At 69.1% G+C, this 41,910-nt stretch carries 36 protein-coding genes and 3 pseudogenes; 21 read left to right on the forward strand and 18 right to left on the reverse strand.

The window, feature by feature from the left end:
- Nucleotides 1–1,091 (forward strand): ABC transporter substrate-binding protein (locus BL253_RS32940; RefSeq protein WP_076821379.1); only part of this gene is annotated, 1,091 nt, incomplete at its 5' end.
- 169 nt (nucleotides 1,092–1,260) lie between these two features.
- On the opposite strand, the gene BL253_RS32945 is transcribed toward BL253_RS32940, so the two are convergent.
- The 5 genes from BL253_RS32945 to BL253_RS32965 all read right to left on the reverse strand — a co-directional run bounded on the left by BL253_RS32945 (nucleotide 1,261) and on the right by BL253_RS32965 (nucleotide 7,603).
- Complete coding sequence (locus BL253_RS32945) at nucleotides 1,261–2,502, reverse strand: cytochrome P450 (RefSeq protein WP_076821380.1); 1,242 nt, start codon at nucleotides 2,500–2,502, stop codon at nucleotides 1,261–1,263.
- On the reverse strand, nucleotides 2,495–2,695 hold the full coding sequence (locus tag BL253_RS32950) for a ferredoxin (RefSeq protein WP_076821382.1): 201 nt from the start codon (nucleotides 2,693–2,695) through the stop codon (nucleotides 2,495–2,497). The genes BL253_RS32945 and BL253_RS32950 overlap by 8 nt, the downstream gene beginning before the upstream one ends.
- Before the next feature lie 12 nt (nucleotides 2,696–2,707).
- The gene (locus tag BL253_RS32955) at nucleotides 2,708–3,475 is read right to left on the reverse strand and encodes an ABC transporter ATP-binding protein (RefSeq protein WP_076821384.1); all 768 of its coding nucleotides are present in this window, start codon (nucleotides 3,473–3,475) and stop codon (nucleotides 2,708–2,710) included.
- Nucleotides 3,472–6,279 (reverse strand): ABC transporter permease subunit, encoded by a 2,808-nt coding sequence (locus tag BL253_RS32960; protein WP_076821385.1) that lies wholly within the window; start codon nucleotides 6,277–6,279, stop codon nucleotides 3,472–3,474. Before BL253_RS32960 ends, BL253_RS32955 begins: the two co-directional genes overlap by 4 nt.
- A 499-nt stretch (nucleotides 6,280–6,778) precedes the next feature.
- A complete protein-coding gene (locus BL253_RS32965; RefSeq protein ID WP_081438931.1) occupies nucleotides 6,779–7,603 on the reverse strand; it encodes a GntR family transcriptional regulator in 825 nt (274 codons plus the stop codon).
- 293 nt (nucleotides 7,604–7,896) lie between these two features.
- Between BL253_RS32965 and BL253_RS41965 the strand changes: the two genes are divergently transcribed.
- Entirely contained in the window at nucleotides 7,897–8,649 is a 753-nt protein-coding gene (locus BL253_RS41965) for a GntR family transcriptional regulator (protein ID WP_076821387.1), read from the forward strand.
- 702 nt (nucleotides 8,650–9,351) lie between these two features.
- Here BL253_RS41965 and BL253_RS32975 read toward each other — a convergent pair.
- On the reverse strand, nucleotides 9,352–9,939 hold the full coding sequence (locus tag BL253_RS32975; protein WP_198946501.1) for a TetR/AcrR family transcriptional regulator: 588 nt from the start codon (nucleotides 9,937–9,939) through the stop codon (nucleotides 9,352–9,354).
- Between the two features lie 126 nt (nucleotides 9,940–10,065).
- Between BL253_RS32975 and BL253_RS32980 the strand changes: the two genes are divergently transcribed.
- The 9 genes from BL253_RS32980 (at nucleotide 10,066) to BL253_RS45940 (ending at nucleotide 17,503) form a co-directional block, all read left to right on the forward strand.
- Nucleotides 10,066–10,881 carry an SDR family oxidoreductase gene (locus BL253_RS32980; protein ID WP_076821391.1) on the forward strand — a complete coding sequence of 272 codons (816 nt, stop codon included), beginning with the start codon at nucleotides 10,066–10,068 and terminating at the stop codon, nucleotides 10,879–10,881.
- A gap of 282 nt (nucleotides 10,882–11,163) precedes the next feature.
- Nucleotides 11,164–11,991 (forward strand): MBL fold metallo-hydrolase, encoded by an 828-nt coding sequence (locus tag BL253_RS32985; protein ID WP_131831630.1) that lies wholly within the window; start codon nucleotides 11,164–11,166, stop codon nucleotides 11,989–11,991.
- A 259-nt stretch (nucleotides 11,992–12,250) separates the two neighbouring features.
- Nucleotides 12,251–12,778, forward strand: coding sequence for a cupin domain-containing protein (locus BL253_RS32990; protein ID WP_076821393.1), 528 nt, complete (start codon nucleotides 12,251–12,253; stop codon nucleotides 12,776–12,778).
- 114 nt (nucleotides 12,779–12,892) lie between these two features.
- On the forward strand, nucleotides 12,893–14,116 hold the full coding sequence (locus BL253_RS32995) for an amidohydrolase family protein (protein ID WP_076821394.1): 1,224 nt from the start codon (nucleotides 12,893–12,895) through the stop codon (nucleotides 14,114–14,116).
- A complete protein-coding gene (locus BL253_RS33000) occupies nucleotides 14,113–14,577 on the forward strand; it encodes a VOC family protein (RefSeq protein WP_076821396.1) in 465 nt (154 codons plus the stop codon). Before BL253_RS32995 ends, BL253_RS33000 begins: the two co-directional genes overlap by 4 nt.
- A 124-nt stretch (nucleotides 14,578–14,701) precedes the next feature.
- Nucleotides 14,702–15,040 carry a hypothetical protein gene (locus BL253_RS33005; RefSeq protein WP_131831631.1) on the forward strand — a complete coding sequence of 113 codons (339 nt, stop codon included), beginning with the start codon at nucleotides 14,702–14,704 and terminating at the stop codon, nucleotides 15,038–15,040.
- Nucleotides 15,041–15,104: 64 nt separating this feature from the next.
- A complete protein-coding gene (locus BL253_RS33010) occupies nucleotides 15,105–16,094 on the forward strand; it encodes a quinone oxidoreductase family protein (RefSeq protein WP_076821441.1) in 990 nt (329 codons plus the stop codon).
- Nucleotides 16,091–17,104 (forward strand): MaoC family dehydratase, encoded by a 1,014-nt coding sequence (locus tag BL253_RS42580; RefSeq protein ID WP_076821400.1) that lies wholly within the window; start codon nucleotides 16,091–16,093, stop codon nucleotides 17,102–17,104. Before BL253_RS33010 ends, BL253_RS42580 begins: the two co-directional genes overlap by 4 nt.
- A 219-nt stretch (nucleotides 17,105–17,323) precedes the next feature.
- A complete protein-coding gene (locus tag BL253_RS45940) occupies nucleotides 17,324–17,503 on the forward strand; it encodes a hypothetical protein (RefSeq protein WP_076821401.1) in 180 nt (59 codons plus the stop codon).
- Here BL253_RS45940 and BL253_RS33030 read toward each other — a convergent pair.
- On the reverse strand, nucleotides 17,478–18,050 hold the full coding sequence (locus BL253_RS33030) for a class I SAM-dependent methyltransferase (protein WP_076821403.1): 573 nt from the start codon (nucleotides 18,048–18,050) through the stop codon (nucleotides 17,478–17,480). The genes BL253_RS45940 and BL253_RS33030 overlap by 26 nt on opposite strands.
- A gap of 95 nt (nucleotides 18,051–18,145) precedes the next feature.
- Between BL253_RS33030 and BL253_RS33035 the strand changes: the two genes are divergently transcribed.
- A complete protein-coding gene (locus tag BL253_RS33035) occupies nucleotides 18,146–19,090 on the forward strand; it encodes a helix-turn-helix domain-containing protein (protein WP_081438940.1) in 945 nt (314 codons plus the stop codon).
- A 405-nt stretch (nucleotides 19,091–19,495) separates the two neighbouring features.
- On the opposite strand, the gene BL253_RS33045 is transcribed toward BL253_RS33035, so the two are convergent.
- The 3 genes from BL253_RS33045 to BL253_RS45610 form a co-directional block, all read right to left on the reverse strand.
- A complete protein-coding gene (locus BL253_RS33045; protein WP_241835352.1) occupies nucleotides 19,496–20,053 on the reverse strand; it encodes a TetR/AcrR family transcriptional regulator in 558 nt (185 codons plus the stop codon).
- Nucleotides 20,007–21,527 carry an MFS transporter gene (locus tag BL253_RS33050; protein WP_241835353.1) on the reverse strand — a complete coding sequence of 507 codons (1,521 nt, stop codon included), beginning with the start codon at nucleotides 21,525–21,527 and terminating at the stop codon, nucleotides 20,007–20,009. The genes BL253_RS33045 and BL253_RS33050 overlap by 47 nt, the downstream gene beginning before the upstream one ends.
- Before the next feature lie 199 nt (nucleotides 21,528–21,726).
- On the reverse strand, nucleotides 21,727–22,170 hold the full coding sequence (locus BL253_RS45610; protein ID WP_116438915.1) for a transposase: 444 nt from the start codon (nucleotides 22,168–22,170) through the stop codon (nucleotides 21,727–21,729).
- Between the two features lie 1,232 nt (nucleotides 22,171–23,402).
- Between BL253_RS45610 and BL253_RS33065 the strand changes: the two genes are divergently transcribed.
- Nucleotides 23,403–24,215, forward strand: coding sequence for a LuxR C-terminal-related transcriptional regulator (locus tag BL253_RS33065; RefSeq protein ID WP_076821414.1), 813 nt, complete (start codon nucleotides 23,403–23,405; stop codon nucleotides 24,213–24,215).
- A gap of 762 nt (nucleotides 24,216–24,977) precedes the next feature.
- Here BL253_RS33065 and BL253_RS33070 read toward each other — a convergent pair.
- Nucleotides 24,978–25,997, reverse strand: a complete 1,020-nt coding sequence (locus BL253_RS33070) for an amidohydrolase family protein (RefSeq protein WP_076821416.1) — start codon at nucleotides 25,995–25,997, stop codon at nucleotides 24,978–24,980.
- A gap of 119 nt (nucleotides 25,998–26,116) precedes the next feature.
- On the opposite strand from BL253_RS33070, the gene BL253_RS33075 reads away from it, so the two are divergent.
- Complete coding sequence (locus BL253_RS33075; RefSeq protein ID WP_076821418.1) at nucleotides 26,117–27,061, forward strand: LysR family transcriptional regulator; 945 nt, start codon at nucleotides 26,117–26,119, stop codon at nucleotides 27,059–27,061.
- Nucleotides 27,062–27,427: 366 nt separating this feature from the next.
- On the opposite strand, the gene BL253_RS33080 is transcribed toward BL253_RS33075, so the two are convergent.
- From BL253_RS33080 to BL253_RS33090, 3 genes and pseudogenes are all read right to left on the reverse strand, one after another.
- Nucleotides 27,428–28,588: a fumarylacetoacetate hydrolase family protein gene (locus BL253_RS33080; RefSeq protein ID WP_081438937.1), complete on the reverse strand. Its 1,161-nt coding sequence runs from the start codon at nucleotides 28,586–28,588 to the stop codon at nucleotides 27,428–27,430.
- 76 nt (nucleotides 28,589–28,664) lie between these two features.
- Nucleotides 28,665–29,825, reverse strand: a pseudogene (eno, locus tag BL253_RS33085) (phosphopyruvate hydratase); the annotation flags it as partial.
- Between the two features lie 30 nt (nucleotides 29,826–29,855).
- Nucleotides 29,856–30,047, reverse strand: coding sequence for a hypothetical protein (locus BL253_RS33090; protein WP_076821421.1), 192 nt, complete (start codon nucleotides 30,045–30,047; stop codon nucleotides 29,856–29,858).
- Between the two features lie 159 nt (nucleotides 30,048–30,206).
- Here BL253_RS33090 and BL253_RS33095 point away from each other — a divergent pair, with 159 nt between their 5' ends.
- From BL253_RS33095 to BL253_RS42585, 7 genes and pseudogenes are all read left to right on the forward strand, one after another.
- The gene (locus BL253_RS33095) at nucleotides 30,207–31,157 is read left to right on the forward strand and encodes a LysR family transcriptional regulator (protein ID WP_076821423.1); all 951 of its coding nucleotides are present in this window, start codon (nucleotides 30,207–30,209) and stop codon (nucleotides 31,155–31,157) included.
- Between the two features lie 541 nt (nucleotides 31,158–31,698).
- Nucleotides 31,699–32,067, forward strand: a pseudogene (locus BL253_RS45615) (2Fe-2S iron-sulfur cluster-binding protein); the annotation flags it as partial.
- 151 nt (nucleotides 32,068–32,218) lie between these two features.
- Complete coding sequence (locus BL253_RS33105) at nucleotides 32,219–33,148, forward strand: VOC family protein (protein ID WP_076821425.1); 930 nt, start codon at nucleotides 32,219–32,221, stop codon at nucleotides 33,146–33,148.
- 77 nt (nucleotides 33,149–33,225) lie between these two features.
- Nucleotides 33,226–34,401, forward strand: a complete 1,176-nt coding sequence (locus BL253_RS33110) for an FAD-dependent monooxygenase (protein WP_076821427.1) — start codon at nucleotides 33,226–33,228, stop codon at nucleotides 34,399–34,401.
- Complete coding sequence (locus tag BL253_RS33115) at nucleotides 34,401–35,339, forward strand: quinone oxidoreductase family protein (protein WP_076821429.1); 939 nt, start codon at nucleotides 34,401–34,403, stop codon at nucleotides 35,337–35,339. Before BL253_RS33110 ends, BL253_RS33115 begins: the two co-directional genes overlap by 1 nt.
- A 368-nt stretch (nucleotides 35,340–35,707) precedes the next feature.
- Nucleotides 35,708–36,943: an IS4 family transposase gene (locus BL253_RS33120; RefSeq protein WP_076821431.1), complete on the forward strand. Its 1,236-nt coding sequence runs from the start codon at nucleotides 35,708–35,710 to the stop codon at nucleotides 36,941–36,943.
- A gap of 386 nt (nucleotides 36,944–37,329) precedes the next feature.
- Nucleotides 37,330–38,946: a sialidase family protein gene (locus BL253_RS42585; RefSeq protein ID WP_158230466.1), complete on the forward strand. Its 1,617-nt coding sequence runs from the start codon at nucleotides 37,330–37,332 to the stop codon at nucleotides 38,944–38,946.
- Nucleotides 38,947–39,367: 421 nt separating this feature from the next.
- Here the strand turns inward: BL253_RS42585 and BL253_RS41970 are convergent, their stop codons facing one another.
- From BL253_RS41970 to BL253_RS33140, 4 genes and pseudogenes are all read right to left on the reverse strand, one after another.
- Nucleotides 39,368–39,577 carry a hypothetical protein gene (locus BL253_RS41970; protein WP_131831633.1) on the reverse strand — a complete coding sequence of 70 codons (210 nt, stop codon included), beginning with the start codon at nucleotides 39,575–39,577 and terminating at the stop codon, nucleotides 39,368–39,370.
- A 148-nt stretch (nucleotides 39,578–39,725) separates the two neighbouring features.
- Nucleotides 39,726–40,148 carry an aspartate 1-decarboxylase gene (gene panD / locus BL253_RS33130; RefSeq protein WP_076821434.1) on the reverse strand — a complete coding sequence of 141 codons (423 nt, stop codon included), beginning with the start codon at nucleotides 40,146–40,148 and terminating at the stop codon, nucleotides 39,726–39,728.
- Between the two features lie 431 nt (nucleotides 40,149–40,579).
- A pseudogene (locus BL253_RS33135) lies at nucleotides 40,580–40,888 on the reverse strand (ABC transporter substrate-binding protein); the annotation flags it as partial.
- Between the two features lie 146 nt (nucleotides 40,889–41,034).
- Nucleotides 41,035–41,910, reverse strand: a complete 876-nt coding sequence (locus BL253_RS33140; protein WP_076821436.1) for an SDR family NAD(P)-dependent oxidoreductase — start codon at nucleotides 41,908–41,910, stop codon at nucleotides 41,035–41,037.

The following is a 41,910-nucleotide window of genomic DNA, read 5'->3' on the forward strand; positions in this document are numbered from 1 at the left end:
CCGGCTTCCACTTCGGCAGCCCCCTGACCGACCCCGACAACCTGGCCGGCATCACGGCSGCCACCAAGGCGATCAACGACGCCGGCGGCATCAACGGGCGCCCACTCGTCATCAAGACCTGCAGCGACAACAACGACGTCAACCAGGCCACCATCTGCGCCCGCAAGGCGATCGACGACTCCGACGTGCTCTCCCTGATCGACGTCGGGTCGTCCTACGGCGACGCGTACACCCCGCTGCTGGAAAAGGCCAGCCTGGCCAACCTCGGCGACCTGCCCTCCGGCAAGGCCGACCAGAACTCCACGATCTCGTTCCCGCTCTACGGCGGTACCTTCACCACCATCGTGAGCGCCACGGCCGCCATCAAGCACCTCGACGCCAAGAAGATCGGCGTTCCCTACGTCGGTATCCCGGCCGGCGCCCAGCTCCCGCCGTTCATCAAGCGCATCGTCGAGCCGATGGGCGGCAGCGTCGTCGGCGTGCAGGCCATCCCGATCACCGCGACGGACTACTCCTCGTTCGCCGCCAAGGAGATCGCGGACAAGCCGGACGTGATCGTCGACGGCCTCACCGCGGACATGTACACCAAGTTCATCCGCGCGGTCCGCCAGCAGGGCGGCACGGACATCAAGTTCCTCGCCTCGACCGGCGTGTTCGACGTGGGCCAGATTGCCAAGCTGTTCCCGGGAGACAAGAACATCTACATGGTCGAGCAGTACGATCACACCGCGCCCGGCTACCAGCACTTCCTCCAGGACATGGACAAGTACAACAAGAGCTACCCGAACCGCAACGACGGCGCGACGTCCGGCTGGCTCGGCACCTACGCCTTCGCCCAGGGCATCAAGGCGCTGATYGACAGCGGCAAGACCGAGCCGACTCGCGCCGACTTCGTCCAGTACCTCAACAAGCAGACCAACTTCGACGTCGAGGGTCTCACCGGCGGCATCAACTTCACCAAGCCGAACACCTCGCTCGGCGGCGGGACCCCGCGGGTGTTCAACGACCGCGTCTGGCTCTCCCACGTCGAGGGCGACAAGGCCACCCCGCTGAACGGCGGCAAGCCGTTCAGCCTCTTCCTGGAGGACTGACCGCCGGGGTGCCGGCCCGAACCTGGGCCGGCACCCTTCCGGGTCTCAGCACCAATCCGAGCTTCAGCACCAAGACCGATGGCCCCGGGCGTCGCCCGGGGCCATCGGTCTTTCGGTCTGTCTTCCTGTCACCACCGGATCAGCGCCGGATGCCCGTACACCCGTCGGGTCAGGACAACAGCAGCCAGAGCTCGTCGGTGCCTCGCTCCAGGCCGGTGTGGCGGCGCGCGGGCCGGGCCGGATCGAGCCGGTAGACCGGCCAGACACGGTGGATCTCCTCGAGGGCGACCCGCAGCTCCATCCGCSCGACGYGCGCGCCGATACAGCGGTGCAGACCGGCACCGAACATCAGGTGGCGCTYGTCCGGCCGGTCGAAGTCCAGCACGTCCGGATCGGTGTAGACGTCCTCGTCCCGGCCGGCCGAGCCGGTGAGGGTCACAATGTGGTCCCCGGCGTGCAGCTGGGCCCCGGCGACGGTGACGTCCCGCGTGACGAGGCGCGCCTGCGCGACGATCGACTCATAGCGCATGAGCTCCTCAAGCGCGTCACCGACCAGCCCAGGATCCCTGCGAAGCCGGTCGGYGAGCTCCGGACGCGCCGCCAGGTGACAGACGCTGTTCGCCAGCACGTTGGAGGTGGTGTGCAGGCTCGCGTTCCACATGGTGACGCAGATGTTGGCCATCTCCGCGGGCTCCAGCGACCGGTCGCCGAGGCGAGCCCGGACCAGCTCGTCGAGCATGCCGTCGGCCGGCCCCGAGGTGTCCGCCGAGCGCTCGACCACCAGGTCACGGAAGAACGCGAGCATGCGGACACGAGTAGACCGTGTGGCCTCCTTGCGTTTGGCCAGGTCGTTCGTGCCCGCGCGCATGCCCTCCTCGTCCCAGCGCCGCAACATCGCGACGGTCTCCGCGGGCATCCCGAAGACGTCGCCCATGACCAGGAACGGGAACGACACGGCGATCTCGGAGACGAACTCGACGGCCTCCCGGCCCTCCGCCGCCGCGAGCAGCCCGCGCATGTGGCCGCGGGCGCGGTCCTCCCAGCGGCGGACCCGCTGCGGGGAGAACCAGCGACCGAGCAGAGCCTTGTAGGGCCCGTGCTCGGGCGGGTCGAGCTCGATCGGGATCCGCCGGCCTGACGGGTCCTTGGTCGGCGGCACGAACAGGACCTCGTTGGAGAAGCTCTCCGCGTCCTGCAGCACGGCCAGCACGTCGGCATACCGCGACGCGACCCAGTAACCGCCGAGCTGGTCGCTGTGGCCGAGGGGGCAGCCGCGCAGCTCCTTGTAGCGGTCGTACGGATCGGCGTGCAGGGCCGCGTCGGTCCAGATGTCGAGCGTCGGCAGCCACGCCGGGACGTCGCCGGCCCTCGCCGGCGCGCCCGGGCCCGGCGCGCCGGCCTGCTCACGCATGGGCGTCGACGACCGCGATCGCACCCTCCGGGCACGCACCCGCGGCCCGGCGCGCCAGCGCCTCGTCCGCCGGCTCGACCTTGGCCTCGCCCGTGACGTTGTAGCCCAGGTCGTCGAGCTCCATCAGGTCGGGCGCCATCAGCGCGCAGACCGCGTGGCCCATGCACCTATCCCGATCCACGACGATGCGCACGCACAAGCCTCCTCAACCGTCTGCCTGCTCCTCGATGGCGGCCGCTCCCGTCAGGTAGGTCGCCTCGATCTCCTCGAGGCGGCCGGCGAGCTCCGCGGCCTTCCCCTCCAGTTCGATCTTCCCGCGCCGCAGCACGTACGCCCGGTCGGCGACGGCGAGGACGTTGCGGACCTGCTGCTCGACGATCAGCACGCCGATGCCGCTGTTCGCCGCGTCCCGCACCGCCGACAGGAGCCGCTGCACGATCATCGGGGCGAGGCCGAGCGACATCTCGTCGGCAAGCAGCAGCCTCGGCTGGGCCGCGAGCACCCGTGCCAGCGTCAGGATCTGCTGCTCGCCACCGGACAACAGCCCGGCTCGGCGCTTGAGCAGTGGCTTGAGCTCCGGCAGCAGCTCGAGGGCGGCCTCGGGGTCGCCACGCCCAAGGCGCAGGTTCTCCATCGTCGTCAATGACGGGATGACCGCACGCGACTCCGGCACGAAGCCGAGCCCCGCCCGGGCGCGCAGGTGCAACGGCGCCCGGCTCGTACGGCCCAGCCACGCTACCTCGCCGCCCGAGATCGGCAGCACTCCGGCCAGGGCGAGCAGCGTCGTGGTCTTGCCGGCGCCGTTCGCGCCGAGCAGGGCGACCACCTCACCCGCACGGACCTCCAGGTCCATGTCCCGCACCACCGGGACGCCCCCGTAACCGGCGCTCATCGACGACGCGGACAGCAGCGGCTGCGCCGGCTGGGCCGGCTGCGCTGTCGTGGCGCGCTCGGCGCCCACATCGACGGTCATGCCGTGACCCCTTCCGTGGTCTGGGTGGCGAGCGCGGGTGCGGCCTCGTCGGCCGACGCACCCAGGTAGGACTCCACGACCGCGGGGCTGTTTCGGATCTCCTCCGGCGTCCCCTCGGCGATCACCTTGCCGAACTTCAGCGCGACGACCCGGTCGCAGGTGCTCAGCACCATGGGGACGTCGTGCTCGATCAGGAGGATGGCCATCCCCCACTCGTGGGCGAGCCTGCGGATCAGGACCCCGAGCTCGCGGGTGCTGCGCTCGTCGAGGCCCGCGGCGGGCTCGTCGAGCAACAGCACGGATGGCATCATGGCGACCGAACGGGCGATCGCGACCAGCCGGCGCTGTGCGTAGGGCAGCTCGGACGGCAGGGCGCCCAGGTAGTCCGCCAGGTCGAACTCCCGGACGGCCGCGACCGCGCCCGCGTTGAGCGAGCCCCGGTRGGGCCGGAACAGGTCGGTGATCCAGGCAGCCAGACCGCGCTCGTCGGACGCGGTTCGAAGGTTGCCGATGACGTTGAGGTCCTCGAACAGTTCCAGGGACTGGAAGGAACGGGCAAGCCCGCGACGAGCCCGGGTGATGGCGTTCGCGCGGTTGAGGGAAGCCCCTTCGAGCGAGACGTCGCCGGTGTAGTGGCGGTGGAAGCCGGTCGCGACGTCGATCAACGTGGTCTTACCGGCACCGTTGGGACCGATGAGACCGACGACCTCGCCGGGGGCGACACTCAGATTCACGTCCGACAGGGCGACGACACCCCCGAAACGCAGGGAGATGTCGCGCAGCACCAGGGTCCGCGGGGTGACCCGGGCGGCCGGTCCGCTGGCGGCCACCGCCGCACCGGTCGGCGCGCCGTCGTTGTCGGCGGCGGCTGGCGCCGATGCCGATGCGTCGGCCAACGCCGCGGCGATCCGCTTCTGCCGGCTCGCCTCGGCCTTCGCGCTGCGCCGGTGGCCCAGTATCCGCCGGATGCGCTGGAACTCCTGGATGTTGGCCCAGGCCACGCCATGCGGGGACACGACGATCGTCAGCACCAGCACCAGCGCCGCCCCGAGCAGGAACCAGCCGCTGACGTCGACGATGTAGGAGAGCAGGTCCTGGACGATGCCCCCGGAGGCGCCGGCCGCGCCGACGATCGCGCCGCTGATGAAGCCGATCCCGCCGATCACCGAGAGCAGGATGACGTTGATCGAGGCGAACACGTCGTACTGGTCGAAGGTGACGTTCGACGTGCGGTACGCCAGCAGCACCCCGGCGATCCCGGCGATCGCGCCGCCGACGCTGAAGGCGAAGAGCTTGACGCTGAAGACGCTGATGCCGAGGCTCGCCGCGGCACGCTCGTTGTCCCGTACCGCGATCATGCTCCGGCCGGCGCGGCCCTTCCGCACGTTCGCGACCACGAGGCCGACGAGGAGCGTGAGGATGATGCATAGCAGGGCGTACCGCGCGGGATGGTCCGTGACGAGCACGTTGAGCCCGAAGATCTCCGGCGGCGGGACGACCGTGCCGCGGATGACGCCGCCGGTGTAGTCCGGATTGGAGAAGACCACGGCCGCGATGACGACCGCCAGCCCCATGGTCGCCACCGCCAGGTTGACACCGCGGGCGCGCAGCGAGGGCAGCGCCACCAGGAGCGACACCGGGATCGTCGCGACGACGCCGATGATCGCGGCCCACACGAACGGGACACCCGCCGCGTCGTTGAGACGGGTGGAGACCAGGGCACCGATCCCGGCCAGGGTGTACTGCGCGAGCGACAGCTGGCCGGCGAAGCCGGTGACCACCACCAGCGACAGGCAGAGAATCCCGAAGATCGCGGATACGACGAGCGCGTCGGTCCATCGGTCGTTGCCGACGAACGCGGTGACGACCGCGATGACCAGGACGACGCCCAGCATCGGCCACGGGATACGGCCCGTGCCCACCCGGGGCAGGCGGTCGGCGAGGTGGCTGCGCAGCGGCAGGCCACGGCCCCGGACGACGAGCACGAAGATGATGACGAGGAACGCCACGGCGTTCGGCCAGCCCGGCGCGTCGATGTAGCGGGTCGCCAGCGACTCCAGCACGCCGATCCCGACGCCGCCGAGCAGCGTGAACGGCAGTGAGGAGAAGCCACCGACCAGCGCCGCGCTCAACGCCGGGATGATCGTCAGCGTGAGCGACGTCGGCGAGAGGCCGATGATCGGGAGCAGGATGATCCCGGCGAAGCCGGCGAGCCCGCCTCCGAGTGCCCAGTTGACGCCGGCGACCCGGTCCGGGCTCCAGCCGAGCGTCGACATCGCCAGTTCGTTCTCGGCGACGCCGGTGGTCGCCAGCCCGAAGCGGGTCTGCCGGTAGAGCAGGAACAGCACGGCGAACAGCCCGATGGTGATGCCGAGCATGATCAGCCGGTCGACCGGCACCGACGCGTGCCCGTAGGGCGTGATCGTGTCGTTGGGCAGGATCGGGTCGACGAACTTCGAGTCGGTGCCGTACCGGTGCTTCGCGCCCTCCTGGGCCGCGGTCATCAGGCCGAGGGTGGCGATCACGCGTGCCAGCKGGGACGCGTTGCGCATCGGCCTCATGACGAGCAACTGCACGAGCAGGCCCGCGGCGGCGGCCAGCAGAACCCCGGCAATGATCGCGACGGCCAGTGGCACGTCCCCGCGCAGCTCATAGAACGTCGCGGCGCCGACGAGCGCGAAGGCGCCGTTGGCGAAGTTCACGACGCCCGAGCCGCGGTAGGTCGCCACCACACCTAACGCCAGCAGGGCGTACGCGCCTCCGGCGCCCAAACCCAGCAGAACGAACTTGATTAAGTCACTCACCGTGGTCCTCCCAGCAAGCCCACGTCGGCGCCGCTGYCACAATCAGGGCCACCGCTCCCACCTTCAACGTCTCGGATCCTGCATCCAGGTAGCCTGATGGGAACGAGGGGCGAAGTCAATCACAGACAGCCCATCAGCTCGCCTGAACACGAAAGCGCCGACAGCTCGGCCCACGACGGCGACCGCCGAGGCATAGGTCGACAAGGTGGATCCTGGATGCCTGAAGACGATACGCGGTAGTCGATCTCCGTGCGGTCGGCGGGATCCTCGGGCGTCCGGAGAGCGGATACGGACGCCACCTGTGTTCACTCAGGCGAGGCGCGGTGGCCAAGCGCGACGATCTCGGCGCGGCCACGCGCGTCTCACCGGCGCTTCCGACCTCCGTGGGCAGGAGGGCCGCGCGGGCCGCGCGCGTCAGCTCAGAGGCCGGAGACCATCCCCGAGGCTCCCGTGTTCTCGACGGCCGCACCGCGGCGAGCGATGCCCAACCGTCCGAACCTCAGGGCGTACGCGGTGGCGTCGAGTCGGAAGCCTGGCCGTGCAGGTGCACCRCGAAGTCCAGCGTCTTACGGATGTGGCGCTTCGCGGCGGTCTCGGCCTCTCTCGTCTTGCCCTCACGGATGGCCTCGTAGATGCCGCGGTGGTCCATGTTGCCCTCGTGGATCAGCGCGCCCGCCGTCCGGGCGAGGTCCTCCAGCAGCCCGGGGTGCCGGTGCGCCTCCTGCTGCAGGTAACGGGTCAGCAGCATCTGCGAGCTGAGACGGACCAGCGGCACCAGATCGGACAGTTTCGAGTTGCCCGCGGCGTCCAGGATCGAGAGGTGGAAGTCGGCGTGCGCGGTTCCGTAGGCGGCCGCGTCCACCTCGCCCTGGGAGGCGGCGTCCATGGCGTCTATGCAGTCCACGAGATGCTGGTCCGCCCGCGGGCTCAGCCCGCGCCGCGCGGCGAGACGAGCCGCGAGGCCATCGATGACCTCGCGGATCTGGTAGGTCTCCGCGATCGCCCCGATGTCGAGGGACACCACCTCGACGGTCTTGTTGCCGTTCGAGATCTGGACCAGCCCATCCCGCTCGAGCATGCGGATGGCTTCACGAAGCGGBGTTCGGCTGACCCCGAGCTGCTCGGCGAGCTGGATCTGCAACAGGGGTGTGCCCGGCTCCAACGTGCCGTTCAGAATCTGCTCGCGAAGGACATGGGCGATCTCGTCGGCGAGCCGGACGTTGGGTCGGTCCAGAGGCGTGACCAGGCGTGGGAAGGGCGCCTTCGCGTCCCCGCGGGAGCTCGCTGTCCAGGCGCTCTCGCTCGCGACCACGTGGTCAACCATGGAGATCCTCCCAGTCGGGGCGGCCTTGGACCCAGGATACTCGCCGAGCAGTCCAGCTCGGCGCAGCCATCGGCCTCTGGGCACGAACCCGAGGGGCTGCCCAGCGGCCACGCCCGCCCGTCGACCTCGACGACCTGTGGCCACGGCCCGGCCTGGCGCCCACTCGTGGGCGCGGCTCACCGGGCGCGGGCCGCGACACCGGCGGAGGTGCGGGGCAGGTCACGCACCTCCCTACTCCGCGCCGAAGATCCAGGCAGGTATCCTGCATTCGGGAACCAGCGCGAGGAGAATCCGTGGCCGACCTCTCGACCAACCTGCCGAGCGGGCTGCTGAACCGCCCCCAGACCCGGCTCGCGGACGATGTCGCGCATTTGCTGCGCGACCTCATCCTGCGCGGGGAACTGGCGCCCGGAACGCCTCTCCTGCAGATCCAGCTCGCCGAGCGTCTCGGTGTGAGCCGCACACCCTTGCGAGAGGCATTCCGCGTTCTTGAACGCGACGGTCTGCTTCGCATCTCCAACGGTAACAAGACCGTCGAGGTCATCGAGCTCAACCGTCAGCACCTGATCGAGACCTACCAGATCAGGGAGTCCATCGACGSCCTCGCCGCCAGGCTCGCGGCGACCCGTAGCCTGCCGCCGCAGGTCGAGCGGCGGATGGAGCAGGCGATCGAACAGATGGAATCCGCGTCCAGCCCGGCGCTCGACGGCGCGAAATATGGTGAGGCGCACGCGGACTTCCACCTGTCGGTCATCGAGGCTTCTGGCAACTCCCGGCTGAGCGAGTTCGTGCCGCTGGTCCGGCTCTCATCCCACATGCTGCTCACCCGGTATCTCCAGCAGCACCTCGCCGACGACCTCGAGCCGACGCTGCAGCACGCGATCCGCGCCGGTAACGACGACCACCGGAACATCTTCATCGCCATCCGGGACGGCGCGTCCAGGCTCGCCGAAAAGGCCGCGACGCAGCACATCCGGCGGACGCTCAAGGTCGTGGAAGACGTGAAGGAGATGCCTGCCGCCGCGCCGGCGTTCCGCACTGCCTGAGCATCGCGTCGGAGCGGGCGGCCGGCTCCCGGCCGCGGTTCCTACAGCCACCCGCGACACTGCTCACGCTGTCGGCGTGGGCGGTGTCGGCTTCACGAGGGCCGTCGACGGACGATCAGCCCAGCCGCCGGCGGGGCCGCAGATCTGGAGGCCGGCACCCAGTGCCGGGCCTCGTCAGCCGCACGACCGCACCTCACCGCTAGTCCGCTATGTTCTGGCCACACCATTTTATGCTGTCTCCCGCACCGCTACCTATCGGCTCAAAGGCCGATCCTGCGGCATTGACGCGCATGAAGACGTAGCAGTTGTTGAGAACCCCCTGAGATTTCGCCATGTCGAGTGGCGAGGGCAACAGGCCGCCGGCGTCGTAGGTGGCCTTAGAGGATGTCTCGTGTGGCGGATCCCGGTGCTGCAAACCCTTGCGGCTGCGGGCGTCTGCCGGAAGAAGCTCCCACGTGAGACATCYACTAACCACCGTCGTCTGAGGCGCATCCTGTTCCTACATCAAGAACGCCCAGGCCGACCTGCGCCGGGTTAGCCGAATGTCGAGGAGTAGCCGGCCCGTCTCGTCGAGGCCAAGCGTGATCGGGTAGTCGTTGGCACCAGCACATCACGAACGCTCTGGTCGATCTTCGCGGGGACACGTCATCGATATCCCACGACTCGGCTCATCGCAGTGTCGCCGCATCCGGATGCCGCGGGCTACGGGGTGCCGGTGGGGCCCGCCTGGTGGAGGCAGTAGGTAAGTCGTTGGAGGAGGTCGTCGAAGGACTCGCCCGCCTGCCAGGTCTGGTAGGCGGTGGAGTTCGCCGCCAGGGCGAGGTTCAGTTGCAGGGTTCTGGTCAGCTCGTCGGCGTTCGTGGTGCGGGAGGCGACCCAGTCGCGCAGGTCGGTGATGAACTGCTGGCCGAAGTTCTGGGTCGACTGGGCGAGCGCGGGTGACTGGGCCTTGAGCTGGTGTTGCAGGGGCATCCGGTCACGCAGGCTCTCGATGAACCCGGTGATGATCGCTGTGAGGGAGTCCCAGAGCGGCTCGCCGGCTGGCCGGGCGCTCATCAGGGCCTGCCAGTTGTCCCGCTGTTCGGGGTCCTGGTCGAAAACCACCGCTTCCTTGCTGGCGAAGTAGTTGAAGAACGTGRCGCGCGAGACGTTCGCGGCGGCCGCGATCTGCTCGACGGTGACGGCTTCGTAGCCACGCTCGTCGAATAACCGCAGCGCGGCGGCCCGGATGGCGCGCCAGGCTGCCAGCTTCTTGCGTTCCCGCAGGTTCATCGCTCCTCCCACGACCATGCTAACTTCTAGACGAGTCCAAATTTGGACTCGTCTAAGTGCTTGGGTAGGGTCGGAGCGTCGCGCCACGCCGCCCGGCCTGGGCTGCTGGCACGGCCCAAGCACCGCCGTCCTGGAAGGGGAACCGTGAGCAAGGTCTGGTTCATCACGGGCACGTCCCGCGGCTTCGGCCGCTACTTCGCCGAATCCGCCCTCGAACGCGGCGACAAGGTCGCCGCGACCGCCCGCGACATCAGCACGCTGGACGACCTGGTCGCCAAGTACGGCGACGCGGTCCTGCCGCTGACCCTCGACGTCACCGACAAGCCGGCCGTCGCGACCGCGGTCGCCGCCGCGCACGAGAAGTTCGGCCGCCTGGATGTCGTGGTCAACAACGCCGGCTACGGCCTGTTCGGCATGGTGGAGGAACTGACCGAACAGCAGCTGCGCGACCAGCTGGAGACCAACTTCTTCGGCGCGGTCTGGGTCACCCAGGCCGTCCTGCCGATCCTGCGCGCCCAGGGCAGCGGCCACATCGTGCAGATCTCGACTATCGGCGGCGTCGCCGCGTTCCCGTCCCTTGGCGGCTACCACGCCTCCAAGTGGGCCCTAGAAGGGCTCACCGAAGCCCTCGGCCAGGAACTCGCCGGCACCGGCATCAACGTCACCCTCGTCGAACCCGGCGCCTTCGCCACCGACTGGGCCGGCTCATCCGCCGTGCATACCGAGCCCAACCCCGCCTACGACCACCTCCGCCAGGCCATGGCCGCACGCCGCGGCACCTCCAAGGCCGGCGACCCGGCCGCCGCCGGCCCCGCCCTCCTGCAGATCGTCGACGCCGAGAACCCGCCGCTGCGGGTCCTGTTCGGCTCTCAGCCCGTCGAGATCGCCAAGCAGCTCTACGCCCAGCGCCTGCAGACCTGGAGCGACTGGGAGCACGTCTCGCGCGCCTCGGAGGGCTGACCTCACCCGGGCGACCTGCTGCGGCGTTCCGCCCGGCCCGGCCCGGGCCGGGCCGGGCGGAACGCGGCATACCATCACTCGGGCGTGGGCGAAGCCGGGGGCGGTGAGCCTGGCCGCCAGCCCCTCCGGACTGAGTAACTGGGACGTCGCCGGTGCCCTGGTCATCTCGAAGCACACCGCCGAAACCCACGTCGAGCGCCTCCAGGAATCCTGGATTGGTGGCCAGGTATACGTGGACGTCCTTACTCCGCACCCGGACCGACCAGGAAGAGGAGGCATGTGTTGGCTGACAAGGCGCTGGTGGTGGCAGGCATCGCGTTAGAGCTGGTGCTCGACGGCTACGTCACCTGCAGTCCGGAGCAGGTCATGCAGCCGCCCGACGACGCACCGTCCACCTGGCAGACCAACGGTGAGTGGTTCGGTCCGGGGCCGTGGCGCATGCCGATGGGCGGGTTCCTTCTACGGGTCCCCGGGCGGACCGTCCTCGTCGACGCGGGGGTGGGTCCCCGCTGCGTTCCCAACGTGATGGAGACGGGGCAGTTCCTCACCTCGCTGACGGCGATGGGCGTCGGCGTGGACGACGTGACCGACGTGGTCATCACCCACCTTCACTACGACCATGTCGGATGGGTGAGTCAGGACGGGACGCCGACGTTCCCGCGCGCCGTCCATCATCTGCACGCGCGGGACTGGGAGTACGTGCACAGCGGGCACGCCTCCCGGGCCGCGGATAGCGTGACCGAGAGTCTGCGACCGGCCGCGGACCTGCTGCACCTGGTGAGCGGCACGCGTACCGAGGTGCTGCCCGGGGTGGTCCTACGCCACGTCCCCGGGCACACTCCGGGCAACTGCCTGGTCGAGGTCGGGGAGGGCGACGACGTGGCCCTGCTGCTGGGGGACACAGCACACCACCCAGTCGCCCTGGTCGACGACCGCTGGATCGACCATTTCGACGCCGACCGGGACCAGGCGCGCCGCGCGAGAGCCGAGATCTCCGCCGAACTCGAACGTTCCCATGCCCCCGCGACCGGTGCCCACTTCGACGGCGGCCGCTTCGGCCGGATCGTCCGCACCACCGACGGCCGTCTCCACTGGCGTCTGGTGACGTAGGGCGCCGCCGTGGTCGGGCCGCCGCACCAGGATCAACACGGTCGCGCCGGCACGGGGCGGCCGGGCGGCCGGGCGCCCGGCCCGACCGCGCCGCCCGGAGACCCCTAGACGAGCATCCCGATGCCGGATATCCTGAGTCCAGGATACCGAATCCACGATGTGCTGAGCGGGTGGGCTACGGCGGCGCGGCCGCTCCCGTGCGGTGGCGGTTCGTGCCGCCCTGGCTTGACGTACATATGACGGATCTGGGGAGGATCACATGACCGGCGAGGATCCGGCGGCTCGGCAGGAAAACGCGCACGCCGAGGCACAGCGCAAGTACTTCGGCGAGACGCAGCCGAACAAGCTGACCTTCTTCTCCCCGATGGAAGGTTCCGCTCCGGAAGTCGTCTTCCCGGGTGTCGACCATCAGGAGATCATGCAGGTACCGGAGGAGATCCGGGAGAACGTCGATCTCAACAAATGGTACCAGAAGCGGTTCTACGCTCGCCCGCTGGTCAACGTCGGCGGCGACGAGCCGATGAGCGTGATTCATGTCGAGTACGGGCCCGGCGCGCACATTCCCGCGCATACCCACGACGCGCCCCAGGTGATCATCCTGCTCCGAGGTTCCGTCTTCCAGGGCAAGCGTGAAATCACCGCCGGCAACGGCTACTACACACCAGCGAACGTCCGGTACGCGGTCACGGCCGGACCCGAGGGCGCGAGCATGGTCGAGGTCAGGCGGTGCACACTGCACGACTATGACACCACGTGGGTYGAGAGCAATCCCGCGCGGTGGACCTGACCTACCGACCGGACGAGCCGGCGAAGAATCCGTCTCGCTGATCTGCCTGAAGAGTTCTAGYACCGCMGCGGAATGCGTGAGGCTTTACGCGTACAGCTAAGGGAGGAATTGCAGATGGGCCGCACCGACTGGATGATCTCAGTCGATGACCACGTGCTGGAGCCAGGTAGTCTGTGGCTCGAGCGCCTGCCCCGTCAGTTCCGGGACAAGGCGCCGGTGCTACGCTCCGACGACAAGGGCGAAGCGTGGTTCTTCGACGGCAAGCGGGTACCGACTACCGGTTTCCAGGCGGCCGCGAGCAAGCGCTACGAAGAGTTCACTCCGGATCCGGTCACCTATGACGACATGCGGCCGGGGTGCTACGACGCGGCCGAGCGCATCAAGGACATGAACGTCGACGGGGTACTCGCCTCGGTGTGCTTTCCCTCATTTCCGCGGTTCTGCGGACAGGTGTTTTACGAGACCCCGGATCGCGAGCTCGGCTTCGAGTGCATCAAGGCCTGGAACGACTGGATGATCGACGACTGGTGCGGCTATGCGCCCGATCGACTCATTCCGCTCATCATCATGCCGCTCTGGGACCCACTGCTCGCCGCGCGTGAGATCGAGCGCTGCGCCGCGAAGGGCGCCAAGTCGCTGACCTTCTCCGAAAATCCCCCTCGGCTGGGTCTCCCGTCGCTGTACGACCGGAACAACTACTGGGATCCGGTGATCGAGGCGGCCTCCGAGGCGGGGGTGGTCATCTCGGTGCACATCGGTTCCTCGTCCTGGGTGCCGAAGTCGTCCGACGACGCTTCCCTGCTCTCGCCCATCATCTGGGGAACGGCATCGGTCGCCTCCTGCACCATGGTCGACTGGATTATCAGCGGCAAGCTGCGGAAGTTCCCGAAGACCAAGGTGTCCATGTCTGAGGGCGGAATCGGCTGGATTCCGTACTTCCTGGAGCGTGGCGCTCGAAACATCGAGCGCCACCGATACTGGGCGAGCAAGCGCGATCTGGACCTGCGGGACAACGAAGACGAGGTGCTGGTCTTCTCCGACCGGCCTTCCATCGACTTCGATCTCGACTTCGTGCAGCTGTTCAAAGACCATCTATACGGCTGCGCATTCGCGGACACCGAGGCGTTCGGCCTGAGCGTCGTGGAATCAGTCGGCATCATCGACAACATCGTGATTGAGTCCGACTACCCGCACCTCGACTCCTCATGGCCAAACTCGCTGAAGGTGGCGAAGGAGAATATAGCCCACCTGTCCGAGGAGAACCAGTACAAGATCCTTCAGGGCAACGCACGCAAGCTGTTCGGCGTCGACCCCAAGGAACCGGAGGGCCTGCTGTGACCCGCGGCATCTACTCGGTGTCGCATGTCAACGTGGGCGTTACCGACCTGGATCGTTCGGTCGCGTTCTACCGTGATGTCCTCGGTATGCACGTCACGGTGGACCGCGAGGAGGACTACCCTCAGTACAATCTGCGGCAGCACGCGGTCTACCTCCGGTGGGACGACACCCCGGGCGGCTCGTTCCTGGTCCTGGATCGCCAGCTGGGTCGAGAGCCGTTCGGGACGCCCGCTGTCCTGCAGCAGAACGGTCTGAATCACGTCGGGTTCTGGGTACGCGACCTCGATGGGATCATGGAGCGGGTCTGGGCCGCGGGCATCGAGGGCGTCATTACCGATCATGCCGGGCCGGCGTACGGTGACCCGGCTGGCGGCAAGGTCCGCTCCGCGATGATCAGGGACCCCGACGGCTCGTTCGTCCAGCTCGACGAGTGGGTGGAGCTGCCTCCCGGGCCCGGCTGAACGACCCGGTCGAGATCGGATGGCGTGGGCCCGGACTTTCGCGAAGTCCGGGCCAGATCGCGCCACACCCGATGCGACTGGTTTTTCCTATTGAGATTTTCATTGAGATTGGTGTGGTTTGACGATGGCATTGGATCTGCCGGCCAAGGGCGATGTCGCGACTCTGCCGCCACAGTTGCTCGCCATCATGGCAACGATGCGGCAGGACATCGAGAACTCCTTCTCGGTGTCGATGCGGGACTCCACCTTCGCCCGCCTCGGTGTCCTGATGKCGACGGGCGCCACAGCCGAGTCGCTCGAAGGCCACATCAAGCACCTCCTCAACGAGGACGTGAAGCCGCACGAGATCTGGGCGGTCATGTACTCGATCATCGGCCACATCGGCATGCCGAAGTTCGTCCGCATGATGCCAGCCCTCAGACAGTGGCTCGGCAGCCCGACCGCCGAGGCGATCGCGGACTGAGGTCGTCGAGACTCATGAGCGGATCCATGTCTCCCGTGACCGCGCCAGTGTCCGAGTGGTACTGATGCGCGCCGCGTTCCATTCCGAGGTGGGCGACGTCGGGGTCCTTCAGGTCGGTGACCGACCCGACCCGGTCTGCGGCCCCAACGATGTCCTGATCCGCGTCCACGCCAGCTCCCTGGACCGGCTGGACCTGTACTCGCGCGAGGGGTCGCACGGCGTCCGTCGGTCGCTGCCGCACATCGGCGGCAGGGATGTCGCCGGCGACGTCATCGAGCTCGGCTCGGAGGTGGCGAAGAGCCCGGGCGGACTGGTGGTCGGGCAACCCGTGGTCGCCCTGACGTCGGGCGGCGCGCACAGCGAGTTCGCCGCCGCCCCCGGGCTGCTGACGTTTCCCAAGCCCGAGGCGCTGAGCTACGAGAGCGCCGCGGCGATCCCGACGGCCGGGCGCAGTGCCTACGACGGCCTGGTCAACCGTGCGCGGATCCTGGCCGGAGAGGACGTTCTCGTCGTCGCCGGCGGCAGCGGGGTCGGTACCTTCGCCATTCAGATCGCGCGTGCGTCCGGCTGCCGGGTCATCACCACTGTCGGTTCGCCGGAGAAGGTGGCGCCGGCGCTCGAACTGGGCGCCTCGGACGTGATCAACCACTACACGGAGGACGTCGCGGCCCAGGTGAAGGAACTCACCGGCGGCCAGGGGGTCCACGTCGTCCTCGACCACGTCGGCGCCCCGATGTGGAATGCGTGCTTCGGCTCGCTGAGACCCTACGGCCGGTTCGTCACGACCGGGGTGACGGCCGGGGCGTCGGCCCAGTTGCACCTCGGCAGGCTGTTCACCTCCGGGGTGGCTCTGCACGGAGTCGGCCGGCCGGACGACTATCAGGTACGCGCCGTGATGCTCCGCCTCCTCGACATCATCGACAAGGGCCTCGTCACTCCGGTCGTTCACGCCACGTTCCCGCTGGATGACATTCGGGCTGCCCACGAGATGCTCGAGTCCTCCTCCTTCTTCGGCAAGGTCGTCCTCACCATGAAGGGGCACGGCAAGCCATGAGCACCTTTCTCCTCCCGGTCGACGCGTCGCTGGTACTCCAGTTCGCCCGGGCGGTCGGCGACCCGACGCCGCTCGTGAACGACCCGCTGTTCGCCCAACGCGCCCAGATGGGTGAGGTGGTGCCCCCGCCCACTTTCCTCATCGCCGCGGACCATTTCGATCCCGAGTGCCGCCGTCGGCCGGTACCCGGCGAGGCCTGGCCTGGCTCGGGACGGGTCACCCCTGACTGGACGCCGCCCGACACGGGTCGCGGCCGGGGACTGCACGCCCAGCAGAGCTTCGAATATCACCGCCACCCTCGCGTCGGTGAGCTGCTCACCGTCGCGTCGAGCCCGGGCGAGTCCTGGACGAAGCGGGGCAGGCAGGGCCAGCTGCACTTCACTGAGACCGTGACCACCTACCACGCTCAGGGGGCGGAGCCGGTGGTCACTGCGCGTTGGGTCGGGGTGAGCGTGCTTCCATCGGGCGCGGAGCCGCCCGCGGGTGAACGCAGACCCGGCGAATCCTCCGGATCGGGCCGGCGGGAGACCCTACCGCCAAGCGCCGCCGAGACAGGCGAGAAACCCGAGCCGATCCCGCTGTCGCCCCCGCCGGCGGCCGAGTTCCGTCCGGGCCGGTCGTGGTCGGYGTCGGTGGCCGATCCGCTGACGCTGTCACACATCGTCCGGTACGCGGGCGCGTCAGGTGACTTCATCGGCGTGCACCACGATCCGTCAATTGCGCGCATCGTGGGCGGATACCGCAATGCCTTCGCGCACGGCATGCTGACGATGGGGCTGACGGGCGCCGTGCTGACGGCGTTGGTCGGCACGGAGAACCTCGAGTCGTACAGTGGGCGGATGCTCGCGGTCGTCTATCCCGATGACTCGCTCACCACGAGGGTCACGGTGGCGTCGATAACGCCGCAGGCCAGCGACGGGCTTTCCGTCGCCGACCTGCGGATCACGACCCGTACCCAGCACGGCGACGTCGCGTTCGATGGAGCGGCGCGTGCTCGGCTCAGCGGCTGAACACCGCGCCACCGTTGATGGTGAGAAGCTGCCCGGTGATGAACCCGGAATCCGCTGACAGCAGGTAGCGCACGCCAGCAGCGATTTCCTCCGGTCGGCCGATCCGGCGGAACTGACCGAACAGCAGCTGCGCGACCAGCTGGAGACCAACTTCTTCGGCGCGGTCTGGGTCACCAGGCCGTCCTGCCGATCCTGCGCGCCCAGGGCAGCGGCCACATCGTGCAGATCTCGACTATCGGCGGCGTCGCCGCGTTCCCGTCCCTTGGCGGCTACCACGCCTCCAAGTGGCCTCTCGAAGGCCTCGGCCAGGAAGTCGCCGGCACCGGCATCGCGGCATGCACACCGCTCACGCCGGCCGGCGCTGTGTCACGGCCTAGTGGACGCCTTTGCGGGCGATGAAGCGGAACTGGGTCTCGCCGCCGTCCTCAACCGTGGCATCGGCGAATCCGGCTGCGGTGAGCCTGGCCACCAGCCCGTCCGGATCGACCGGGACGAAGGTGTCATCCACGTGTGCGCTCCGGATCCTCGGCACGTCCTTGCCGTCGACACCGACGAACACCCCGCCGGGGCGCAGCACGCGATGTACCTCGGCGAACAGCCGGTCCTGATGGTCGGAGGAGTACATGTGGTGCAGCATCGAGAACGCCGTGACGGCGGAGAATAGATGTGCCGGCAGTCCGGTCGCGGTGGCATCGRCATGCAGTACCCGCGTGCCGGTACCGGCCAGCCGCTCGGCCAACGCCGCGGCGAGGTCGGCGTCGAACTCGACCGCCGTGACAGTCGGAACCAGCTCACGCAGCAGGTCGGTGGTCAGCCCAGGACCCGGACCTATCTCGAGCACGTCGTCTCCGAGATCGACTACCCGTTTCAGCCACGGCAGGAGGTCCCGGCGCAGGGCCTCGGCCCATTCCGGACTGGCCAGGTACCGAAGATGGCCATCGTTCATCTCGTCACGCCCTTCGTGCGGAGGTCCCGTCGAACTCGCGGAGTCCTAAAGGCGGCCCGCGCCCTGCTCCCAGAAATATGTACGCTTCGGCCGTCATGACCGTCTCCGCGAAACCGGCCAGGGATTTGTCCAGACCGGACAGCCCCAGCCTCGTCACGATGCGCCGGAACACCGAGGTCACCGCCGGCGTGTACGCCTTCGACGGTGACGCGACCACCCTCACCGCCCCGGGCGGCAAGCTGGCACGCGACGGGCTGCGGACAGGGTGGCACACCCACGACCTGCACCAGATCGACTATGCCTTCCACGGCACGATGGAAGTCGAGACGTCCGCGGGCCGCTACCTACTACCACCCGCGCTGGGCGCCTGGATCCCGGCCGGCCTGCCGCACCGAACGAGGATCGCCATCCGCGTACGGACGATGTCGGTCTTCTTCGACCCCCTGCTCGTCCCGGACGCGGGCGACCGCGTGCGTATCGTCGCGGTCACACCCGTCGTACGAGAAATGATCATCTATGGCGGCCGCTGGCCCATCGGCCGAGCTACCAGCACCCCGGCCGCCGACGGCTACTTCCGAACGCTGGCCGCCCTGGTCGCCGAGCACCTCGACATCGAGTCCCCGCTCTGCCTCCCTCTCAGCGACGATCCGCTGGTCGCGGCCGCGATTATCTACACGGACCTGCACCTGGCCCAGGTGACCCAAGCGGCCGTRTGCCGGCAGGTCGGAGCATCCGAGCGCACACTGCGGCGCAGATTCCTGGCCTCGACCGGGCTGTCCTGGCATGGCTACCTCACCCAGGCGAGACTCCTACGGGCGATGACCATGCTTGCCGAGGCGACTTCCACCATCCTCGACGTCTCCATCGAGGTCGGTTTCGAGAGCCTGAGCGCGTTCTCGCGAGCGTTCACCCAGCGAACCGGCCAGACTCCGTCGGCCTACCGCGACCGGGTCACGGCTCGACGGCGACCTGAACCGACCGAAGCCTTCGATGAGCCCGCGCACGGCGGACCAGGCCGTCCGGCATATCGCAGCCAGTGACGTCGGCTACCGACTCGACCGCGCTGAGAACCAGAACGGCGATCTCGACGTCCTTCTCGTTCAGCCGACCACCGAGACCGGCCGCGCTGAGCAGCCTACGGATCGGCAGGAACACGACCGTCGACACCATGTCCGCCATGATCCCTGACGTGCTGTTCGCCCAGCTCAGCGCCCCTGACCGTCCACTTGCACCCCGCAGGGCGGTGGGGATCTCCTTCGCCGTCACGATCGGGTCTCGTTGCGTCATCAGGCAGCGAAATGCCATCAATGACGGCCTCCGTTCATCTGTGCACGGCCGGACCTGCCGTCAACGCACGGGACCGTCCGGTCCACCGAGCCGGCGCTCCGGCACGAAGCGTGCCGGTGATCGGCTCGTTGGGTCCGGGGCGGTCACCGGGCGGTCGTTCAGGGACGCAGGGCGTCGAGGATCAGCCCGGTGAAGAGGCGTCGGCTGTCCTCGTCCTGCTGGCCGGTCTCGACCAGCCGCTGGGCGCAACCGGTCGTCAGCGTCCGCACGTCCGCCCCGCGGACGTCGAGGCGGATCGCGCCGGCGAGCTGGGCGCGGGTCGTCATCTGGTCGAAGGCCGCGACGATGCCCTCGACCTGCCGGTCCGCGCCCGGCAGGCTCCTGCTGCGCAGTACGTCGTGAATGAGGCGGTTGGTCACGATTCGGTCGAACCAGTCCGTGATGAGCCCGTGGAACCCGGCCGCCGGATCGGGGTCCCGCAGCGCCGACTGGGTACGGGTCTCAAACCACTGAAGCTGGCGGGCGAGGACGGCCTCCACCAGGTCGTCGCGGCTGGGGAAGTTCCGGTAGACGGTGGCCTTGCCGACGCCGGCGCGGGCGGCGACGTCGGGCACCGTCGCGGTCAGCCCGCGCTCGCGGAACACCTCGACGGCGGCCTGGACCACCCGTTCATGGTTGCGCCGCGCGTCCGACCTGCGCGTCTCGGACGTCGTCACCCGACCATTGCAGCACATCGGCGGCCATCGGCCCCGGTGCGTGATCCACTGTTGCCGGCCGCGCGATCACCGCGACCTCGGACGCGCCGTGCTGGAGAGCGCGCCGGCCGGGCAGGGCCAGCGCGGCGAGGCCGGCTATCACCGCGACGACGGCGCAGACGGCGAACGCGGCCTGGTACGCGCCGGCGCTCGGCAGGCCAGAGGCCGGGTCCGCGTGGGCGACGAGAACGCCCGCGCAGATCTGCGAGCCCAGCGACGAGCCGACGGAGCGCAGGAGGGCGTTGACCCCGGTGGCCTCGCCGGTCTTCTCGACGGCAACCGCGTCGATGATCAGGTTGGGGATCGCCGCGAACACCAGGCCGATCCCGCCGAACAGCACCACGCACATGCCCAGCAGCGCCCCGGGCGAACCGGGCAGCGTGGCCAGCAGGATCAGGCCGGCAGCCGCGAGCAGGCTGCCGGTGAGCAGCGCCACGCGCCCGCCGAAGCGTCGGCCGATGACGCTGGCCAGCGGGCCGGTGACCAGCATCGCCAGGGAGCCGGGCACCATCAGCAGACCGGCGGTCGTCGCGTCGGTCCCGAACCCGTAGCCACTGGCCTTCGGAGTCTGCGCGAGCTGCGGGATGAGCAGGAACGCGCCGAACATGCCGAACCCGACGAGCACGGTGGAGATGTTGGTGGTGAGCACCGCGCGCTGGGTGAGGACAGGCACGTTGATGAGTGGCTCGGCCTGCCGCCGCTCGTAGGCGATCAGCGCGGTGAGCACGACGAGGCCACCAAGGATCAGACCGAGGGTTGCCGTGCTCGCCCAGCCCCAGCTGTCGGCCTGGCTGATGGCGATCAACGGCATGGCCAGCCCGGCGCCCAGCAGCAGCGTGCCCACCAGGTCGATGTGGCCAGGAACGCGGACCGGCGACTCCGGGACCAGCAGCTCCGCGCCGACGGCCGCGGCCACGGCCATCAACGCGCCTGACCAGAAGATCCAGTGGTAGGTCGTGTGGTCGACGAACAGGCCGCCGAGGACCAGTCCGAGGCCGCCGCCGACACCGAGCACCGCCGAGACCAGTCCGATCGACGCCGGCCTCTTCTCCGCGGGGAACTCGTCGCGGATGATGCCGAAGCACAGCGGAATGATGCCGCCGCCCGCGCCCTGCAGGATCCGCCCGACGATCACCAGCGGGAGCTGCCCGGCCAGCGCCGCCACCACGCCGCCGAACGCGAACAGGCCGAGGGACACGACGAGCATCCGGCGCTTGCCAACCATGTCCCCGAGCCGGCCGATGATCGGCGTGAGGATCGCCGCGGCGACCAGGTAGCCGCTCATCGTCCAGGTGACGCCGCCGACGGAGACGTGCAGCTCACGAGCCATGTCCGGGATCGCCGGCGCGACGGTCGTCTGCGCGAGCGCGAACGCCATGCTGGCCAGCAGCAGGACGGCAAGCGTGCGACCGGGCTTTGGACGCGGATGAGCCATGTTCATGGTGCTCCACAGGTGCTCCGAGCGCCCGGTGCCCGGACGCCGCCGACAGGATCGGTGCGGACTGGAACGGGCGAAATAAACGGACCGATTGGGTCCACATCCTATGCGGACCCGGTGGGTCCACTTGAGCGCCAAGCCACCAATCCCTCGATGACGTCCACCACAGAGCACACTCATCACCCTGCGTAACCAGTTAGAGGGTGGTGACCTGCGCCAGGGTTGGACGATCGCCCCTCGACCAGGCACCAGCCAGGCACGGGGCGGGGTTGGTCAGAGGACCGCGCCTGGGTTGAGGATTCCGCTCGGGTCGATGACCAGCACACTGCCGGTCACCCAGATACTCGATCACGTAGGCACGCAGGCCGGCGCGCACCGCGTMGTCGTCCCACACCGCGCCAGCCAGGAAGTGCCGCATCCCCGCTGGTGACGACTCCCCGGCATGCTCGGCCAACGTCCAGCAGTTCACCCGCGGCAGCCCCGCCATCAGGCCGAGCAGAAACGACCGCAACCGCCTGCGGGACTCGACGCGAGCGAAACAACCATCGAACCGGGAAGCCAGTCCCTCGAAGCCGGCTCGCCATCGGACAGGGTCTACGCTGGGGCACACGGCCACCGGCTGATCATCGAGAGTCCACACAACCCCCGACGATCACCGGTGGCCGCTTCGCGTCCGGGCCCGCCACACCACTCAGGCCAGCCCGGCCACCCAACCCCAGCCCACCAGATCCAAACGATCACAAAAGTCGGGCTGGAGTACTAAGTCCATCAGTCCGACGAGCGCCGGTCAGACGATGAAGGTGAACGCGCGTCGTTGCTCGCTGAGCTGCAGGCGCCCGAACCGAAGGCCAGGACAGTGCGCGGTCGAAATGGGGACGCTCTGACCCGGCCAGCTCACGGACCGGCGCGTTGCGGGTGTCCCGGGCGCCCATCGGGTCGACATCGGCGAACCCGTCTCACTTGTCGTCAACCGGCTCGACGGTGTCGCTCCCATCAGGTCGTTGTTGGCAAGGCCGAGGTCGACGAGCGCCACCCGGTCCTCGCTGTCACCGCGGACGAGAAAGCCGCCCATCAAGCTTTTCCTGCGTAATAGCACCGGAGCCACCGACTCACGCGGCCGCCGGCACCGCGAACTTCCTGGAACAGCCATCCGTCCAAGTGGTCCGCGCCCGGGGACGGAACGATCAAACAATATCCCGTGGCGGCGTGACCGCCAGTGCCGGAGCGCATGGCCCAGGGCCCCATGCCACTTAGTTAAGCCAAGATCTACTGGCATCGTCGCAGGTCAGCGGTTCGCGTGAGGATCGAAAATGGCCCTAGCTAAGCGGCATCGACCCAGGGCTCGGTCGTGTTCACGTGCCGATTCGAGGCAGACACACGAAGYCGAGGAAAGCGACACCAAGTCAACGCCGACACATACAAACAACATCGAAATCACAATCGGCCGGCATGGCCGTGGCGAGGCTGTTGCAGCGGGGTGATGCCGACCGTTAAGAGCCGAACCAGATCGTCGATCGACGTCAGCCGGCGAGCACGCACCACACCCCCGTCCACGTTGACGCTGACCAGCCAGGGCGCGACGCCGGCCGATCGCGCCGCGAAGACGCCAGGAATCCAGCGGCGTTGGAACGGTCTATCAGTTGTCGGTCCGGGCGGCGTTTGTTAACCTGCAACGCGCCACGATACCTGCGATAGGTGAGCCGGATTACGTCCCGCTCACCGACCAATCGAGAATGAAATTCTATTTTTGTACTCGAGTGCCGCCCGAAGCGGGGTCGAGTCACCGCCGTGGTCCACGCTGAGTGATGCGCTCGGCAATGATTGACGCGACAACCAGCGGTTGCCCACCTGTCGGTTGGAGAAGGATCGACGATGCGATCGGACATACCTGAGGATTCCCTGCTTGGCTCGTTTCTGGCCACCCTCTCGGCTCGGTTGCGGGAGGAGACTTCGGCGGATCTCACGATGGCGGGCCGGGTCGATCCCAGGACCAGGATTCTGACGATAAGGAGCGTGGACGGCACACAGCCGGCCGGCCTGATCGGGAGGATCGTAGAGCCAGGCAGGGGGGCCGGTGGCCGCGCGGTCATGCTCGGACGACACATCCTGGCGGATCCGGAACGGTTGGACCGCGCGGTCTGCGTCAAGGGAATCCGGTCCCTGCTCGCCGTTCCGGTACGGTGCCACGGGCGAGTCGAGATTGTCGTCTATGTAGGAAGCCGATCCGAATATTTTATCGACGCGGCCATGACCGCGCACGTCCTGTGGCTCACCCATCTGGCCGAGAAATACCTGGCAGAGGCCGCCGGACCACACGGCGTTGACGGACCGTGGCGACGCATGGCGTACGCACTGCACCAGGTCGAGAGCCAGTTAGAACGAATCCGGCGGCGAACCAGCGACCCGGTCATCCAGAACGAGATCGCCACCATCCGCAGGCTGGTGCTGCTCAGCATGGCGGAGGAACAGTCCAGGGTGGCGGAGACCTCGGTCACGCTCTCCCCGCGAGAGCTCGACCTCCTCGGTCTGGTGGCTGAAGGACTATCGAATGCGGAGGCCGCGGAACAGATGCTGGTGACCCGGGAGACCGTCAAGTCCTACCTGCGCAGCATCCGCGGTAAGCTCGGCGTGAACAACCGGACCGCGGCGGTCAGCGTGGCACGGCGATTGGGCATGCTGCGCTGAGCGCGCGCCGAGGCCGCCGGGGCCGTTCCTTATCGCGGTCCGGTCCGTCCACGGGGTTGTTCAGCGGTTATGGTCCGCCGCCGACGACGTCGACGGCGCCACGGCCAGCCTGCTGGGACGCGAGCTCACCGAGCAGATCCGGCACGAGCCGGACGTCGCCGGGATGCTCTCCTACTGGACTGRCCAGACGACAAATCCACTCCTGCGAGCCAAGGACGGCCACTCCGCGCTGATCCTGTTGCGCCTCACCGGGCCCGAGGACGAAGTGCAACGCCGCCTCGACGCCCTGCACGACCACTACGGACACGACGGACGTTGACAAAGAGCGCCACCGGGAAGGCCGGACCGTTGGCCGCGAGGTACACCACCGCCTCCGCCCCAGGCCTCCGCCAGCTCGACTAAGTTCAGCGACGGCTTCAGCCAGACCGTGGCCGGCACGGGGCTGTCGGTCGTTTCGGTCAGCTCGTACGCGCGAAGGTCGGCGGCTGCCCGTTCCACATCGCCTCACCCGGACCATCTGCTCGCCGATGGTCTACGCCCCTTGGCCGCGGCCAGGACCCACAACCTTTTCTGCCCTCCGGCGTCGATCGCTAATCGCAACGCGGCGATCGCTTAATGTGACGTTGCGGGTACCCGGATACCCGGGTACGGCGCCCACCGGCGTGCCCGGTTGCGGTCTGCTCAATCGTCCACCTCCGCGAGATCCGTGGGTCGTTGGCGGCCGCCAGGCCGGGCCGAAGCCGGCGGGGACGTCGCCACGCTTCATTCGTCCGCTCCAGGGGTGGCGAGGCCGAGCAGACGCGCGGCGTTACCGCCGCGGATGGCCTCGGTGGTGGCGGTGTCGAACTCCGCGGCCTCGAGCCGGTCGACGGGGTCCTCGACACCCATGTCGAAGGGGTAGTCGCTGCCGAGGGTGACCTGGCTGGCTCCCATCACGCTGACGAGGTGCCGCAGCTGCCCCGGCGTGTAGACCAGGGAGTCGACGAACGTTCGTCGCAGGAGAGCCGATGGCGGCTCGTCGGTCGTGTGAGCGTCGCCTCGAGAGGCCCAGGCATGGTCGGCGCGGACCACGTAGCTGGGCAGGTACCCGCCACCATGCGCGGACCAGATCCGAAGCCGGGGGTACCGCTCCAAAAGGCCGGAATACAGGATGCGTGAGAGGGCCAGCGCGGTCTCAGTCGGGTTGCCCACGCTGTTGAACAGGTAGTAGGCGCCCAGYCGTTCACCCAGCGTGCAGCCCCAGGGATGGATCAGGACCGCGGTGCCGAGCGACTCCGCCGCTGCCCAGAAGCCCTCCAGGGACGGGTCGTCGAGCTCACGTCCCGGCCCGGCGGACGTCGAGATCTGTACGCCGCGCATGCCGAGATCGAGGACGGCGGACTCCAGTTGGTCGGCCGCAAGGCCCGGATGCTGGAGCGACACCGCGCCGATGGGAAGGAACCGGGCGGAGTCCTTCGCGCAGAACGCGGCGACCGAGGTGTTGCTCGCGTGCACGATCCGCGCTGCGAGGTCCTGGTCCGCCCAGGCATGCGGGAGCGGCACGGCACTCACCGCCTGGATGTCGACCCGAGCGGCGTCCATGGCSGCCAGGCGCAGGTCAGGGTCCGTGAGCTTCGGGCCGAGCTCGCCGATGTGCCGCAGGTTGACCTGCAGCGACGAGAGTCCGAGCGAGGCGGCGTCGAGCTGGCGCTGCCGCGCGAGTCCAGGCTGTCCCTCGATGAGCGCGTCGACCGCGGGAACGGCGACGTGGGCGTGGACGTCGATGGAGGGTACGGCAGGCACTCGTCACTCCTTGTGAGACATCGAGGACACCCGCCGGCATGGGAGGTGTCCAAAGGTTGACATGATGATTCGCCGGGTCCAGCCTCAGGACCGCCGTCGAGGAAGGGGCCGAAAGACCTGTGACGCTCAGACATATCGATCTCAACCTGCTGGTCGTGCTCGACGCGCTGTTACGCGAGAAGAACGTGACGCGGGCGGCCGAGAGCCTGCACCTGTCCCAGCCCGCCGCCAGCACCGCGCTGGCCCGGCTGAGGCGCACGCTGGGCGACGAGCTGCTCCGCAGGAACGGCCGCTACCTCGAACTCACCCCGCGCGCGGAGTCGCTGGTTGGCCCTGTGAAAGAGGTGTTGGCAACCATCGAGCAGACAATCATCCGGCCGCCGGCCTTCGATCCCGCCACCGACTCGCTCCGCTTCTCCGTCATCGGCAGTGACTACGTCGGCGCGACCCTCGTGCGGCCGCTGCTCACACGTCTCCACGGGCTCGCGATCGGTCTGCAGGTCAATGTCACCCCGGTCAGCGTTCGATACTTGGAAGCTCTGAGGCGTGACGAGGTTGATTTGGCGATCCTTCCGGACAGGATCGTCGACGAGCGCTCGATCCCGGACTGTTCGCGAATGCCTGTCATCGTGGAGCGATTCGTCGGCGCGGTGTGGCGGCACCACCCGTACGCCGGGACCCGCCTCACCGCGGACCTTCTCCGCCGCGCCCCCTACCTCGAGTACGCCCCCTCGGGGCAGCGAGCCATCGTGGAGGACGATCTGGACGCGGCCGGCTGCACCCGCCGGGTCGCGGCCAGCTCCAGCAGCTTCGCCACCATGGTGTTTCTCCTCTCGGGAAGCACCGACCTCGTGGCGGTGCTTCCCGAGAGGTCCGTAAGACGGGCGGCCGCCTCGGCGGAGATCCGGGTGCTCGAGCCAGACATGCCCCTTGTACCGCTGCGCGAGTCGGCGTTCTGGCATCGGCGACGTGATCGGGACCCAGGGCACATCTGGTTGCGTGAACGACTGTTCGCCACGGCCCGCATCGAGTTTCCCGACGTCGTCACCGACTCGGCCGCGTAGTACGCCCATCCACCCGCCGTCACACGGGTTGGGTGGTGAGTTCAGCGTCGCGGCCGGGCGCGGGCGCCACGGCCGCTCGGCGGCAGCGGCCAGTCCGGTGAGAACGGGTACGGCGCCGTCCCAGTGGCCAGAAAGCTCAAGCGTCGGCGACGCCCGTCCCTGCCCAGACACCGCCGACAGGTCAAGTGCCTGATCCCGGACGCGGACGACGAGAGCCTGGAACCACCGACCACCGACCATCGACCATCGGCATCGGCGAGACAGCCCAGTGCCCACTCCTGCRCATGGCCGATCGCCTGGACTGACTGCACGGTCGGGTCGTCTCCTTCGTGGAAGGGTCACGAGAGGTGACCTTTCCAGTTTGCGTCAACGGCGGCAGCTGCCGGAAATTCCCGTTTTGAATACTGGCGATCCGCACCGTGAATGTCCGCTGGCGGCGCCGGCCGCCGTAGCGGGGCACGCTGCTGCTACTCGCCGACAGGCCGACGGCGGGTGCTCCCCCACCCGGCGCCGCGCGGCGCCCCAGCGTCCGGCGCCAGGCGGCGGGTGGCGCTCACACCGCCTCCCGCACGCAGACGTTGCGCTGGGCGCCGAGGCCGGCGATGGCCGTTCGCATGACGTCCCCGGGCCGCAGCCATCGCTTCCAGTACCCCCGTTGCCGGCCGGGCTGCCGGTGAGAATCAGGTCCCCGGGGAAGAGGGTGGTAGCCGCCGACGCCTCGGCGATGAGGGTCGGCAGGTCGAACAGCATGTTGCGGGGCGCGTCCCGCTGGAGGCACCGGTCGTTCAGCTCGAAGGTGATCTCCAGGTCCCGGTGGTCGGGAATCTGGTCGGCGGGCACCACGAACGGACCGGTCGGCAGGAACGTCGGGCGGTTCTTGGCCCGCGTCCAGTCCCCGCCCAGCGGCCGGTGCTCCGCGGGGAACTGCAGATCGCGGGCGCTGATGTCGTTGCACACCGTGTAGCCCGCGGCGTGTTCCATCGCCCGCTCGCGGGGGACCCGGCGGGCCGTCCGGCCGATGACCACGGCCAGCTCCGCCTCCCAGTCGACCTGCGCGGCCTCCGGGGGCAGCAGGACGTCGTCGTCCGGGCCGCAGATCGCCGCGGGCAGGCCGCTGAAGAGGAACGGACTGCCCCGGCGGGCGCGCTCGTCCATGAGCTCCTCGGCCGCGCGGCGCAGCTCCTCGTCGGTGCGATGGTCGTCCACGGCGCGCCCGGAGATGATGATCTCGGCGACGTGGGAGCGGTAGTTGGCGCCGGCCTGCAGGATCTGCCGGGGATCGACCGGCGGGAGGACGCGCAGGTCGGCGACGGGGACCCCGTCGGGCGGCGCCGTCCGGCGGGCCAGCTCGGCCAGCCACGGGTGCGCCCCGGCCCAGTCGTCGAACAGGGCCCGGATCGTCGGCTCGCCCTTGACGGGCCCGTCCGGTCGTAGGCGGATGACCCGCGCACCGACCGCCACGCCGGTGAACTGGCCCATCTCGTCCTCGAACCGGCCGAGAGCCCATCCCTCCACTCGGCGTTCCATCACGCCTGTCCTTCCCCGCCGGGGTGAGATCCGGAAGTCCCCGGCCGCGGGCCCCCTCCGGCTGTCGCTTCGGTGGTCATGTCGCGCTCCTGAGCGCCCCGCGCCCCGCGTACTCGGCCCGGCTGCCCAGCTCGGTCTCCAGACGCAGCAGCCGGTTCCACTTCGCGGTCCGTTCCGAGCGGGTGGTCGAGCCCACCTTGATCTGGCCCGTGCGCCAGCCGACGGCCAGGTCGGCGAGCCAGTCGTCCTCGGTCTCACCGGACCGGGCCGACAGCACGGTGGCGTAGCCGGCGGCCTGGGCGCGGCGGATGACGGCGCGGGCGGTGTCGAGCGTGCCGATCTGGTTCGGCTTGACCAGGCCGGCGTTCGCCACGCCCTCCCGGATGCCGCGCTCCAGCCGCTCCGGGTTGGTGACGAACAGGTCGTCGCCGAGCAGCTGGCGACCGGCCAGCCGCCGGGTGCCGGCGCGCCACGCTGGCCAGTCGTCCTCCGCCAGCGCGTCCTCGACGGAGACTATGGGGTAGGTGGCGCACCAGTCGGCCAGCTCCGCGACCAGCTCCCGCGCCGTGAGGACCCGGTTCTCGGCGGCGAGCACGTAGCGGCCGTCAGCGCGGACGAACTGGGTGGCGGCGACGTCGATGGCGATGCCGACGTCCTCGCCCGGCCGCAGGCCCGCTCGCTCGATACCGGCGACCAGCACGTCGAGCCCCGCGCGGTTGGTCGCCAGCAGCGGACCGAGGCCGCCCTCGTCCGCGACCAGCGCCACCGGCAGGCCGCGGGAGGTGAGCTCGTCGGCGGTACCGGCGCGCACCCGTGACGCCCACTCGATCGCCGCCGTGAACGAACCGGCGCCGAGCGGAACGGCGAGGAAGTCCTGCACGTCGATCGAGCGGCCCGAGTGCGCCCCGCCGGAGATGATGTTGATCATCGGCAGCGGCGGCAGCGGCGCGGCGCCGTCGTCGGCGACGGCCTCGTACAGCGCGATACCACGGGCCGCCGCGGCGGCGAGCGCGGCCGCGATCGAGACACCGAGGGTGGCGTTGGCGCCGAGCCGGCCGAGGTCCGGGGTGCCATCGAGCGTCCGCAACAGCGTGTCGAGGGCCGTCTGGTCGAGGGCGTCGACGCCGCGGACAGCGCCGGCGATCTCGCCGACCACACCCGCCACGGCCCGGCGGACGCCGTTGCCGCCGTAGCGGTCGTCACCGTCGCGCAGCTCGCGGGCCTCGTGCCGGCCAGGCGTAGTCGGTGACCAGCACGCGCCGGGCGGTCATGGTCGCCGCCACGGGCGGATCCCGCGCGCCTTCGGCCCGGCGGCGAGGCGGTCGCTGCCGCCGCGCGGCTCGATGATCACGTCCGGGGTGGGCCGCGGCGCCCGGGCCGGCGCATCGGCGACGGTGCCCTCGTCGACAAGGACCGCCAGACTCGGACCGTCGTCCGCCCGGCATCGGACGATCTTCATCGCGCCTCCTTGGGATCTCCAGGACGCTAGGCTGGCCGGCCGGCCGCCGGAAATGCACGACATGGTTGGCTACGATTCGCGTGGATGATGCGGGCCACGCTCGGCCGGCGGTGCACCCTCTGCTCGAGCATTCGCCTCCGTCGCCGGTGAGGAGCGCAGGTGAAACTGCAGCAGGTCGATCTCAATCTGTTGGTCGTTCTCGACGCGTTGCTACGCGAGGGGAACGTCACCCGGGCCGCCGAGCGGCTGCACATGTCGCAGTCGGCCACCAGCACCGCGCTGGCGCGACTGCGCAAGGTCCTCGGCGACGAGCTGCTGGTGAAGAACGGTCGGCATCTGCGGTTCACCCCGCGAGCCGAGTCGCTGATCAACCCGGTGCGGGACGTGCTCGCCGCGATCGACCAGTCCATCGTCTGCCCACCCGGCTTCGACCCGGACAACGACCACCGGGTCTTCACGATCTACGTCAGCGACTACGTCGAGGTCACCCTGGTCCGTTCGCTGCTGGGACGGCTGGCGGGGCTCAACACCGGCCTGCGCATAGACGTCGCCCCGGTGCCAGCGCGTTACGTCAGTGCCCTGCGGCGCGACGAGGCCGACCTCGCGGTGCTGCCGGACCGCCTGGTAGACACCGCCGACCTCGACGACTGCGTGCGCGTCCAGGTCATTTCCGACCGTGTCGTCGGGGCTGTCTGGAGCGGCCACCCCGCGGCCGGGGGACGGCTTGACGCGGACGTCCTGAGCAGCTTCCCCTACCTGCAGTACCAGACCGCCGGCGGCAGGGGCCTCGTCGAGGACGACCTCGACGAGGCCGGCATCAGCCGTCGGGTGGAGGCGGTGGCCAGCAGCTTCGTCGGCATGCTGTTCATGCTCGCCGGCACCCACCTCGTCGCCCTGACGCAGGAGCGCCTCGCCCGGCGCGTGGCGCAGGCCGCCGACATCGTCCTGCTCGAGCCGGACTTCCCGCTGGCCCCCCTGCACCAGTCCGTCTTCTGGCGCAACCGCCGCGGCCGGGACTCCGGCCATGCGTGGCTGCGCGAGCAGCTTCTCGCGGTGGCGGCCGATACCGCGGGGCCTGGTGCCGTCGCCGCGGAACCCAGCCATCGGTGACGCGGGTCGCATCCTGATGCCCGGCGCTGTGGACGCCGGCCGCGACGTGGTCGTCACCCGGATCCGGCCGGTCGCGGACCGGATCGTCGAGGTCGTGCTGGCCGCCGCGGACGGCGGACGACTCGCGCGCTGGGCGCCCGGGGCTCACGTCGACCTCGTGCTCCCCACCGGCGCGACCCGGCCGTACTCGTTGGCGGGCGACCCCGGGGACCGTGCCTGGCGCCTCCTGGTGGCCAGGCCCGAGCGCGGCGGTGGCGTCTCGGCCCATGTGCACGACGTTCTGCGCGCCGGGGACCGGCTGCGGGTGCGCGGGCCGCGTGACCTGTTCCCGCTCGGCGGCGGCGCCCGTTTCCTGTTCCTCGGTGCCGGCGCTGGGATCGCGCCGCTGCTGCCCATGGTCCGGCTGGTCCGGGCCGCCCGCGTCCACCCCTGGTCGCTGCTGTTCGTGGACCGGTCCACGCGGCACCTGGAGCTGCGCCGGGAGGTCGAGGACCTGGGCCCCGACGCCCGGGTGGTGCCAGGGCGACCGGCGGTCCTGCGGATGCTCGCCGCCGCGCCGGCCGGGACGGCCGTCTACGCCTGCGGCGGCAGTGGCTTCGTCGCGGCGGTGGCGCGCGCGGTCCCGGCCGGCGTCGAGCCGCACCGCCAGGCCTTCGACGCGCCGGCTCGGGACGCCAGCGCCGGGCACCGGTACGAGGTCGTGCTGGCGCGACGCGGTGACCGCCTGTGGGTGGAGCCCGGAACTCCCCTTGTCACCGCCCTGCACCAGGCCGGCGTCGGCGTCCCGGTGTCGTGCGGCGCGGGCCTGTGCGGCGCCTGCGTCGCGCGGGTGCTCGACGGCGCGGTGGAGCACCGGGACTCCATCCTTCGAGCCGCCGAACGCTCGGCGGGGCAGCAGATCGTCACCTGCGTCTCTGCCGCCGGGGGGACCGGCTCGTCCTCGACCTGTGATTCGGGTCATCGGCGGCGTCAATCCCTGAAATCGCGGCTGCGCATTTCCGCCTGCCGCCTCCGATTTCTATGGTCGTCCCAGCGGCATGCGCATCTCCTGGAGGAGCATCATGGCTGGCCTGATCTCGAAGCTGGGATACGTGGGGGTGCGGACTCCTCGGTCCGAGGAGTTCCGCACCTGGGGACCGGACGTGCTGGGCTGCATGCTCGGCCCGGACGGCGCGGACGGCGCCGTCCGCCTGAAGATCGACGACTTCGACTACCGCCTGTCTTTCCACCCCGGCGACGAGTACCGCCTGCTCTACACCGGCTGGGAGGTGCTCAACCACCGGGACCTGGACACCGTAGTGAACCGGCTGGAGGACGCCGGCGCCAAGCCCCGGTACGCCGACCTGGGGACGATCGAGTCCCGCGGGGTGAAGCACCTTGTGCAGTTCGAGGACCCGTACGGGCAGCCCCTTGAGGTTTTCTGTTACCAGGAGTCGAGCTACCGCTGGTGGAACCCGCCGCGCCCGCACGCCGGATTCGTCACCGGCGAGCAGGGCCTCGGCCACATCGTCTACGCCGTGCCGGAGCTGGAGAAAGTCGTCGCCTTCTACATCGACGCTCTGGGCTTCCTGCCCAGCGACGTCATCAGACTCCGGGAGCCGCTCGGCGAGATGTGGTTCCTGCGGGCCAATCCTCGCCACCACAGCGTCGCGTTCATCCAGGTACCGCATTCGGCGGGGCTACATCACGTCTATCTCGAGTCCAACTCGCTCGACGACGTCGGTTATTCCTATTTCGACGTGCTGGGCGGGGACGCCAACCCGGACCTGCTGATGAACCTTGGCCGGCATATCGGCGACCAGACGGTGTCCTTCTATGYGCACAGCCCCGGCGGTTTCTTCATCGAGTACGGCTGGGACGGCCTGCCGATCGACGACCTCGCGCGACGCTCCCCGCACAACATCGACCTGGACAAGGGAAAGCGAGCGGAAATGTGGGGTCACAAGTTTCGCTTCCAGCCCAACGAGGCGGTTCACCCGTACAAGGACTGAAACCCTTCCAGACGACGACGTCGAGGAGATCCCGACATGTTCAGCATGTATTTACCCGCCCCCGAGATGCTTCGCTGATGGGCGCCGTCGGCAGTGTCCTGATCCAGGGCGCCGGCATCGGCGGCCTCACGCTCGCCACGGCCCTCGGCCAGCGTGGCGTCGAGGTGGACCTCGTGGAGGCGGCCGGCTCGCAGACCGTGCTGGGGGTTGGCCTGAACCAGCCTGTCAACGCGCTCGCAGCCCTCGAGGAGATCGGTGTGCGGAACGAGTGCCTGACGGCCGGTTTCCCGTTCGAGGAGCTGCATCTGTGGAGCCTCGCGGGTGAGCAGCTGGGCGCGCTGCCCATGCCGCCGGCCGTGTACGCCGCACCCTCGAACAACGCGATCGGGCGGCCCGCCTACAACCGCATCCTGCGGGCGGCGGCGGAAAAGGCCGGCGCCCGCCTGCGCATCGGTGCGACGATCTGGTCGATGGCCGAGGAACCGGACGGTGTCGTCGTCGAGACGGCCACGTGGACCAGCCGGCACATCATGCCCGTCCGTGCGGCCGGGGCCCGCGCCAGCCGCTACGACCTCGTCGTGGGTTTCGACGGAGTGCGCTCCAAGGTGCGCGAGCACCTGTTCGGGGACAGGTACGTGCCGGAGTTCACGGGGTCGGCCAACTGGCGGGTCACGCTGCCCCGGCCGGACTACCTCGACCGCATCGTCCTCGCGTTCGGGCCGGACGTGAAGGCTGTGCTCACGCCGATCAGCCAGGAGTGGATGTACTTCGGGCTGGTCACGTCGGAAGAGGGCAACCCGCGGTACGGCAAGTCGGACCACCTCAAGCTGTTCCGCGAGCGTGCGCGGAGCTTCTCCGGCCGGCTCGGCGAGCTGCGCGACAGCGTCACCCCCGAGCACTCCATCGTCTACACCCCACTGGAATACCTGGTCGTACGCGAGCCGTGGTACCGCGGGCGGATCGCGATCGCCGGTGATGYCGCGCACACCAGCACCCCGCACCTCTCGCAGGGCGCCGCGATGGCCGTGGAGGACGCCGTCACGCTGGCCGCCGCGCTGGACGAGCACGACMTGCTGCCGGACGCGCTCGGTGCCTGGTACGGCCGGCGGCGCGACCGGACCCAGTTCGTCGCCGACATGTCTTTCGTCCTGCTCAAGGAGGAACGGGGCGACGAGCTGACCGCCGCGCAGAAGGAACTCTGCGCGCTGGGCATCCCCGGCGCACTCGCCCGGCTGTTCGGGGAGCGGTACTGATGCGCGCCTACGTGCTCGCCGCCGAAGGGGCGAGACCGGCCTTCACCGACGTGCGCGCACCGCGGCCGGCCGCCGGCGAGGTGCTGGTACGGGTGACCGCCTCCTCGGTGAACCCGCACGACGGTCTGGTGGCGAGCGGCGGCGCTGCTCGCTACCTCGAGTACCACTACCCCGTCGTGCTGGGCAGCGACCTTGCGGGCACGGTGGAAGCGGTCGGAGCCGGCGTGGATGATCTCGCGCCCGGCCAGCGGGTGTTCGGCCTCGTCCGTGAACGGGTCGCCGCCCGGGGCACCTTCGCCGAGCTGGTCGCGGTTCCGCGGGGCTGGGTGACCCCGACCCCCGACGGGGTGGACGACGCCACCGCCGGCGCCCTGGGGCTCGCGGCGCTCACGGCACTGCGCTGTGTCGAGGCCGTCGATCCCGGCGCCGGCGAGATGGTCCTCGTCAACGGCGCGACCGGTGGCATCGGCGGCTACGTGCTGCAGCTGGTTCACCTGCGCGGGGCGACGTCGATCGCGACGGCCCGGCCCGGCCCGGAGGAGGACCACGTCCGCGGGCTGGGTGCCGCCGGAGTCGTCGACTGGACGAAGGGTGGCCTCGCCGCGGCCGTCTGGGCACTGGCCCCCGTCGGCGTCGCGGCCGTCGTCGACCTGGTCACCCGGGACCGGGACACGCTCACCGAGCTGGCGAGGCGCGTCCTCACACCTGGTGGGCGGGTCGCCTGCACCGGGCACGCCGCCGACGCGGAGCGCCTGCCCGGGGTGCGGGCCACCAACGTGGTGGCCGAGGTCGACCAGCCGGCCCTGCGGACGATCGCCGAGCTGGCCGGCTCTGGCCAGCTCGTGGCGCCGATCACCCGGACGTTCGCCCTGGCCGACGTGGGCCAGGCCTTCATCGCGCTGGGCCAGGGCGCCACGGGCAAGCTGAGTGTCCGCTGAACGCCTTGTTCGCCCTTGATGACGTCTGGTCCAGTGAGGCACGGGTCCTCGATGTAGGTGAGACCGGCCACCTCGGTGGCGGCTCGCACACCCGCCGCCGGAACCCGGAGAAACGAACGAACACTCTCGTCGGCGAACTGGAGAAGCTCGGCGACACCGTAGCCATCGAACCCGCCGCCTGACCCCAGACCCCAATGCCGCTCGATTAGGCTGATGGTCACGCCGTCAATTCCGACACGCCAACAGATGGCCAGGGTTGCAGCAATCGGGCCCGGCTGTTCGCCATGACTTAACAACGAGCTTCGCCGATCGGTTGTTCTTGGTCCTCGTAGAATGACCGGTTTGGCGCGTCTTGCGGAGACCTTGAAATGCCTGCTGTTGCTGGCGATCGGTTGACCGATCGGATTTCGATCGGGGTGCTCGCGCGGGTCGTTCCGCGGCATGTCGTCGACGAGGTTCTCATGGAGACGCGTCGGCTGGAAAGGCGGACGAGGTCGCTGCCAGCGAGGGTCGTCGTCTATTTCACCATGGCGATGTGCCTGTTCGTCGAGGACGACTACGAAGAAGTGATGCGCAGGCTCGTCGGAACGCTGCAATCGCTCGGATCATGGACGACGGAGCGGAAGGTTCCGACAACGGGAGCGATCTCCCAGGCCCGGGTACGGCTAGGTCCGGAGCCGATGGAACTGCTGTTCGAGCGGATCGCGGTACCGGTCGCCGGCGTGGGCACGAAAGGCGCGTGGCTCGGGTCACGGCGGCTCATGGCCGTCGATGGTTTCCCACTCGACGTCGCCGACACCGCTGAGAACGCCGAGACGTTCGGCCGATCCACGAACGGACCAAAAGTCGCAGCCTTCCCGCAGGCCCTGGTCGTCGCACTCGCCGAATGCGGCACACACGCGATCGTGGACGCCACGATCGGAGGCTGCCTTGGCGATGAGCGGTCGCTCGCAGCACCTCTGCTCGACACCTGCGAGCCGGGGATGCTGCTGACGGCCGACCGAGCCTTCTACGGCTTCGACCTGTGGCGCCGCGCGCTGGCGACCGGCGCGGACCTGCTCTGGCGGGTCAATGCTCTACTCACCCTGCCCGTCATCAAAGCTCTGCCTGACGGCTCCTACCTGTCGCTGCTGATCGACCCGAAAGTCCCCGTCGCCAAACGCGGGCCCCTGGTGGCCGCGGCCCGCGCTGGCCGCGCCCTACCCGCTGGCACAGCGCTACCAGTCCGGGTCATCGAATACTCGATACCAGGCCCATACGGCGATGACCCGAGCGAACTCATCTGCCTGATCACCACGATCCTCGACCACACCGACACCGCCGCGATCGAACTCGCCGCCGCCTACCACGAACACTGGGAGATCGAAAACACCTTCGACGAAATCAAGACCCATCAGCGAGGCGAGAAACGCGTCCTCAGATCCAAGAAACCCGAACTCGTGAAACAGGAGATCTGGGCGCTGCTCCTCACCCACTACGCCATACGCACCCTCATGACCGAAGCCGCCGACGCAGCCGACGTCGACCCCGACCGGCTGTCCTTCATGAGAACCCTCCGCATCACCCGCCGCCGGGTCACCGACCAGGCGGATTTTTGTCCCTGACCGACACGCCCACGCGCTCGACCAGATCTACAAGGAAATCCGCGATCGCCTCGACCCCACCGCCGACAACGCACCTACCCACGAGTCATCGGACAAATTCGGCACAACGGCTACGCACCAAACGCCCAATCGACACYGAAACCTGCCGCCCCACACCCCACTACACCAGATCACTCTCGCGCGCGCAGCTTAACTAAACGGCATTGGAATCGAACCCCAACCGGCTGGCCCTCGTCTGATCGGATCTCGCCGACTCGCTCGTGCCCATGCCGGACCTACCCTAGATAGGGGGGACTAGATAGGGTGATTGCGCCGGGCACATTGAGGAGTAAAGTTCGCCACCGCATGGTCCCGCCAGATTCCGATGACAACCGGAGGACTCATTCATGCGGAGAAAACTAAGGTTAGCCGGCGCCCTGGCCGCGGCGGTGATGGCAGGGATGCTGCCCATCACGGCCGCCGGCGCGGCGACACCCGCCGCGCCGGCGTCGGCCAGTGCGTCGCCGAGCCCGGCGGCTGCCTCGGCCGCGACGCCTGCCGTGCGTGACGTCCCCGGCTGCGCCGAGGAGCAGCCGGCGACCTTCAACAACGGTTCCCCTGCGCCCTGGGTGGGCTGCAACTCGCGCAGCGGCATCCAGGGCATCGAGGGCAGCAACGCGGTCAACAGCCGGGGCACGATCTTCCAGGCCTCTGGCGTCCTGGACAAGGACGGCCGCGCGGGTCTGGCGCGCTCACGCGATGGTGGCAAGACGTGGCAGCGGGTGACACTGCCCGTCGAGTTCTCGGACGTCATCGGCTTCGTGCAGGTGGACCCGGCCACGAACCGGGTCTTCTTCATGAGCATCGCCAAATTCTTCGGGCCGGGGGCCGGCTCGACGAACCCGATCGGCTACAGCGACGACGACGGGAACACCTGGCACGTCACCCGGATCGGTGGGGCCACCAACGGGGAGCCCAACACGTTCGGCGACCTCGGGTCGATCTTCGTCGGGCCGCCCCCGAAGGGCACGAAGACCACCGGCTACCCGAACGTCGTCTACACCTGCAACGTCACGCCGTACCCGAGCTTCGGGCCGGATTTCCAGTGCTGGCGTTCCCTGGACGGTGGCAAGACCTTCCAGCGCCCCTCCGCCACGAAGCCGACCTTCCCCCAGGCTGACTGCAAGCCGGTGAACGGGCCGGGCGGGTCGGTCACCCAGCCGTCGATCATCATTCCGACGCGGGGCCTCACCGCCCCCGACGGCACGGTGTACGTGGCCATCTCCGCCTGCGGCCAGTTCGTCGTCGGGTCCAGCAAGGACGCGGGCACCACATTCACGTGGAACCCGGTCACCGACGCCCGCGTCGACATCGACCAGGACATCCTGAAAGACCAGCAGGCGAACCTCCCAGGCTGCGCCGGATCCATCGCCGGTGCCGGCTGCCCCGAGGTCTTCCAGCTGTACGGCCAGCAGCGGCTGGCCCGGGACGCGAACGGCACGCTCTACTTCACCTTCAACAGGCACCAGACGCTRCTGTCGGTGTCCAAGGACAACGGGAAGACCTGGACCCAGCCCACCGCAGTGTCGGCGCCCGGGCTCCTGTCAGTGTTCTCCTCCGTCGTCGCGCAGGGACAGGGCCGGGTCGGCCTGTCCTACTTCGGCCGCAAGGACGGCAGCAAGGACTGGAACGGCTACCTGGCCGTGATCGACCACGCGGACAACCCGAACACCCGCACCATCGCAACAGCAGCCGTCAGCGCGCCCACCAACCCGCTGATGCCCAACCGGTGCTGCGGCTCGGCGGTACTGATCCCACCGCCGGGGTCAACCGAGGCAACCTACTACAACCTGATGGAGCACGGCGGGCTCAGCTTCGCACCCGACGGCACCCTGTGGGCCGCCTTCTTCCGCGACAGCACCCGCGACCCCAACAACACCCAGTCCGCGGCGTACGAGATCGTCGGCGGCCACCTGGCACCCAGCACGCCCAGCTGGTGGCCCAGCTGGCCCTGGGGCAGCTGACCGGCTGACCGGCTGACCGGCTGTCAGCGTCCGATTTGACGTGGAGCGAACCGGCCGGGCGGGCGACATGTCTGTGACGGGGCTTCCATCCAAGCCCCTGTCAGGACAGTCCCGCCCGGCCGGCGCGCGCCACGACACCGCACCCTCAGCAGCCTGTCGCTCCGCGTACGACCTGATGTGTAGGTGTTCGGCGAGTCGAGCCCGCTCGACGGCAACCTGAAACGACCGGAACCTCCGATGAGCCCGCACATGGCGGAGTGGGCCGTCCCCGCACATCGCAGCCAGTGACCTCGACTACCGACCCCGACCACACCGAGAACCACCTGGACTGAAAAGCGCTCACGCGGCGATCATGCCGCGAGGTATCGCGGTCGTGTGCTTACCGATCCGTTTCCAAATTCATCAGCCCGACGGGCGCCGGTCAGCCGGTAAAGTTGAACGCGCGCCGTTGCTCGCCCAGCAACAGGTGCCCGAAGCGAAGGCACGGAAAGCGCGCGGCCACGGTGGGGATGTCCTGGCCGGCCAACTCACGGACCAGCGCGTGCGGGCGTTCCTGGCGCGCACCGGGTCGACGTCGGCGAATCCGTCCACTCGTCGTCAAGGAGTTCGACGGCACAATGAACGACGTCACCGAGCAGCATCGCGCGCTGCCCCTCGCCACTGACGACGATGAGGCTCGACCCAGGCGTGTGACCGGGGATACGGATGACGTCGATGCCCGGCGCGATCGTCCCGTCCGAGTCCCAGGTCTCGCACAGGCCGCTTTGGCCTGCCCGGCGTCAGGCGGGTGCGGGCAGGGCGCCGGAGAGCTGGTCGGGGGCGCCGGGGACGGGGGCCGCCGGGTCGGTGCCGAGGTCGACGACGCGGTTGGCGGTGTCGACGTGGACGACGCGTGGCCGGAAGGTACGGGCTTCGTGCTCGTCGACCTGGCGGAACGCCATGATGATGATCAGGTCGCCGGGGGTGACGAGGTGGGCGGCGGCGCCGTTGATGCCGATCACGCCGGAGCCGGCGGGGCCCGGGATGGCGTAGGTGACGAGACGGGCACCGTTGTCGATGTCGACGACGTGGACCTGCTCACCCTCGAGGACGTCCGCCGCGGCCATCAGGTCCTCGTCGATCGTGATCGACCCGACGTAGTGCAGGTCGGCCTGGGTGACGATGGCGCGATGGATCTTGCCGGAGAGCAAGGACCGGTACACGGCGAGGTACTCCCTGCSCTAGACGTCGGATCGTTGGGTCATACCGCCATGCGGCAGGGGCGTGGCGGCGGCATGGTGACCCCCGGCCCGACGCTGCTTCCAGCGTCCCTCGCCATCGGGACCGAGCCGGAGCCGCGGCCACCTGGACCAACCTACGACGAGGCACCAGTCCATGGGCTTGACAAGCATCACAGGGGCGGCAGGCGTTCACTGTCAGTGTCCTGCCGGTGTGAACACGACCGGGAGGTCCGTGAGGCTGCGCGGCCACAGCGACGGACGCCAGACCAGCCGCTCGATGGACCGGACACCGGGGCGCCCACCCCGAGCCGACCCTCCCACCCGACACGTCGATCAGCCGGTGTGGCCCGGGACGCGAATCCCGGGCCACACCGGTTCTCCACGAGACGGCCGCCATCGGCTGGCACGAGAAATCAGTCGGGGATCAAGGTGGTACTGAGAACCTGGTACTCGGCGGGCTGGCCCTTGTCGTCGAGGGTGGTCGACAGACCACCGGCGACGCACACCGCCTGCTGGTCCGGGGAAGCAGCCTTGCCATTGCAGCGGAACTTCATTCCACCGCCGCCGGGTAGTTCGGTCTCCTTCATGCCCTTGATGGTCGAGACGAGGGCCGCCAGAGTGATGTCCCCGGACACGCCCTGTGACGCCGTCTGCAACGCCGACACCAGCGTGAACATGATCATGCCGTCCTGGAAGCTGAGGTCGATGTCCTTTCCATAGGTTCGCCGGCTGACTTTTCCCGGAGTGCGCAACATGTATTCACCTTGCGTGTCGATGGGCGCGAGTTGCCGCGTGGTTCGGCAATACGTTCGCCTGAGCTAGCCGATGGACCACTGGAGCGGTGCTTGTCAGCCGAGCCTGAGCGACTTCAGTGCTGGCCCGCGAAGGCGTCAAGTCCCGCGTCACGCGCCGAAGACTGGTCGACCACCTTGCCCCAATGGTCGACGATCTCCTCCGCGGTGGCGAGTTCTGCGCCTCCCGACCAGCCGGCGTTGCGGGTGATGCCGAACCGCCCATACCAACCACCCCATGAGCACAGGACCTCACCGGTGACCGGACACGTCGAATGGGTGAGGACGGCGATGATCGGGCTCACACGCTCCGGCTTCAGGCTCGCTGCCACCTTCGCGTTGCGTACGAGATCAGCGTCGGCGCTGGCGTGGTAGGTCGCCGACTCCACCATCGCGAGGTGCATCCGGGTACCGAGCGCACCCGGCGCGACGATGTTCGCCTTGATGTTGTGCGGAGCGCCTTCGAGGGCAATGGAGCGTGTCAGCCCGAGGAGGCCGGACTTCGCGGCGGCATAGTTGGCCTGGGCATGCGCGCCCAGCATGCCCGCGCTCGACGTGATCGCCACGATCCGCCCGCCGCCACCTGACTTCATTACCTTGAAGGCCGGATGAAATACCCGCATGACGCCCCGCAGATTCACATCGATCACATCGTCGAAATCGTCGAGCGTCATCTCGTCGAACGGTTTGTCGCGCAGGATCGCATGGTTGGCCACCACCGCGTCCAACCGGCCCCACTCGTCCATGGCCTGCTCGGTGAGACTCCTGGCGCCGTCCGCCGTCGCGACCGACGCCGTGTTCGCGACCGCCTCGCCTCCCGCGGCCTTGATCTCGGCGACGACAGACTCCGCGAGACCAGGGTCGCTGCCACCACCGAAGGGATGGCCACCGAGGTCGTTGACCACCACTCTCGCCCCTCGCCGCGCGAGTTCAAGCGCGTGGCAACGGCCCAT

Origin of the sequence: Pseudofrankia asymbiotica, assembly GCF_001983105.1 — a bacterium.
GTDB classification, from domain to species: domain Bacteria; phylum Actinomycetota; class Actinomycetes; order Frankiales; family Frankiaceae; genus Pseudofrankia; species Pseudofrankia asymbiotica.

Excerpts from the sequence above, each read along its gene's own strand:
- BL253_RS32955 (WP_076821384.1), bottom strand. The coding sequence starts at position 3,475 with ATGACCGTCGATGTGGGCGCCGAGCGCGCCACGACAGCGCAGCCGGCC.
- BL253_RS32995 (WP_076821394.1), top strand. The coding sequence starts at position 12,893 with ATGGGCCGCACCGACTGGATGATCTCAGTCGATGACCACGTGCTGGAG.
- BL253_RS33010 (WP_076821441.1), top strand. The coding sequence starts at position 15,105 with ATGCGCGCCGCGTTCCATTCCGAGGTGGGCGACGTCGGGGTCCTTCAG.
- BL253_RS33050 (WP_241835353.1), bottom strand. The coding sequence starts at position 21,527 with ATGGCTCATCCGCGTCCAAAGCCCGGTCGCACGCTTGCCGTCCTGCTG.
- BL253_RS33065 (WP_076821414.1), top strand. The coding sequence starts at position 23,403 with ATGCGATCGGACATACCTGAGGATTCCCTGCTTGGCTCGTTTCTGGCC.
- BL253_RS33080 (WP_081438937.1), bottom strand. The coding sequence starts at position 28,588 with ATGGAACGCCGAGTGGAGGGATGGGCTCTCGGCCGGTTCGAGGACGAG.
- BL253_RS33090 (WP_076821421.1), bottom strand. The coding sequence starts at position 30,047 with ATGAAGATCGTCCGATGCCGGGCGGACGACGGTCCGAGTCTGGCGGTC.
- BL253_RS33115 (WP_076821429.1), top strand. The coding sequence starts at position 34,401 with ATGCGCGCCTACGTGCTCGCCGCCGAAGGGGCGAGACCGGCCTTCACC.
- BL253_RS33120 (WP_076821431.1), top strand. The coding sequence starts at position 35,708 with ATGCCTGCTGTTGCTGGCGATCGGTTGACCGATCGGATTTCGATCGGG.
- BL253_RS33140 (WP_076821436.1), bottom strand. The coding sequence starts at position 41,910 with ATGGGCCGTTGCCACGCGCTTGAACTCGCGCGGCGAGGGGCGAGAGTG.